Raw genomic sequence first — 57671 nt, forward strand, 5'->3', positions numbered from 1 at the left:
TCCAATTTTTTCTTAGCTTCAATTACAGCCTCAGCTGGTTCAGTGCTATACGTATTTGTAACAGTCAAATCAGCTGTTTGTGCTGGAGTATAGCCGTCTATCGTATCTACGATGAGATTACCATCTTCATCGACTTCCATCACACTATAAGTGTACTTCACACCGTGCTCATCAGTCTCAGGAAGGTCTGTCCATTCGACAGTTCCATCTGTTTTGGGAACTTCTTTTTGACTAACACCAACTACTTCTTCAATCGCTCCACCTTCTGGCGTACGATAGAGTTTGAAGTAGACAGTTGGACGAACATGTTCCTGACCACCAACCCAGACTTTCTTAGCCGTCACGTTTGTTTTTGGAACTTCGTAAGTATTGGTTACTTGAGTCTTGTCTGCATTGTAAGATACAAGGTAGTTGTTCTCTCCTGCTTTGACTTTCTCTCCTTCTTTCAGAGGAAGACCCGTCTGATCTTCAAGTTCTCGAACAGAATAAACTAGCTTGCTTCCATCAACATCACGTTCAGGAAGTTGATTTTTCCATTTATAAGTGTAAACACCATTAGACTCTGTCACTTCAGGGGTGTAGTTCCCAGTAACAGGTTTTGCATCTGCAACAGTTTGTCCTTCTTTGTGCACATACAAACCGAGTTTGACTTTTTTGTAGTCAGTTGCTTTTCCGTTTACCCAAGTCTTGGTTGCTTCAAAGTCAACTGTCACACGTTTGTTAGAGATATTGAGGGGAACACCCTTTCCATCTTTCATCTCCACTTCGAACTCTTGACTATTTACCTGATAGCCTGATTTAGGAGTTTTTTCTTTAACGATATACTTACCATCATTGAGATGATCTGAAACGGCAATCCCGTCCGCATCCGTTGTTACTTCCTGAACTTTAACCCTGTCACTTTTTCGTAGGATTTCAAAGACAACGCCTGCCAACTTAACATCTGCATCAGCTTCGTCGAATTTAGTGATTTTGATCTTTCCAGCAATATCAGCAGTAATAGTTGCACCTACGGACTTAACAGTTTTAATAGTTATATCGTGCGAGGTTTGTGTATTGATTGTGTTTTCCCGTTTTTTCCAAATTAATTGAGGTTCGTTATCTCGCAAGTACTGAATGGAGTTTTTTACCTCTGATTCATCTGCTGGCGAGGTCGTGAGATATCTTAGGTAAAAACTCTTTGTCCCCATATTTGTCGGCATAAGCAATTCAAATCCACGTTTACCATTGACAAAAGTCAGCAAGGCCGTGTTGTCTGAATCCTTTTTATACTCCTCAGGATCCGTTGTCACTTTATACACTTTGATTATATGTTTGAGACCAGCATAGTTGGTATCTGTCGTCTCGTACACTACTTCAGATAGTTCAAAGCTTTTCTCAATATAAGACGCAAAGGCTCCTAAGCCGATATTATCTTTGATCTTAATAGTGTGGTTCCCCATATCTGTCTTAGAACGGTTAATTCGCACATTCCATATAATTTTAGGCGATTTCGGATCATTCTGAGGTTGTTTATAAATCAATTCGCCTGTATGGGGGTGCTTAGGATACACTTTCACCTCAAATTCGATTTCTTGCGTCGTGCCTCCTGGCAGAGTGTAGGTGACCTTCTTAGTCACTCCTTCAACTGTTTGTTTTGCATTCGCAGTAAAGCTCCCACGGATATGTTGTTTCCCCTGAACTACTTCATTGAAAGTAAAGACAAGACGATGATTGGCTTTTTCTACCTGAACCGTCCCCATCTTCGTATTTGAATTTGAATCAATTAGATCCAAGGTTCTATCTTCCAAATCCAAATTTTCAGGGGCCTTTACGATAAAGTAATCTCCAGGCTTAATCACGTTCGCCTGTACACCAGGGAATGAGAAGTCGCCCGAGTATTTTAGTTCAACAGTTTTTGTGCTTGGACCGATAATAATGTGTGAAGCACTCCCGGTTTCAGCTACGGTAATCTTCAAATTCTTGAAATCGGCTTTATCGGTAACATCAGTTGCAGCATGAGCTTCACCTGTCGGGAAGAACATCAGCAATAGCAAAAGAGGGAATACTAGAAAACCTAGTACTTTCTTTAGTTTATCCATAAAAATCCTTTCTATTTGATTAAATTTAATTGAGGAGTATGTCACATCTGTTCAGTAGGCAACACCCCTTTCAATCGCATGATTTGTTACACGATAACATACTTGTAACACTTGCTTTGAAAAACAATTACACTATTATAGTATTTCGAAATATTTATTCAATTCAATCTTTAGCAGGAGTATCGTTACTCTTGGTCAGATGGAAATATAGCAAAATATCATCCATAGCTATTATACTACATATCGTTGAATATTTTTATTAAAATCTTTTTATCTATCAAGTTGTTTATTTACACGATATCAACTTTTTTGATATATTATTTCATGACACCATATAAAAAGTGACTATCCTAAGAATTGTCTGAAAATACTGATATAATAGGAGTCTGCAAATAGTACTAGCTCCCCGTAATAATCTGTTATTTATAATGAATCTATGATATAATAGTCTTATAAAGGCTTTCGAATAATCATCTATTCAGTTTATTTATGCTAAAAGGAAAACTTGGGGTAATACTAAATCTAGTATTTTTAATATTTATAGATAGGAAGGTAAAGCTATGGCAAATAAAACTAGAGAGTTAATCTTAGGTGCTTTTATCACTCTTGCAAGGAGAAACCCTCAGCGAACTTCTTTTACCATGACTGAGATTGCTGCAGAAGCTGGTATTTCCCGCCAAGCGATTTATCAAAAGCACTTTAATAACTTTGAAGATATTATCGATTATATCCACAAGGAGACTGATCAACAGATCTTTAATAATTTTAACAACTACTGTCCTGAAAGAGATGGCGATCCCATCACTTTCTTAGCGGACCACATTCTTCCTCTCATCTATGAAAAGCGAGAAGTCGTCGGTACCTTGTATACCACACAAGTCGACCCATGTTGGAAGGAGTTTCTGCGTGGAACATACTCTGAGTGGGTACTAAAGAATGTCAATTACCAACTGAAATATAATTTTAGTAAAGAAGACATCGCTTATATCATTACGACCATGGCGATTTCATTCATTGAAGTGTGGATTCGTAAAGATAATCCAATACCACCTGAAGAGTATAGAGAGACTTTCATTCAATTGTCTAAGACTTCTCTTTGTGACTATATTGTGTCCTAAAAAAAGAATCTTGAGTTCCACTCAAGATTCTTTTTATTGTCCACCTTTAAAGGCATCCACCATTACCTGAAATTCTTCATTTGTAAGAGTAATTCCCTTGCCCATTTTAGTATGATCTGGGCTCCAAGCGCGAATGTCAAACTTTGCAGGGGCTCCATTAAAGCTGACGCGATTGATTTCCTTGGTCCATCCTTTTTCATTTTCAGACAGGGTCAGTAAGTGTTCTTCGATTTCAAATGTAAATTCTGCCATTTTGTTCTCCTTTTAAGTTTTCATTAGATTATTCGAAAAATCTTGTAGTTTTTAGAAAAATTTTATATAATGTGGATATGTAAGGAGGGAGGATTCTATGAGACAGGCATTCCAACTAGTTCTAGATAAACTACATAGTTTTCTCAATGGGAATGATGATCATCCTCAAATCGAGGACAACTCCCTCACTGCTATGATTGAACAAGCCATCCAGAAAAAGACGGCTGTTCATGTGATACTTGCAGAAACAAGTTTTACGGGTGATATTCTCAAACACGATGCCATTCGCCAACAAATTATCGTCAAGAATTTTTCAAAAAACGTGACTCGAATCATTCGTATCAGTGATATTAAACGGCTTCGTTTTGTTCCCTCAACCGTACAACAAGCTCAGAAAAGTCTATTTAAGAAAGAGTGAGATGTTCATTGCATCCCACTCTTTTTCTTAACGGATTTGTTCAAAATGAAGATGAACGGCGATATGGTCGCCATAACCACTTCTCTCCAAATCGCGTTGCAAGCGATAAGAGATATAGTGCTCTGCAATGGTAATGTAGCCAGCTCCAAGTAAGCGGTGCTCAACCATTGACTGGATCATGCTGATAGTCGCACGTTCCACTTTTGCTTCTTCCAAGTCCAAAACGACTTTTTTAGTAACTTGTGCAAGGTTTTGACGCAAATCATCTGTCAAAACATAAACGGTTTGAGCTGCTTTTAGGACAGCTTGGTAAATTTTATCTGGATCAAATTCAGCAATTTCTCCATTACGTTTGATTACTTGCATAAGGTTCTCCTTTATTCTTTGTTTTCTTTGATTTCAGCCAGCATTTTTTCTTCTTCGGCTGTTAGTTGATAGTTTTCTAGCAAGTCAGGTCTGCGCTCGTAGGTTTTCTTTAGGCTCTCATACAGTCGCCACTGGCGAATCTTTTCATGGTGCCCACTCATGAGCACATCTGGAACCACCATGCCACGATAGTCATATGGACGTGTGTATTGAGGATATTCGAGAAGACCTGAAGAGAAGCTATCATCCTGGTGACTAGACTCCTTGCCAATCACTTCAGGAATTAGGCGCACAGTCGCATCAATCATGGTCATGGCCGCCAATTCTCCTCCAGTCAAGACATAATCTCCTAGAGATATTTCATCGGTTACCAGGGTCTTGATGCGCTCGTCATACCCTTCATAGTGACCACAAATAAAGATCAGTTCATCTTCCTGAGCCAAATCCTCAGCATAAGCCTGGTCAAACTGTTTCCCAGCAGGATCAAGAAGAATGACGCGGGGATTTTTCTTTTCAATGGCATCAAAGGCATCGAAAATGGGTTGAGCACGGAGCAACATCCCCTGACCGCCTCCGTAAGGTTCATCGTCAACATGACGAGCCTTTTCAGCGTATTCTCTGAAATTATGATACTGGATATCCAAGAGCCCTTTTTCTCGAGCCTTTCCAACGATCGAGTGTTCCAACGGAGAAAACATCTCTGGAAAGAGGGTTAAAATATCAATCTTCATCGTCTAACCCTTCTAAGATTTCCACTTCGACCCGCTTGTTTGGAATATCAACATTGAGAACTACTGGCGGAATGTAAGGTAAAAGCAAATCTCGCTTACCTTTTCGTTTGACCACCCAGACATCATTGGCACCTGGTTGCAGGATTTCCTTGATAGTTCCTATCAAGTTATCTCCCTCGTAAACATCCAAACCGATAATCTCGTGATAATAGAATTCACCATCATCTAAATCGTTCAAATCTTCCTCAGCGACCTTGAGACTGTAGCCCTTGTACTTCTCAATCGCATTAATATGGTACATATCTTTGAATTTGATAATGTCAAAGTTCTTATGCTTACGGTGGCTAGCGATGGTCACTGTTTGGACAAACTGATCTTTTTCATCAAATAAAGCCAGCTCTGCTCCCTTTTTAAATCGTTCTTCTGCAAAATCCGTCACAGACAAGACGCGCATCTCACCCTGCAAACCCTGCGTATTAACGATTTTCCCAACATTAAAGTAGTTCATCTTGTCTCCTGTACTCTCCTTCTTTCCATCTTATTCTGACAATTCTCGAATGATAGCCGCAATCTTTTCTGATTCTGACCATTGTAAATAATGGTGATTCCCTCCTAAAATGAGTTTAGTATTGGAAGTCCAATACTCTGATTCTCTGTACTCTTTTTCTCTATAAGCCTGACAAAAAATAAAAACAGGAATACGAGCTTCTATAGATACATTCTCAAAATCTTCCTCAGTAATCTCTCCAGATATCTGAAATCCTGGATTTTGCTTTTCCAACTCTAAGCCTTTTTCTTGCATTATTTCCCAGATTTCTTCATTCGTTTCAGAGCTAAATGTTGCTTGAGTTAAGTTCTTAAAATAAAGTTCAGGACCATACTCGTCAATCAGTCCCATCTGCTCTTCCATTTCTGGATAAGGATTTTCTGAAAAATCAGCAAACATGACTTTTTTAGTTGTTGGTTCAATTGCTACTAAAGCCTGACACTTAATTGATTTGTTCATCAATTTGCAAGCTAAAATTCCACTCAAACTATGTACACAAAGTATATATTCAGAAATCGCCAATTCTTCAAGTACTTCATAAACCGCGTCTACAAGATTGTCCAGATTTTTTCCAGATTGGTCATGAATCGGACTCCTACCTGTGTTTGGAAAATCAATTGTCAAATAACCAATTTTGGAAGGAAGTTTTTCAAGTATAAGTGAAAAATTTTCATAACTTGGTAGCAAACCTGCTCCATTTAGACAAACAAGCACTTTCTTTTTCTTTTTATAAGTAACAGAGAGACTGCCAATTTTTGTAGTTACTTCAAACCGCTTCATAAAGAAATCCACTCATTCTATAACAATGATTTATTAAAAATCCTTATCCTTTATTTTATCACGTTCTAGGGATTTTCACAAGTTGAAGAACAGTGACTGTAATCAGCTTTGAGCGTCTAAAAACTTTTCTAAATCACGTTCATGTTGGTACTTAATGGCAGCATTCTTATCTTTGTCAAAAATGGTTTTGGTTAGGTCAATGTCGTTGATAGCCGCGATTGCAACTGTGTAGTGAATGATATCAGCCAGTTCTTTGGCTAGTTCCTCGTTTGAATCCTGAACGCCCTCTTTTCGACCGGAGCGCCCATTCAAGACCTCGGCTACTTCTCCGACTTCCTCCACTAGCTTGATAAAGAGTCCTTCCTCAGTTCGAGACTGCTGGTAATGTTCGAGTAAGTAGTCTTGTAATTGTCTAAACGTTAAATCTTTCATCTTCTACTCCTCACAAAAAAGCGAGACTTGTGTCCCGCTTTTTTTATTTTTCATTGATAACGATTCTTACTTTTTTGTCTTCAGTTGGGACAGAGTAGACAATCGTTCTTATCGCTGAGATAGTGCGACCCTTACGACCGATAACACGACCGACATCGCTCTGGTCAAGATCCAAGTGATATTCCAAAAACTCTGGTGTATCTTCAATCTTGATAGTTAAGGCATCTGGTTGTGAAATCAAAGGTTTCACAATCGCAATAATGAGATTTTCAATCGTATCCATCTGTCAACCTACTTTAAACTTATTTTGAGAATTTAGAATCGTGGAATTTTTTCAATACGCCTTCTTTTGAAAGGATGTTACGTACTGTATCTGAAGGTTGAGCTCCATCAGCCAACCATGCAAGAACGCGGTCCTCTTTCAAAGTCACTTGGTTTTCAGCAACAAGTGGGTTATAAGTTCCAACTGTTTCGATGAAACGTCCGTCACGTGGTGAACGTGAGTCTGCTACGTTGATACGGTAGAAAGGTTTTTTCTTAGAACCCATACGAGTCAAACGGATTTTAACTGCCATTTTTTAATGTCTCTTTTCTTATTTTTTTATTTCGGTGAAATAGCTGAGCTATTTAGCACATGTTCTATTATAGCAGATTTTTGACAGGTGTCAAGAAAAAAACTTGACAGACTATTATTTTTTCAGATTCGCCCCAAAAAAACTTAAATAAATTGATTTTAAATTAAAAAAACTTATAAATGCTTGATTTCACTTACAAAAAAGAGTAAAATAGAGTCAGAAAGCAGGTGAATTTATGTACCAAGCACAACGATTAGAAGAAATCATAACACTTTTAGAAGAGAGAGGAAGTCTTTCAGCAAAAGAAATGGTTGACTATTTCCAAGTATCCAAAGATACCATCCGCAGAGATTTTTCTATTCTTGCAAAGGAAAATAGAGCACAAAGAACTCACGGAGGATTGCTATCAATAAAGAAACAGCCTATACTGGGCTTTAAAGACAGGAGAGAACAATCTTCCAAAGAAAAAGAGAAAATCGCCTCTCTAGCAAAGGAACTCATTTCTAATGGAGACCTACTATTCTTTGATGTTTCAACAACTGTACTAGAATTAGCTAAAATACTTGAGAAAGAAGTTAGTATTTTCAGTCATTCATTAGATAATGCGCTTATTCTAGGAGGAAAAAAGAATATCGATTTTCATATTCTGGGTGGAAGATTTCATAAAAAGAATCGTTTCTATTACTCTCTAGAAGAGTCGAACATTTTAAACTCTATTAAGTTTGATTTAGCTTTTTTTGGAGCTGCAAGTCTTTCAGATGGGCAAGTTAGTTTTGAAGACCAAGAAGATGTTCTAATGAAAAAGAGAGCATTTAAAACAAGTAAAACTCGTGTCTTACTGGCTGAAACCAGTAAAATAAGCAAACACTCTCACTTTATTCTTTCTGAACTAGCTGATTTTGATTATTGGATTACAGATAAAGAACCCGATATAGAAATTCAGCGATCTTTAGATGGCAAAACAACTATTCTATTTTAAAAGGGAGGAAGCTATGAGAAATATTAAATTGATTATAAGCGATATTGACGGAACAATTTTAGACAAAAATCACCAGATAGACTCTTATTTGCCTGAACTGATGCCAATTTTAAAACAAAAAGAAATCCCTTTTGTCTTAGCTTCTGCTCGCTCTCCTCTCGGTATTGCTCCAATCTCTAAAGAACTAGGTATTAGTAACTTCCCAATCGCATGTTATAACGGTGCCCTAATCAGTAAGGGGGATGAGGTTCTAAGTCAGCATTCTATTGATAAAAAAGAATTGGCATTTCTTCATGATTTTTTAAAAAGAGAATTTCCGACAGTTTCTATCAATGTTTATTCTGGACAAGATTGGTTTGTTAATACTTTAGATAAATGGGTACAAATCGAAGCCAATATTACTGGAGAAAGTCCAAAAGTTACATCTATAACAGATTTTATAAGAGAGAAACATACTCTTGTTCATAAACTATTATTAATTGATAAAGCAGACACTATACAGAAACTACAAAACATCTTATCCATTATGGATTTCCCTCAAACCGACTTTTATCTCTCCAAGGATAACTATCTTGAAGTCACACATAATCAAGTATCTAAAAAACAGGCTCTGTTAGAATTGGCTAACTATTATCAAATTCCTCTCAAGGAGATTATGACCTTGGGTGACAATTATAATGATATTCCCATGATTGAAACCGCAGGTCTCGGTATTGCAATGGGAAATGCTCCTACAGATGTCAAAGACTGTGCAAATGCAGTAACATACTCTAATGAACAAAATGGAGTAAGTCAAGCTATAAAATTACATGTATTAGCAAAATAACCTCATTTTAAAATTTGAAATCCACTTCCTTTTAAGGTACAATGATAGAAATGAATTTTTGAGAGGAAAACAATGAAAAAACTAGCAACCCTTCTTTTACTATCAACTGTAGCTCTTGCTGGATGTACTAGTATCCAGCGTGGTCTCCGTGGTGATGACTATGTTGACTCTAGTATCTCAGCTGAAGAAAGCTCAAAAGCAGCTGCTCAGGCTGCCAAAGATTTGAATGATGCTTTGACCAATGAAAATGCCAACTTCCCTCAACTTTCTAAAGAAGTTGCTGAAGATGAAGCCGAAGTGATTCTCCACACAAATCAAGGCGATATCCGCATTAAACTCTTCCCCAAACTCGCTCCTTTAGCAGTTGAAAACTTCCTTACTCACGCTAAAGAAGGCTACTATAACGGCATCACCTTCCACCGTGTCATCGATGGCTTTATGGTCCAAACTGGAGATCCTAAGGGAGATGGTACAGGGGGGCAATCTATCTGGCATGATAAGGATAAAACAAAGGACAAGGGAACTGGTTTCAAAAATGAAATTTCTCCTTACCTATACAATATCCGCGGAGCTCTTGCTATGGCTAACACTGGTCAGCCAAACACCAACGGTAGCCAGTTCTTCATCAACCAAAACTCAACAGATACCTCTGCTAAACTCCCTACAAGCAAGTATCCAAAGAAAATCATCGAAGCCTATAAAGAAGGTGGAAATCCGAGTCTAGACGGCAAACACCCTGTCTTTGGTCAAGTCATCGATGGCATGGACGTTGTTGACAAGATTGCCAAGGCTGAAAAAGATGAAAAAGACAAACCAACAACTGCTATCACTATTGATAGCATCGAAGTAGTGAAAGACTACGATTTTAAATCCTAAATAACCTAAAAAATACAGTATCCACATTCGATACTGTATTTCTTTTTCCTCATTTTTAAATTAGCTTGTTAAAGTCCCAAATTTGGTCCATCCAGCCTTCATAAAAGTCTGGTTCGTGGCAAACCATAAGAATGCTTCCTTTGTATTCTTTAAGCGCCCGTTTGAGTTCTTCCTTAGCATCCATATCCAAGTGGTTGGTCGGCTCGTCAAGTACTAAAACGTTGTTTTCACGGTTCATCAAGAGACAGAAACGCACCTTGGCTTGTTCCCCACCTGACAAGACCTGAATCTGACTTTCGATATGCTTAGTTGTCAGACCACAACGAGCAAGTGCTGCACGAACTTCTGCTTGATTGAGTGCTGGAAAGGCATTCCAAACAGCTTCAAGAGGTGTTTGACGATTGCCACCTTCTACTTCTTGCTCAAAATAACCAAGTTCTAGGTAATCACCGCGTTCAACTTCCCCAGCGATTGGTGGGATAATGCCCAAGAGAGACTTCAAGAGAGTTGTTTTCCCGATACCATTGGCTCCAATGATGGCTACCTTTTGATTGCGTTCAAAGGTAAGATTTAAGGGTTTGGTAAGGGGGCGGTCATAACCAATCTGCAAGTCCTTGGCTTGGAAGATAAAGCGCCCAGGGGTGCGAGCTGGTTTGAAATCAAAGGACGGCTTTGGTTTCTCGCTTTGGAGTTCAATGATATCCATCTTGTCCAGTTTCTTTTGACGGGACATGGCCATGTTACGTGTTGCGACACGCGCTTTGTTTCGAGCCACGAAATCCTTGAGGTCCGCTATCTCTTTCTGCTGACGTTCATAGGCAGCTTCTAACTGAGATTTCTTCATAGCATAGACTTCTTGGAACTGGTAGTAGTCACCAGAATAGCGAGTCAATTGTTGATTTTCAACATGGTAGACGATATTGATTACGTCGTTGAGGAAAGGAATATCATGCGAAATAAGGACAAAGGCATTCTCATAGTTTTGAAGATAACGCTTGAGCCAGTCAATGTGTTCAGCATCCAAGTAGTTGGTTGGCTCGTCAAGCAACAAAATATCTGGTTTTTCAAGGAGGAGTTTAGCCAAAAGCACCTTGGTTCTTTGTCCACCTGATAAGGCTGTTACATCTGTATCCATGCCATAGTCCATGACACCGAGAGCACGCGCTACTTCATCAATCTTAGCATCCAAAGTATAGAAGTCACGACTCTCCAAACGGTCTTGGAGTTCGCCAACTTCTTCCATAAGCGCATCGATATCGGCTCCGTCTTCCGCCATCTCCATATAGAGGTCATTGATACGTGCTTCTGCTTTAAATAGCTCATCAAAGGCCGTACGGAGCACATCACGAACAGTTTGACCTTCCTTTAGCACAGCGTGCTGGTCCAGATAGCCAGCAGTCACATATTTGGACCACTCCACCTTCCCTTCATCTGGCAACATCTTACCAGTCACGATGCTCATAAAGGTTGATTTTCCCTCACCATTGGCACCGACTAAACCGATGTGTTCTCCCTTGAGGAGACGGAAAGACACATCTTCAAAAATTGCACGGTCACCAAAACCGTGACTTAAATTTTTAACTTCTAAAATACTCATTATAATTCCTTTGTAAGTTTAGTTACATTTAATTTTCTGTAGAGAACCCAAGCTAGATAGCCACCCAAGGTATTGGTCCACAAATCATCAATCTCAAAGACCCGATTAAAATCAAAGAAAAAGTCTAATACCAGCTGCGTACACTCAATTCCTAGACTCAGTAGAAAACTGAGAAGGATGAGTTTTTTGGTTTGCCGCAAGTTTGGACAGAGATAGATCAGTTGAAAGACTAGTGGGAAGAGCAAGAAGACATTCAAGATGTTCTGCAAAAAGATCCAAATGACTTGTCCCAAACTAGTCACTTCACCCAGATTCCACAGGGAGTTTAAGGGAGTTAAAAGAAAAACCAGGCGTCCAAAAGTTTGAATACCTGGAGTTTCCACTCCTGTAGGAAGTTGAGGCTGGGGTGTAAAACAAAAACAGACAATGCAAAGACTGTAAGTAGCCACTCCCAATCTCAAGATTAATTCTCTTTTTTTAGTCATTTTATGGCTTTACCGCTGCGACTGCCTTCTGGCGGTCACGTTTCATTGTATTGGAGCGCAATTGTCCACAAGCTGCATCAATGTCTGTACCATGTTCTTGACGAACAACACAGTTGACCCCTTTTTTCTTGAGGGTATCGTAGAAGGCCATCACGCGCTCTTTAGGACTACGGCTATATTGGTCATGTTCACTAACTGGGTTATAGGGAATCAAGTTTACATAAGACAATTTCTTGATGTTCTTGAGCAATTCCGCCAGCTCCAAGGCTTGTTCAACACCGTCGTTGACTTCATTGAGCATGATGTATTCAAAGGTCACACGACGATTTGTTGTTTCGATATAATACTCAATAGCTGCGAAGAGTTTTTCAATCGGAAAGGCACGATTAATCTTCATGATGCTTGAGCGCAATTCATTATTGGGTGCGTGAAGGGAAACAGCGAGATTAACCTGTACGCCTTCATTAGCAAAGTCACGAATTTTATGGGCCAAACCTGAGGTTGAAACCGTGATGTGACGAGCACCGATTGCCATCCCCTTGTCATCATTGATGGTACGGACAAAATTCAAAACATTGTTGTAATTATCAAATGGTTCACCAATTCCCATAACAACGATATGGCTGACACGTTCATCCTGACCACGTTCATCAAAATATTTCTGAACTAGCATGATTTGCGCTACGATCTCCCCGTTATTGAGGTCACGTTGCTTCTTGATCAAGCCTGATGCACAGAAGGTACAACCAATATTACAGCCAACCTGAGTGGTCACACAGACTGACAAACCATAGTGTTGACGCATGAGTACTGTCTCAATCAACATGCCATCTGGCAACTCGAAAAGATATTTAACAGTACCGTCAGCTGACTCTTGTACGATGCGTTGTTTCAATGGATTGACCACAAACTGCTCATTGAGCTTGGCAATCAAATCCTTGGAAAGATTGGTCATTTCTTCAAATGACTGGACACGTTTACGGTAGAGCCATTCCCAGATTTGATCTGCACGGAATTTCTTTTCTCCTTGTTCTAATACCCATTCTTGCATGGTTTGACGTGTTAAACTATAAATAGACGGTTTCATCTCTTCTCCTTATTCTCTATCTATTTCTGACGAATGACAAAATGGCGCTGTCCCTTGTCCTCTTTCTGAGACTTTTGGTCCTTATGACGACGTCTATTTCGCTTATCCGCATTTGGTTTTCTCTTGTTTTGCGAAGGTTTCTTGCCTCTTCTAGAAGGGTTTTCCTCCTCTTTTTTACGCATTTTCTTGTCAAATGAAGCCCGTTTCGGTGCTTGATTTTCAAGGACAAAATAGGCACAGCCATAACTACAGTACTCTAAAAGATAATCTTGTAAGCGACTGATCTTTTCATTTTTTTCCTCTGTTCGGTCGTCTTTATAAAAGCCACGTAGACGGAGCTGTTCATTGCTCCAGTCCCCCACGACATAATCAAACTTGGTCAACACTTCTGAAAAGCGCTGATTAAAGACTGTCACATCGAAAGCATCCTTGATATTTTCAACCAAGGTAAAAGCAATCCCTTCAGTCTCAACCTTATCCCCATTTACCTGAAATTCTGGGCCAGGAAACTTGTTATAGTTGTATAATTCAGGTGCAATTTCTTTACGCATAGTTTTCCTTTTCCACGATTACTTAACACTCTATTCTACCATATTTTCTAGCAGTTGGCACGAATATCCTGAAAATGAAAAAAGTCTGACGATTCTGTCAGACTTCTGCTTTATAACCTTAAAAAGAGAAGAACAATTCTTCCCTCCATATTTTATTATTTAGCTGCTGCGTAAAGCTCGTCTACTTTATTCCAGTTAATCACTGAGAAGAAAGCTTTGATGTAGTCAGGACGCACGTTGCGGTATTTCACGTAGTAAGCATGTTCCCATACGTCCAAGCCCAAGATTGGTTTTTTGCCTTCTGAGATTGGGGTATCTTGGTTTGCTGTAGAAGTCACTTCAAGCTTCCCTTCTTTGTTGACAATCAACCATGCCCAGCCAGAACCGAAACGAGTTGTAGCTACTGCTGTAAAGGCTGCTTGGAACTCTTCAAACGAACCAAATGTTGCATCGATTGCTGCTGCAAGTTCTGCTGAAGGAGCTGTTTTTTCAGGAGTCATCAATTCCCAGAAAAGAGCGTGGTTCAAGTGTCCCCCACCGTTATTGATAAGCGCTTGGCGGATATCAGCTGGGATAGATTCTACATCAGCAAGCAAGGCTTCAAGGTCTTCACCGATTTCAGGGTGTTTTTCAAGAGCAGCATTCGCATTGTTGACGTAGGTTTGATGGTGCTTGTCATGGTGCAAGTGCATTGTTTCTGCATCGATATATGGTTCCAAGGCGTCATACGCGTATGGAAGGTCTGGTAAGATAATAGCCATCTGTAATACCTCTTTTTCTTTCTATATGAAGATGATAACGCAATCATCCTTTTTTTTCAAGTTATATGCTCATTACGCTTGGCTAGATATCTGTAACAGCGCTCTCTCAAAAAGGTAGCCTTTTTCATAGACACCTGTCTTAATCTGATAGTCTGCTTCAATTAGATAAGAAATTGCTTGTTTGAGAAAACCTAAGGAAATCCCTCTCGAATCTCTCAGTGCAAACTTGATTTGATAAGGATTAGGATTGCGCCCCAAGTAAGTTCCCAGACTGCTTGCGATCTGCGATTCCGTCTGCCCAGACTCCGATAAAATTTTCACTTGGGTAAAGGTTCGGAACTGTCCTAACATGACCGCTATGAGCTTGATTTCGTCCTCCCCTTGCAAGGTCAAATCTCTAACCAAGTCACGCGCCTGGTCAATCTTTTTACCCAAGATAAACTGAGTCAAATCAAAAATATTGTCCTGTAAGGTCTTGGGAATAGCCTCGACAATATCCTTCTCCTCAATCACTCCGTCGGACTTATAAGACTGCAAAAAAAGGAGATTTTTCTGGATTTCACTAAATTGAAAACCAGACTTGATGAGTAGATTTTCAAAGGATTGCCCCACAAACTGCAGACCTTGTTTCTGGCTCCACTTTTGGAAATACTGGCGCAATTCTTGTTCCTTGGGTTCAATAGCATCAAAGACAGTCGCATCTCGTTTAAGCAATTTGACCAGCCGTCTCTTACTATCCAGTTTTCCTTCCGCAAATATCAATAACTTGGTTGTCGGCGAAGGATCGTCAAGGTATGCCTCAAATGACTTGAGCTCATCATCTGTTAAAAAACGTTTCTTGGCTGTTGTGACATCGACAAAATGATCTAATATCACGATTTTTTCATCCGCAAAGAAAGGGAGACTAACCAACTCCAACTCTAAGTCTTTATAAGCTACTTCTTTCATATCAAAGTAAGCAAAATTGAGATCAGCTGGATCATAACCAATCTGCTTCAACACTTGACTCTTCATAACTTCAAACTGACCCTGATCTGTCCCTGTAAATAGGTTCAAGCTAGATAGATTTGATAAAGTCAACTTCTGACTGTCTTCAATGGCTAGCATCTTCTCTCCTTTCTTCTTATTTTTTATTAAACTTAATCAATATAGCGCAATTTCCCACGGAAATCTTCTAGGCTCTCGTACCCTTTTTCCGCCATAATAGCTTTCAGTTCATTGGTAATGCGTTCAAAAGCACCAACGCCTTCCTTGTGGAGCGTCGTTCCTACTTGCACCATACTAGCACCACAGAGGATATGTTCAAAAGCATCACGACCCGTTAGAACACCACCCGTTCCAATGATTTGGATTTGCGGATTGAGACGTTGGTAGAAGGCATGGACATTCGCTAAAGCGGTTGGCTTGATATACTCTCCACCAATGCCACCGAAACCATTTTTAGGACGAATGACAACCGATTCATCTTCTATATAAAGACCGTTTCCGATAGAGTTGACACAGTTGACAAACTTGAGCGGATATTTGTTGAAAATAGCAGCTGCTTGATCAAAGTGAACAATATCAAAATAAGGTGGCAATTTGATCCCGAGAGGTTTGGTAAAGTAGGCAAATACCTCTGACAAGATACGGTCTGTTGTCTCAAAATCATAGGCAATCTGAGGTTTTCCTGGAACGTTTGGACAAGAGAGATTGAGCTCTGTCAGTCCTTTAAATTCACTCTCTTGAACTTTTTTCAAGATGGTATGTGTTTCTTCTGGAGACATGCCAACTAAAGATAGAAAGAAAGTTCGGTTTGGCTCTTTTTCCTGCAAGTCCAAAAGATAGTCCAGATAATAGTCTAAGCCATTATTTGGCAAACCCATAGAGTTGATAGAACCAAGTGGAACATCCTGGTAACGTGGCTCAGGATTGCCCTGACGAAAGTCCAAGGTCGCAGTCTTCGTAACAAAAGTTCCTGCTGCTGAGTTTTTGACCCCTTCTAGTTCCTCTATCGTCATACAAGCCACACCCGCTGCATTCATCAAGCAATTGTCAAACTCAAAGCCAGCTATTTGTGTTTTTGTTGATACCATGATTCTGATCCTCCAGATTCCTTTTATTTCTAATATTATACCATACTTTAAGGTTTTCTCTTTGAGAAAGTTATTTCTAGAGAAAACGTTCGTTTTTTGATAATGATCTTAGTATTTACTGAATGTAAATTGAAAGAATTTTTAGAAAATTTCTGTTTTTTTCTTTACAGTGAAAAAAAATTCTGCTATAATGGCTCATGTAATAAAATATGACAACAAAAGGAGAACGATATGACATCTGCTAAAGAATATATCCAAAGCGTGTTTGAAACTGTAAAAGCTCGTAACGGGCATGAGGCTGAATTTCTCCAGGCGGTTGAAGAATTCTTCAGTACCTTGGAGCCTGTCTTTGAAAAGCACCCTGAGTATATCGAAGAAAACATCTTGGCACGTATCACCGAGCCTGAGCGCGTGATTTCTTTCCGTGTTCCTTGGGTTGACCGTGAAGGTAAAGTACAAGTCAACCGTGGTTACCGTGTTCAATTCAACTCAGCTGTTGGACCATATAAAGGCGGACTTCGTTTCCACCCAACTGTAAACCAAGGGATCTTGAAATTCCTCGGATTTGAACAAATCTTTAAAAACGTCTTGACTGGCCTTCCTATCGGTGGAGGTAAAGGTGGATCAGACTTCGATCCTAAAGGAAAGACTGATGCTGAAGTGATGCGCTTCTGCCAAAGCTTCATGACTGAATTGCAAAAATACATCGGACCATCACTTGACGTCCCAGCTGGCGATATCGGTGTTGGTGGACGTGAAATTGGTTACCTTTACGGACAATACAAACGTCTTAACCAATTTGATGCGGGTGTCTTGACTGGTAAACCTCTTGGATTCGGTGGTAGCTTGATTCGTCCAGAAGCAACTGGTTACGGTTTGGTTTACTATACTGAAGAAATGCTCAAAGCCAACGGTAACAGCTTTGCTGGTAAGAAGGTTGTGATTTCAGGTTCTGGTAACGTAGCCCAATACGCTCTTCAAAAAGCGACTGAACTTGGTGCTACTGTTATCTCTGTATCTGACTCAAACGGTTATGTCATCGACGAAAATGGTATTGACTTCGATCTTCTAGCAGATGTGAAGAATAACCGTCGTGCACGTTTGACTGAGTACGCTGCTGAAAAAGCCACTGCTACTTACCATGAAGGTTCTGTATGGACTTATGCTGGAAACTACGACATCGCTCTTCCATGTGCGACCCAAAACGAAATCAACGGTGAAGCTGCTAAACGTTTGGTTGCTCAAGGAATTATCTGCGTATCAGAAGGTGCCAACATGCCTAGCGACCTTGATGCGATTAAAGTCTACAAAGAAAACGGAATCCTTTACGGACCAGCCAAAGCTGCCAACGCTGGTGGTGTAGCTGTATCAGCGCTTGAAATGAGCCAAAACAGCCTTCGCCTCTCATGGACCCGTGAAGAAGTTGATGGACGTCTCAAAGATATCATGACCAATATCTTTAATACAGCTAAAACAACTGCTGAAACATACGGTCTTGGTACTGATTATCTGGCAGGAGCCAATATCGCCGCCTTTGAAAATGTAGCCAATGCTATGATTGCTCAAGGTATTGTTTAAGATTCATTTGCTTAATCCTCAATCATTATGATTGGGGATTTTTATGTTGGCTTCAAAAAAGCTCACTATTTAAAATAGTCAGCTTAAAATCAAGATTTATTTTACTTCTACTAAGGCAAAAGACAGGCATTCAACTATTTCATTTACTGCTTCATCTATGTCTAGGTCCTCATTATCATTCAACATCATTGGAAGAGCATAAGAAAGACTCAAGGCTAAAATATAGCGAACAATTCTTTCGTTTGACCACTCTCGGATAACACCATTTTCTTTAAACTGATTCAGAACCGGACTAATTGACTTAATGATAGAGTGAACAATAACATTCCCTAACTGGTCAGAAATCGTTTCATCAATAAAAGAACGGTTCAAGAGAATTTTAACTTGCATTTGATTCTCCTGAATGAAAACTAGTCTATCCCGAACAATACTTCTTAAAAATAGCGGAAAAGACTCTTGGTTTGCTGTAAATTTCTTCTCAGAAAAATCAGCAATAACATCTGGAATAACTTGCTCAAGAAAAGTCGACAAAATTGCTTCTAAGATGCCTTCCTTGGTTTTAAAGTAACTAAAAACGGTCCCTTCTGAAACTCCAGCCTCCTTAGCAATAAGGCTTGCTGTTGTATTTTCAAAGCCAATTTCTGAAAATAACTTTAGACTTGATAATAGTACTTGACGTTGTTTTAAACTCAGGTTGCTATTTTCTAATGTCTGGGCATACTTTTCTTCTAAACTTTCCATTACTAGCACCTCTCTGCTACTCTCTTACTTTTACAACTTTCTTACCTCGAGTATGTCCCGACTTCAGGCTACGATATGCCTCTCTAACAGACTTTAGAGAAAAATCATAAACCTGATCAATATTCAGCCGAACCTTCCCATCTGAGACCATTTCCGCTAGAACTCTAAAATCATCATATGTGGAATGTCTCGGACCCGTGAACTGAGCTCCTCTTATCATAACATATGGTGAAGGTACTAGCGTTCCAATAGCCGTGCCCTTCAATCCCAAACTGAAAGCCAATTTAACATAATCACTTCCATAGCAATCCAAGAATTTTGTAATTGGCTTTGCACTTGCTGATAGAAGAGCATTCTGGATGTTCTCTTCGTAGGCTACCGGTATAGCACCTAAAGACTTCAGATAATCTGAATTCTTCTTACTTGCAATTCCGATAACTGTTGCACCCTTAGCAACTGCATACTGTACTGCAATACTTCCAATACCACCTGCCGCCGCTGAAATCACTACAACATCTTTAGGATTTAAGTTGATTCTTCTAAAAGCACCACCCACTGTTAGGGAAGCCACTCCCATAGTAGCAGCATGGTTCATATCAATCATCTCTGGTTTCAACACAATTTCTGATTCATTGACACAAACTTCTGTTGCCAAAGCTCCCCTCTTGGTCCCCAATCCAGGGTCACTGATCATTGTACCAAAAACCTTATCGCCTACTGCAAACCGCTTTACTCCTTCACCGATTTCTGTGATAACTCCAGCAAAATCCCGACCAACACCTCTTGGAAAAAGAGATGATTTTGACTCAAACCAACTACTTGGCTTCCTGAGTTTTGTCATAAAAGATAGAAATCGGAGTGGCTTTGCACCTTCAAAAGTCTTATAATCAATAGGATTTAAACCAACTGCATGAACTTCTACCCTAACTTGATTCACTTTCAAAGAATCAGATTTAATGTTCACTAAATCTAACACTTCTTCATCACCGAAACGACTATATTGTATTGCTTGAACAACCATTGTATGAACTCCTTTACACATCTACAAAATTGAGTGAGCACTCAATCATTTTTCTCGATTATACACTTATTCTTCATAGATTTCAACTATACTGTTTCCAAAACTTTTAACTAAGTTAGCTACTCATGATAAAAATAGAGCTATTTTCCCTTATGAAAGATTATCAAACTAGAACTCAAAGAAATCCGACTGCTTATAAAAGCAGCCGGATTTTTATATATCTAATTTTTCAAAAAATTTGCCTATTGACTGCTTTTCTTTTAACTTCTCCAGTAGCTCATTCTCCAGAAAAGGACTTAGTTCGTCAAAATCTTGACAAACCTTAAAAACAATCTCTCTGTCCAACTGACCATAAACTAATTCGTAATAGTCCTTATTATGCTGCCAGTTCTGGTCATAATTGACATCTGTCCGTTGATAGTAAACGATGTTTTGCTTCGGAGTCAGGTAAATCTTCTGTGTTAGAATGCTTTTCTGATCTTTAGATAACTTGCTACGGCTGAAAATCTTAACACCTTGAAAAATCTTGCGCTCATGAATTCCTTGATCTGTCACCTTCAATTCAATTCTTTTATAGTGCATATAGTCACCTCCAGAAATTACCTACATTATATCAAACTCTGGTAGATTTGCAAGCAAAAGTGTCATTTCCAAAAGTCTTTCGTCGCCTCTAAAATCTCTTCTGTAGGTGTCACTGTAGCCTCAATAATGCTCTTGCCAGTCTTTTTCAGATAAGCTTGTATCAAATGATAACCATAAGCATAGCCCGCAGCATAGGGCATTCCAACCGGTATTTGACCTTGAATCTCAGCAATTTCATCACCGTAGAGATAAGGAGCCATTTCTGCCATCCCAGTTAGCTGAAGCTGACTTGAGATGATGGGCTTAATCTCTTCTAACTGCTCTGGACTGGTTGAAGTGACCCAAGGCCCAATGAGATCTTTGCCATAGAGCTCAGCTGCAAAAGACTCTGCCAATCCTTCACTGACTACCCAGTCTGCTAGTGTCGTCTGCTGGTTCCATTTGATAAATTGGAAGCGGACATTATGATTGCACTCGTGGGCCAGAGCCGCTTGCACACGTGGCAAAGTATAGTCATTCGGTAGCAGACTAAGCATGAGGTAACCTGGAATTCCACCATCTCCGCTATAACCCTTATTGAGCTGTAACATGGCCTTTTCAGGGTTGCCCAATAAAATAGTAAAATGGTAATCCTCAACCTCTAAATCATAGCCAGCTTGCTCAAAAAGACCAATACTCCTCTTGATGGTATCTTGACAATTTTGCCAGAGTTGATCAGAACTTAGAGCGTCGATAGCCGGTCTATCCTTTTCCGAGAGAGTTGCAGGCAACTGATTCATAAAGCCAAGTAGAAACAGAGCATCAAATCCTCCAGGATACTTCGCTTTTAAAGGAATGTGTTGAGTTTGGTATTTCGTTGCAAAAGGTGCTAATATTTTGGCTCGAAAGCAACCTTCTCTCTTTTCTAAGGGTAGCTCTAGCATCTCTTGATAAACTTTATCTGAACGAATCATATTGATTTTCATAGTAATCTCCTTTCTTATCTACTATTAGTATAATCCCTTACCCAAGGTCAGGGTCAAGAAGAAAATTGAATTTCTATCAAAATTCTAGTAACTTTTGGAAAAAATGACATACTAAATCTTTCGTATCAGACTATAATTTCAAGTAGGTTTACCCATTTTAAATCAAAACGATCGAGGTTTTTTTGAAGCTTCATCTTCTATCAAAACTTCTTCTTCCATAGCATTTTTTATTTTTTTGCCCAAAGATAATAACGTTTCTACATCAGAGGGTTTGCTTGTCCCGAGAGGATTCCAAGTAGAAGATGATAAACTTTCATATTCCTTAGACCGAACTCGAAATTTAATGTTATCCCCCTTGGTGTCTATGTCTACATTTAAGGCTCTCGCCCCCAGTTTAGGCTCCTTATTTTTTATCCTACAGAAAACAACTTCTCCTGATACAATCTCCTTTCCATCACACCAAATCCTAATATTTCTTCCAGATAATTCTACGACAAAATTCTTCACTAGATTACCTTGTATTTTTTTAATTAAAAGAAAACTAATACCAAAAAATACTAATACTATCGTATAAAGAAAAAGAGGTTGTGATTTAAAAAAATCATTCAGTTTTAAATAGAATATAGCCAACTGTATTCCCAATACAGGAAGCATGAGGAACATGGGAAAAAGGATACCAATTATTATATCTGATTTTGCTGTTGTCGCTGTAAATTCATATCTTTCCATCAATATCACCTTTATAACATTTCCTTTTTATAGGACATTAATCCCATACTAAGACGGATGCATCAGGGAGTTCAATCTCCCTTTCCCCTAGCAAAGATAAATTTTGAACTATTCTAAGGATATTGTACCACTATTTCTGCAAAAAATACCTTAGCAAACATAATCTCCTTCCACAGATACATCATCGCTTTATCGAGCGTTGGAGTTTGATTGACATGGTTCTCTAATCAAACTCCAGAACTTTATGATGAAAATCTTATGGAACAACTGGAGACACTTTATAAATTTTCTCTTTTCAATTATAAAGAAAACCGCTAATCCTAAGAATAGCGGTTTAATCATGTTTTTAAGCTACTAATGTAGTTGCTCTATTATTTAAGAGTAACTGAAGCTCCAGCTTCTTCCAATTTAGCTTTGATTTCTTCAGCTTCTGCAGTTGGAACGCCTTCTTTGATGACACCTGGTGCACCATCAACAAGTTCTTTAGCTTCTTTAAGTCCAAGACCAGTGATTTCACGTACAGCTTTGATAACGCCAACTTTTTTGTCACCAGCAGCTGTCAATTCAACGTCAAATGAATCTTTAGCAGCACCAGCGTCAGCAGCACCAGCTGCAGCTACAGCTACAGGAGCAGCTGCAGTTACACCAAATTCTTCTTCGATAGCTTTTACAAGGTCGTTCAATTCAAGGATTGAAGCTTCTTTAATTTCAGCAATAATGTTTTCAATGTTCAATGCCATTGTTATTTCCTCCAAATAAGTTTTTAATTATAATAGTTTTTTCGTAGCTATGCTACGCTGCGTAGCTTAAGATTAAGCTGCGTCTTCTTTGTTGTCTGCAACCGCTTTGACTGCAAGAGCAACGTTGCGCACTGGCGCTTGAAGTACAGAAAGGAGCATAGAAAGAAGTCCTTCGCGGTTTGGAAGAGTTGCAAGAGCAACGATTTCTTCTTTAGATGCGACAGCGCCTTCAATTGCACCACCTTTGATTTCAAGTGCTTCAGCGTTTTTAGCAAAGTCGTTCAAGATTTTCGCTGGCGCGATAACATCTTCATTAGAAAATGCTACGGCAGATGGTCCAACAAATACTGATGCAAGATCTTCAAGACCAGCTTTTTCAGCTGCACGACGCAAGATTGAGTTTTTAATAACTTTATACTCAACTTCGCTTCCACGAAGCTCACGACGAAGAACTGTATCTTGATCAACTGTCAAACCACGAGCGTCTACAACGACGATAGATGCAGCAGCTTTCATTTTTTCAGCTACTACGTCAACTAGTTCCGCTTTTTTAGCAATAATTGCTTCACTCATTAGTGTGTTCACCTCCGTAATTATTTTGCTTGGGGAATTTTTTCAAAAGAAAAACGCGCCCAAACCTAGACACGAAAGTACAATACGCTTCTTTTTACATGATACGTTTTGTCCTCGGTAGGATCTTTATGAGTCGAGCTCCCCTACTGTCTTAGGCAGTTTTTTCAAACCGTATATAAGTATAGCATAGACAAAAAAAGAATGCAAGATTTTTGCAAACTTTTTTTGAAATTTTTTTAAATTTCTACTGTCAAAACTTGACCTTCCTTGACAACCTGCTCTCCTGCAATATAGACATCATCAACATCACTGGATTTGACTGCGTATACGAGGTGAGAGAGCATATTTTTCTGAGGTTGGAGATGGATTTTTCCTTGAGGATTAATGACCAGAAAATCTGCCTGCTTACCAACTTCCAGACTTCCTATCTGATCTTCCATCCCAAGAACCTTAGCACCTTCGATTGTCAGTGCCTTAAGGGCTGTCTCGATAGGGAATTGGCTGGCATCTCCACTCTTCATTTTCTGAAGGAGGGCTGCTGTCCGTCCTTCCTCAAACATATCTAGATTGTTATTGGAAGCAACCGAGTCAGTCGCAATCCCCACTGCTACTCCTGCTTTTTGGAGTTGGATGATTGGAGCGATTCCTGAGGCCAGTTTTAGATTACTGATAGGATTGTGGGCGATAGCCACTTGAGAGGTTGCCAAACGTTCAATTTCTTGTTCGTTTAGTTCGACCCCATGAGCAAAAACAGACGGATAATCTAAGTAACCCAGTTCTTCTAGAAAGGCGAGGGGGCGTTTGCCATAACGTTTCAGGATAATTCCTGATTCCTCCTTGGTCTCCGCCACATGGATGTGGATGGGAATGTCCAGCTCTTTTGCCATATCTAAGCTCGCTTCCAGCAAGTTTCTACTACAACTGTAGGGAGAATGTGGAGCTACCATAACCTTGAAATTTGAATTTTCATATCCTAAGATTTCCTCTATGATGGACCGTGTTCTACTTATGGTCTCAGCAGTTGTTTCTGTCCCTGAAGAAAAGAGGGTCGGTGAGAAATAACAACGCATCTTAGATGCCTTAACTACCTGATAAATTCTCTCAATATCCACACCATTAGGATTATACATATCGTTGAAGGTTGTTGTCCCTGACTGGAGCATCTCTGTCAGAGCTTCTTTGACTGCCTTGGTAGTCATATCGGGAGTAAATCCTGCTTCTGCTGGCCAAATATAGTTATTGAGCCATTCATGGAGATTACTATCATCCCGGATCCCTCGCAAGCCTGTCATAGCAGAGTGGGTATGGCAATTGACCAAACCAGGCATAATCCAGCCTCCTTGATAGTCTATAATCTGCTCAGCTTGCTCTAAAATCTCTGGCTTTTCTTGACCGACATAGACAATTTGGGAATCCTTAACGGCTAAGACACCATCCAAATAAACATGGAAATCTTGATCACAAGTCACGATATTTACATGCTGATAGACTTTCATTGTTTTCTCCTTCTAAGACCCTGATTTTTCTAGCTATTGTAACAAAAAAGTCACCCGAAGGCAACCTTTTTTGTCCATAAGATTTCAAAATAGAAAGGATTATTCATAGCTAAAAGCTGCTGCTTTTTGCATTTGGTAATACTTGCCCTTTCTAGCCATGAGCTCTTGATGATTGCCATGTTCCACAATGTCACCATCTACCAAGACAAGAATCAAATCCGCATCCTGAATGGTTGACAAACGGTGAGCAATGATAAAACTTGTGCGCCCCTTCATGAGTTTGGCAAAGGCATCCTGAACTAGCACTTCTGTCCGTGTATCGATGGATGATGTCGCCTCGTCTAAGATAAGAATCTTTGGGATAGCTAGAAAGACTCGGGCGATGGTCAAGAGCTGAGCTTGACCGACAGAGAGAGATTCCCCTGAATTTTCCAACTTAGTATCGTATCCCTGTGGCAACTGTTGGATGAAAAAGTCTGCATTGGCTGCCTTTGCAGCAGCAATCACCTGCTCCCGACTGGCATCAGGATTTCCAAAGGCAATATTATCATGAATGGTTCCTTGCTTGAGCCAGGTTTCTTGGAGCACCATGCCAAACTGCTGTCTCAATGACGCTCGGGTATAGTCGTAAATGGAACGACCGTCTAGCAAGATATCTCCCGAGTTAATGGGATAAAAACGCATGAGGAGATTGATAAGAGTTGACTTACCAGCACCTGTCGGACCAACGATAGCTACCTTGCTACCAGCTGGGATATCGATAGACAAATCCTTAATCAAGATCTTCTCAGGATTGTATCCAAAAGAAATATGTTTAAAGGAAATAGCTCCCTTGACTTGGTCGCTGGTCAAGACTTCCTTACCTGTTTCAACAACCTCAGGACTTTCTAAAACAGCATAAACACGCTCTGCACAAGCGAGAGCACTTTGCAACTCAGCTAGCACTGAAGAAATATCGTTAAAGGGCTTGGTATACTGCTGAACATAGTTCAAAAAAGTTACTAAACGTCCGATGGTCAAGGTTGAACCCATCATGATACGATAAGCTCCTACTCCAGCTAGAAGCGCATAAATGAGCGCATTGACAAAGCGAGTTGAAGGATTAACCGTTGATGAATAAAAGATGGCTGACTGAGAATAACCTGCGTAGTTGCCATTCGCCTCGTGCAGTCTTTGGATAAACTCTGTCTGAGCATTAAAGGACTGGATAATAGTCTGCTGGCTAAGCGATTCTTCAATCAACTGAGTCTGAATCCCCCTGGTCTCTGTTTGCTTCTGAAAGAGATGATAGGAACGTTTGGCAATAAAGCGTGAAATCACCATGGACAGTGGCGTCAACAACAAGACCAAGAGGGTCATGAGGAGGTGAATTTGGAGCATGGCTAGAATACTAACCAAAATTATCAAAACACCAATGAAAAATTGGTTAAAAATCATGGTCAAGCCGGCTGCCAGCTGTTCTATGTCTGTAGTCACACGACTAACCATCTCTCCACTGCCCTGCCGATCCACAAAAGCAATCGGTAAACGATGGAGTTTATGAATGATTCGCTCTCGTAAATCTTTAGTATAAGAGAAGATTAGGCGATTATAAAGAAGAGGATTGGCCCATTGTACCAGAGTATTTCCTATGACTACCAAAATCATCTGGATGAAAATCTGCCAAAAAACTGGTGATGAACCAGCCACCAGGACCTGGTCAATGACCTGCCCAATTAGAATAGGTAGGTAAATTGATAAACCAACTTGGGCAATAGTTCCTAGAAAGGCTAGGAAAAGGAGGAAGGGATGGCTTGCTAAATCTATGGCCAAACGTTTGAGCGTCTGGTTTGCGGTTTGTCGTTTCATGCTAGTCCTCCTTTCCATGTTGGGATGCATTGATTTCGCGATAGACTTGGCTAGTCTTCATCAATTCCTCGTGCTTGCCAACAGCTAGTAACTCACCTTTTTCCAAGAGGAGAATCTGGTCAGCCATCTGAAGTGTAGACGTTCGTTGAGAAATCAAGATTAAGCTCGTATTTGGCAGATTTTCTCTAATAGCTTTCAAGAGCTTGGACTCGGTAATGGTGTCGAGGGCCGAGGTCGCATCATCTAGGATGAGAAATGGAGCTTGGCGCAAGACTGCTCGGGCAATAGATAGCCTTTGTTTTTGTCCGCCTGAGAAATTTCGCCCTCCTGCCTCAACAGTGGCATCCAAAAGTCCTTCCTTTTCACTGACAAAATCCTTAGCTTGCGCAATTTCCAAGGCCTGCCAGAGTTCTTGGTCAGATACTTCTTGATTGAAACCTAATGTCAAATTGGAACGAATAGTTCCTTTAAAGAGTTCGACTTTTTGAGGTACATAGGCAATCCAAGACCGCCACTGCTCAAGATTACGAGGACTACGTCCATCTCGATAAAGGTCAATGCTCCCCTTATCTACTGGATAAAGACCAAGTAAGACTTGCACCAAGCTTGATTTACCTGAACCCGTACCCCCAATGATACCAAGGATTTGCCCTTGCTTCATATTAAAGGAAATATCTCTCAGAGAAGGTTGAGCCGCATCAGGATAGGTAAAGGTTAATTCTTTGACTTGCAAAACCCGATCACTGGTAACTTGTTTTTGTTCTAATTCTGAATGAATATCCTCTGGAGCTTCGGCGAAGACTTCCTCGATTCGCTTGGCTGAGATATAGGATTGGTTGAGGGAATTGATCAGCATGGCGAGCTTAACCAATTCCACCAAAATCTGCAAGAGGTAGTTGATAAGAGCAATGAGAGCACCTTGACTGAGTAAACCTCCTTGAATAGAAATATAGCCCTGCCAGATGATAACGAGGAGAGTCCCATTGACAATCAGATAGGTCAGAGGTGTTAATAAACTAGACCAGAAGCCTGTCTTTTCTTGTAATCTAGCATAGACTTGGTTAAGGGTTTGAAAAATCTGTAACTCTCGTTTTTCCTGGCCAAAAGCACGAATAACTCGCATTCCTTGCAATTGCTGGCGCGTTTCCTGAACCAGCTGGTCCGTTTTCTTTCTGAGACTACTGTAGAGAGGATTGACCAGTCGAGAGAGACCGACAATGACAATGGTCAGAATGACAACCATGACTAAGAACCAGAAAGTCAGCTCAGCTGAGATGCGATAGGCCATAAAAATGGCTCCAAAAACGATAATAGGCGCTCGCAAAAAGAGACGCAGGAATTGATTGATCCCAGTCTGAATCTGGTAAGTATCCGAAGTCAAGCGAGTCACCAAGCTAGAAGTTGTCAAACGATCTCTGCTATCCTTGGGTAAGGAAAGAATATGACGATAAAGGTCATCTGTCAATTCCTTGGCAAAACCCACCGCAGCCTTAGCTGAGTAAAACTGGGCTACCAAGGCCACTAAAACACCAATCACGGCAAAGATAAGGAGCAGGCCAATCTGCATCCAGAGGTGTCCTTGATCTCTCTGAGGCAAGGATTGGTCAACAATCCCTGCAATCACCATGGGAACCAAGAGCTCAAACACAGCTTCTAACAGCTTGAACAAGGGTGCTAAAATCGATTCCCTGATGTAGGGTTTAAAGTATGATAGTAGGTGTTTCATAGTTCTCTTCTATTCTTATACTCAATGAAAATCAAAAAGCAAACTAGGAAATTAGCCGCAGGCTGTACTTGAGTACGGCAAGGCGACGTTGACGTGGTTTGAATTTGATTTTCGAAGAGTATTATTCTGGAAATGAAGAAAGTGGGAAGCGCCCACCCTCAGTTTTATTTGTTTAAGTAAGGTAATAGATAGCCATATCCTGCTTTTTCCATCTCATCCTTGGCTACAAAGCGTAAGGAAGCAGAATTAATACAGTAACGCAGACCACCTAACTCCTGAGGTCCATCTGTGAAAACATGACCCAAGTGAGCATTACCTGACCGAGAACGAACCTCGATTCGCTCCATTCCATGACTCAGGTCCTTGTAGTAGTGAATCAATTCCTTAGAAATCGGACGACTAAAACTTGGCCAACCACAACCTGAAGCGAACTTATCCTTGGCAAAAAAGAGTGGCTCGCCAGTCGTGATGTCTACATAAATCCCTTCTTCAAAGGTCTGGTCATAAGCATTGCTAAATGGAGCCTCTGTTGCAGCTTCTTGGGTGACACGGTAAGACTCTGCTGACAAACTTTCCCTTAACACTTCTTGACTAGGCTTTTCATAATTTGAGGCGTCAATCAATGGCTTCTCAGCATCTGTCACATCGATATGACAATAACCTGAAGGATTTTTCTTGAGATAGTCTTGGTGGTAGTCTTCAGCCAAAATGTAGTGCCGAAGTTTCTCCACCTCTACTGCAATCTTTCGACCCAGCATACGCTCCTGCTCCTGCACCACTGTGTAGATAGCCGGCAAGTCTGCTTCATCCTGATAATAGATCCCAGTTCGATATTGGCGACCACGGTCATTCCCCTGCTGGTTAATAGACAAGGGATCAATAACACGGAAATAATAAAGCAAAATCTCTCTTAGTGACACTACTTTCTCATCATAAATCACTTGAACAGTCTCTGCATGGTCTGTTTCCTTGAGCAACTGGTAATTAGTTGTTTCGACTTGCCCATTAGCGTAGCCTACACTGGTTGCTAGCACTCCAGAAATACGGGAAAAATATTCCTCTAAACCCCAAAAACAACCACCTGCTAGATAAATTTCTGCCATCTTTGTTTCTCCTTTATCAAGTTTTTAACTAATACTCTTCGAAAATCTCTTCAAACCACGTCAGCGTCGCCTTAGCGTATATATGTGACTGACTTCGTCAGTCTTATCTACAACCTCAAAACAGTGTTTTGAGCTGACTTCGTCAGTTTCATCTACAACCTCAAAACCATGTTTTGAGCAACCTGCGGCTAGCTCCTAGTTTGCTCTTTGATTTTCATTGAGTATAAACTTCTTTTCAAAAAAAGGATAGGAAGCCCTCTAATCAAGAGTTTCCCCATCCTATCTTCTATTTCTTTACTTTGTTTCGACACGGACACCTTGGGTATCAACTTTCAAATTATGAAGTTTGCCTTTGAAAGGTTGCTTTTCCAATTCTGCCTTAATCTTCGGTATCTTGTCGTGAGAAGCTAAGACCATAACTGTTGGCCCAGCACCAGAGAGGTAGGTTGCATAGGCACCATTCTCTTTAGCTACTTGCTTAATCGTCGCAAATTCACGGACCAGACTTTGACGATAGCGCTCGTGGAAGAGGTCTCCCTCAATCGCTTGGCCAGCTGTCACCATATCTCCTGCTAACAAGGCTGCAACCGCCACATTGGCGATAGAACTAGCTGCAACAGCTTCCTTGTAGGACAATTTCTTAGGCAAGACACCACGGCTGTCTCGGGTACGCAATTCATAGTTGGGAATGTAAGCTAAAAAATCACACTCTGGGAAGTCTGCCACAATCGCAGAGACTTGACCTTCAACTGAACTTGCAATAACGAGATTACCATAAATGGCTGGAGCTACATTATCAGGATGCCCTTCAATCTTGGTAGCCAACTGCAATTTGTCGTGGTTAGATAAGTTGAGATTGCCCAGTTGGTTGGCCAGTTCAATCCCAGCAACGATAACCGAGCTTGAAGAACCCAAACCACGCGCCAAGGGAACATCGCTGGTCATTTTCAAACGTCTCGGTTGCAAGTCAGGCGCAATTTGCAAGGCAATCTTGAGCAAGAGATTACGCTCGTCATGGGGAATCCATTTGCCAATCTGGTGTTCAATCAGCCACTCATCCCGTTCTTCACAGATCTCAATTTGAAGATACTTGGTAACAGCTACACCGACCGAGTCAAAACCTGGCCCAATATTGGCACTGGTTGCAGGTACAATAATCTTCATCTTATTCTCCTAACACCTTGAAGGTATTCAAGAGGTCAAATTCTGAAGCTTTGGCCAACTCTGCTGAAACATTCTCAAGTTGCGCTTTATTAATCTTATGAGTGATAATCACTACATGCGCCTTGTCACCCTCTTTGCCATCTTGGAGGATTTGCTTGAAGGAAATATCTTGAGCGTTGAAAATCTCAGCCAATTTCAAGACCTGACCTTTTGAGTCTGGAGCCAAGATTGAGAAGTAGTAATTAGCTTTAACATCTTCAGGATTTGCCAAAACTAGGTCACGGCTATATTCGTTGAAGTCTTTACCAATAGTACCATCATTCAAGCGACGAACGATACGGACAATATCTGCTACAACACTTGTCGCAGTTGGTTTTTGACCCGCACCTGGTCCGTAGTACATAGATTCACCGATGCCGATAGACTCCACAAAGACTGCGTTCATTACCCCATTCACACTGGCAAGTGGATGTGCTTTAGGAAGGAAGGTCGGAGTTACTTCCGCAGCAATACCTGAAGGAGTTTCCTCGATAGAACCAACCAATTTCACTACATAGCCAAGGTCTTGGGCTACAGCTACGTCTTCTGGTGTGATGTTGCGGATTCCCTTGTGGGCTACATCGTCAAAGGCAACCTTCATACCAAAAGCAAACTGGCTCAAAATCACCATCTTGTAGGCTGCGTCAATCCCATCCACGTCATTTGTAGGGTCGCTTTCTGCAAAACCAAGTCTTTGTGCTTCAGCCAGAGCATCATCATAAGACCAGCCTTCTTCTACCATCTTGGTCATCATGAAGTTAGAAGTTCCGTTAACAACACCAAGAACGCGCGTAATTTTGTCAGAAGCTAATGAATTTGCCAAGGTACGAAGAATTGGAATCCCACCAGCTACTGCTGCTTCGTAGTAAAGTGCTACGTTGTGGGTTTTGGCGATTTCTAGCAATTCTGCACCATGGACAGCCAAAAGGTCCTTGTTTGCAGTAACAACGTGTTTTCCAGCTTCTAAGGCACGAGTGATAAAGGTTTTAGCTGGTTCGATACGCCCCATCAATTCCACTACGATAGTAATGTCTTGATCTGATAAAATATCATCTACATTGGTTACAAAGTTAAAGTCATTTCCTGCTGCAAGCAAGCGGTTCTTTTCATCTTCATCCTTGACCAATACCTTGGCCACTTCAATCTCCGAATGAGCTGACTGAACGATTTTTTCTCCATTTTCCTTTAGAAGGAAAGGCACACCACTTGCAACGGTACCAAATCCAAGTAAAGCAATTTTAACTGTCATGTTTGTCTCCTAGAAATTTTCTGATATAGCCATTATAACAGAATTTTGTGAAAATTCCTATTATAGTAAATCACTATTTCAGTCTAGTAAAGAAAAAACGAATCCCATGATTCGTCTTTCTTGATAAATGAAAATTGATTTTGAAAATTATGAACGAATCTTTTGCAGACCGATAACTGCGTCATGGTTAATCAATATTTGCCCATACTCTTGCAAGACTGAACGACTGATGTCACTGTCGTCTGCAAACTCACGCATACGAGCCAAGAGCCAGGCTGGATATGGACTTGGATGATTTTCCACATCAACTAAGATTGTCAAATAATAGTGTCCATTCATCTTATAGAGTTCAGAGGTTTCCATCTGGTAGTTAACCGTCTTTGCAAAAGCAACTAAGTCAGCAAGGCTTACAAAGCGCAGGATATAGTAGATATAAGGTTCTTTCTTACTCTCCGTCTCCTTGTCTGCCTGCTCTTGCTCTTCTTCCTTTGCTTCGACCTGCTCTAGAGATTGGATAGCTTCAATATCGTCCTTGGTCTTATCTGCAATGCTCTTTTCCAAGGTTTTGAGAAATTCATCCGGCGACATTTGGGCTAATTCTTCCATATCTGGCAGATCCGTCAAATCTTCAAAATCCAGATTCTGGTCAATCTTGGACTTGGTCACAAAGACGTCGACCTTGTCAGGTTTTGGCGTCACACGGAAACTCAGCATGCCACTATCCAAGAAATTGTCTGGCATCTCTAATTCATCTAAAATAGCATAGAAAAACTCTTCGGTTTTTTCCTGAGGAACGAGAAAGTCTGCAATCTCCATTCCTCGATCCATTAAATCATCTAAAGTCATTGTAATTTTTAGTGTTGTATCACTAATTTGTTTCATCTTCATATCTAGTAACCTCTTACTTTCAGTCTATCTATTATACTAGATTTTTACGATTTTATCAAAAGAATGAAGCGAGAATATTGTATATTTAGAGTTAACTTTATAATATTAGCGTCAATATAAAACTTAAAAAACACCTTAAAATCAGGTTTAGTCCTACCTGCTTCTAAGGTGTTTACACATCACATTTATTCCTCAATCATATGGTGTGAAGAATTATCCTCAACATGAGATGAATTCTCAGTCGAAGTAGAAGTTTCAGTTATCTGTTCTTTCTTATCTTGCTCCACTGCTACCGTGGTTTGACTTATTTTCCAAATTCCTTCTTCGTTTACCTTGTAACCATCAGGTGTTGTTGTGTTCTTCAACAAAGAACCATCAGCTTGGAAATAGTACCAATTACCATCAATCTGTTTCCAACCCGTTTGCATAGCTCCGGATTCATCAAAGTAATAATGATCACCATTTACTTTATGAAGGCCAACCAACATGATTCCATCTTCAGGATTTAGATAATACCAGACGCCTTTGTATTTTATCCAGCCAGTTTTCATGGCTCCATTTGATTCAAAGTAACGATAATGATTATCAAACCATTTCCAGCCAGTTTGCATGGCACCAGATCCGCTAAAGTAATATTGCTTACCATCTACTTGATGAAGGCCGACTAACATAACGCCTTCCTTACCTTCAAGATAATACCAAGCATCACCATCTTTCAACCAACCAGTTTGGAGTGCGCCCGACGTAGCGTAATAATGCCAAGAATCATTTGACCACTGCCATCCAACTTGCATAGTACCTGCTGAGCTGAAGAAATAGTTCTTACCGTCAATCTCTTTAGATCCTACAGTCATGATACCCGTTTCTGGATCCAAATAATACCATGATTCTTTATCTTTCAACCAACCAGTTTTCATAGCTCCAGAACTTGCAAAATAGTTCCAGTGACCATCAACAAAGGCCCAGCCTGTTTGCATGGCACCACTAGCATTCAAATAGTAACGAACACCATTGATATCTTGGCTTCCAGTTAACATGATGCCATCTTTATCCAAATAATACCATGTTTCCTGATCCTTGGTCCAACCAGTTTTCATAGCTCCAGAACTTGCAAAATAGTTCCAGTGACCATCAACAAAGGCCCAGCCCGTCTGCATGGCACCACTAGCGTTCAAATAGTAACGGACACCATTGATATCTTGGCTTCCAGTTAACATGATGCCATCTTTATCCAAATAATACCATGTTTCCTGATCCTTGACCCAGCCGGTTTTCATAGCACCAGAACTTGCAAAATAGTTCCAGTGACCATCAACAAAGGCCCAGCCTGTTTGCATGACACCTTCTTGATTAAAGTAGTATGTGCTTCCATTGATATTCTTTTTACCGACAGTCCGTAATCCATCCTCATCATAGAAATACCAATCTGAGTCAACCTTTTGCCAAGTTGAAGGATTACCTGCTGTTTGGAGTGCACCACTTTCGCTAAAGAACATCTTCTTACCATTAAAGACTTGATAGCCTGTTAGCATCTTACCATCTTTATCAAATAGGTATTTCTGCCCCGCAATTTCTAAGAGTTCATTATAGCTTCTTGCTCCCGTTGATGTGATATAGTACCAATTACCATCTTGGTTAAACCAACCAGTTTCTCGCATGTCACCGTTGTTATTTAGGTAATACCAGTTTCCATCAATTTTTTCTCTAGAATCTTTCAAATGCAACCATTTGCCAGCTTGCATTTGTCCTTGTCCATTAAAGAAATAATAAACACCGTCTATTTTTCGCCAACCAATCGTCATTTCATCATCGGACAAGCGATATTTCCAGTAACCATCTTCTTTATACCATTTTTCTCTAACTGTCGGTATATCGGGAAAAACTTCCGAAACGTTAGTAAATCCTTCTTTATCTATATCAAAAACAGTCGCATCTTTGGTATGACTATAAGCTTTTACTATTTTTATATTCTTTTCTCGAAGTAGAGCTCTAGTGGATTCACGATTAATATCTGATCCACTTGTCTGAACAACAATACTTGGTGATAAATTATTAATAAAGCTAACTGTATTTGAAATTGTCGCATCATAATGATGGTTCCATTTCATCATATCAACCTTACCGATAACCGGGCCTAACTTATCTTCTGCTCCTTCGGCATTGTCCAAATCTCCACCTAGATAGATTCTCTTTCCAGCTACAGTAACAACAGCAACTATTGAGTTTGAATTATCATCGAAAACCTTTTTAAGCTTTCCTTCACTGTCATACTCATTTTTGTAGTTATAAAGCTGAATATCCATATCACCCATGGTAAAGTGGCTGTCGTTGTCAGAGATATCTTGTATAAGATTTACACCACGTTCAAGAGCTGTTTTAACCGCATTATCATAGTTATAGAGATTATCCCACAACCTCCACTGTGTTGTAATGCGTTCATCTGAGTATCTTTTCAGATAAAATTTATCAACAGGATAATGTTTTAGTACTTCATCTGCAGAACCAATATGATCACTGTGGACATGAGTACCCAAGATAAAATCTAATTTTTCAACACCAACCTGTTTCAGATGACGGAACAATCGATCCTCTAAAACTTGATCATTGTCCATGGTAATTCCCCATCTATCTGGATAACGTGGATTGCTTCCATCTGGGAAATCATAATCTTCACCCATATCAATTAAAGCAAAGTGTCCTTTGCTTTCTAAGAGAATGGCATCACTCCCTGACTTAGATTTTAAATTAATAAAGTGGATTCGATTACCATCCCCTGCGGAAATGGTATCCGCATCGACTGATGATAATTTGGCAGTCATAATTAAAGTACATATGAGAAAACTAAATAATATTAACTTTCTTATCTTTGTATTCTTCATTGTATATCACACATTCCTTTATTATTTCTATGAACCATCATTTTAGCCTATTTTCATATCCTGCTTTGTATATGAATAGTACTATCCTGATTTTCCCAATAAACACTCAAAAGACTCGCTCTCCTATGAAACTGGGCTACTTCTCTATCTTACGATAGGCTTTTATACTATGGCTATACCACTCCTGCATTTCTTTTGATGGAGGAGTCATATAATCACCATACATCTGTGTTAAAAAGGCATCATAATTTTTAGGAATTGGCATCATTCTCCCTTCAAATTCTGTTAAAATCAGTTCTTTAAAGGTCCCTGCTGGAAAGACTTCTTTCATTTTTTCTTTTCCAACTCCAACAGCTCCTTCATAAGTAGGATTTTCTGTCACACTATTTTTTACTAATTGATCGATTTTCTTATAGAAATATCTCGGATTAACAAGTCTGAGAGGATACCACGTACACAATCGAAGAAAATCCTTTAATTTGCTATCTCCGTGAACCGCACGTTCTTTTTTGATATAGGCAAGCTGACGCAAGGCAACATATTTATAGCTTTTATCAACGATGCTCAAATCTGAAAATTGATCGATTGGAAAGACATCAATAAACAAACTGGTGTCATGACGCTTATACTTTACATTATCCTCAATGACAGTTGATGTATCTAAAATAGCTGCAAAATTATGGAAATACCAAGATGAAGTATCGTAGGAAAGGACTTGATAAATAGGATGCTGGTCCTCTTCAATAGCTTTCAATAAATGTTCATAGTCTTCTCTATACAGAGAAATATCAATATCATCATCCCAAGGAATCATGCCTTTATGACGAACAGCTCCCAACATTGTTCCATAGCTGAGGAAATAAGAAATATTATTTTTTTTACAAATTTCGTCAATATAGTCCAAAATGCCCAGTTGAATAGTTTTAATCTCATTTTTTTCTAAATACTGCATTTAATCCTCCAATTTATAGGCTTCAAATTCATGGATATAAATCTGTTTTTCTTTAGGTGGCACTGTCATATAATCATCATAAAACTGTTTTAAAACAGCATCAAAATGTTTAGGAGCTGGAAGAACAAGATGTTCAAAAGGTGTTTCAATCAGTTCATCAAACATATCTCTTGGAAAAATTTCCTTTTCCTTAGCTTTTGATGGAATGAAAGCTATGTATTTCCCATTCTCAACCCTATATTTTTGAATTTGCTTTTCGATTTGATTAGCGAAGAAGCGTGGAGAAACAGGGCGAAGAAGAAGCCAGAATAAAGTACGAATCAAATCTTTTAACTTGCTATCTCCATAAACAATATTCTTGTGCTTACTGAAGGATAATAGTTTAAAACTCTCCAACTTATAGCAGATATCAACTACCTTAGTATCATTAAATGTATCCATCGGAAAAATATCAATGAATACACCCGAATCATAAGTTTTTGTATTTCTCGTATCAATTATTTTTGTTGTAGGATCTACAATTTTGATAAAGTTATTAAAATATTGGTCATCCGTTTCCAACGAGAGAAGTTTATATCTTGATTGCTTCTCGCTAAATAACTGAATAAACTTTTCATAGTTTTCACGAGTCATAGAAAGGTCTATATCATCATCCCAAGGAATAAATCCCTTGTGTCGAATAGCACCAATCAAGGTCCCATAGTTAATACAATAGTTGATGCCGTGCTCCTTGCAAAAGGAATCTATAAAGTCTAAAATATCAAGTTCAATCTTTTTAGCTTCTTCAATGCTTAATTTTCTCATATATTCCTCCTATTATTTTATAACGCGTTTTTTTAGCGAAATAAAGTGTCCTAAAAATTCATAGAAAATACTATCTTTTGTCCATACTAGTAAGCCAATATAACTGAGTGCAGATAATGCCATAATGATAAATATATTAATAAAGAGTGGCAAGTTGATAACCATTTGTACCGGATATATAAAATTGACTAGGAAGTAAATTAGAATAAATGTCGATGAGAAGAGAGAATACCGTAAAGTATACTTTAGAATGTGCCGTAAGTTGATGAGTTTACGCTTATTGATAAAGAGAATATAAAGAATCAAAAGGAATGTTTCAGATAGCATAGTTGTAATTAGATAATACTCTGGTGTATAGATATCATAAAAATAGAGTAAACTATCTAAAATAAGGTTCAAAATACCCGCAAAAACAGTATAAAGGGTAATTCTTCTCTCATAACCATTTGTAAAGAGAATTTGTGATCCTAGAATAGTATCTAGAGCAAGAATAATCGTACGGACAGCAAAGAGGGAAGTTAAAATACCACCACCTATATATTTTTCACTACCATATACTAAGATAGCTTGGGGTCCCAAAATCATTAAGCCTATACTAAGAGGAATGATAAAGAAATTGAAAATACGACTTCCTCGGTTAACTAGATTTACATACTCCTCTTTCTTTCCTTTTCCAAGATAATAACTTAAACGAGGAACACTAACCCCAATTGCACCTGTAACAACCCCCGCAATAACCGTTACAATTCGTTGTGCAATGGTATAGTAGCTGACATTCACATCAATCCCCGTTTTCACAAGGAATAGACGGTCAAGAAAAGTAAATAACATATTTGCATTTGCGAAAATAAGCATGGCTGTCAGTGGAAGGAAGAACGGTTTGAATTCACTTAGTGAAACTTTTACAAATTTTATATCTCGTTTAATCCAGAAATAACTAATGAGATAGTTAATTAGGGTTGATAGACTCATTACCAGAGTATAAACAACAATATCGTGTTCGTTTTTTACAAATAAAAATATTGATACCAACATGAGAACACGTATGAAAGCTGTTTTATAAAATAAAAAGCTATAATTTTCAAGCGCCTCATTAACCCACTCAATTGAAAAAATCTGAGCAACGAGTTGCACTCCCATTACTAAATAGATCTTTTGAATAATAGGATTAGCTGTAAAGAATAATGGATAGGAGAAAACATACACAAGTGTTGTAATAATAGTACAAGCAACACACAAATAAAAAAGACTAGAGAAAACTTTGTTTAGCTCTTTTTTATTATCTTTCACATTGCTAATGGCACGAAGACCGTAGTTATAAACCCCATAAGTTGCAAAGGGCAAGAAGAAAGATAGGATGGTATCAACAGAGTTAAAATAACCATAATCTGTTCGATCCAAAACACGAGCAACATATGTACCTGTTAAAATGGGGAAAATAATATTTAAAACACGAATCCCCATAAAAGCCAGAGCATTTAATTTTATACTTTTCATTCAATTTACCTCGTTGTTTATTATATCATAAAGTTAGTTAAAAAGGCCTTTTTGATTGAGAAAACTAGTTTCAACAACGCATTTCTATTTCACTTGTTATAAGTTTCCTCTTTGTTAAAAAGCACTAATATCATTAGACTTCCTTTCTACCTTATCGTAGGCATAAAAAAAGAGGACTATCACGTCCTCTTTAAGTATTGAACCTCTTCACTCTTTATGAAGATACTTTATAGATTAAAAGCTATGACTCCTAAAACTGAACGATTTAGATTTCTAACCATCTGCAAGCTTTCTTCAAATTTTTTATAACGAGTAACACCATATTCCTCAACGAATAGAACATTGTCCGTTGCTAAAAGATCTTTTACATTTTGCAAATCTACAAAATGAATACCCTCTATATTTAATTTGTAATTTTCTTGTAATTTCTTTAAGATACGACTATCTGAACTGACAACTGCTAACGGTTGACCTTCACATCTATAACTCAAAAGTTGTGATAGGTTATCATTGGTAGTGATATTTGAAACAAAATCTAGTTGATAGGCCAAAAAGTCGCCTGCACGATTAATTGTCGGATTAAAAATGTAGACAAGAACGTTTCCCATAATAAGGAGAACAACACATAGAACTCCTATAACTGCTAAGCGCAAAACTAGATTTTTAAGATTGAAGCCAACTGTAATTTCACCACTAGGATTTAACTCTTTTGAATTGACTGTTTCTAACTTTTCAATTTTAACATTTGCATAGGTACTCTTAAATTTATCAATTAATGAATCAAACTTGGTCTCGAGAAAATCATTTACCTCTTTACTAGGTGTTAAAATTTTGATACTTACACCTGCGTCATCAATTAATGAATTTACCGTTAATTTTTTAGTCCAGTAGTCACTGGTTGAATTTTTTAGGGCTGACTCTGTCGTATCCAAATCACTAGCAATTTTTTTCATTTTATCTGAATCAACATCATTAAAAAGAAAGGCTCCATTTAGATTACCATCAATCAATTTAGCATAAAAATCACTGTACCTTCCAGCTTGATGGTTCAAAATTACTTTTGAAGAATCCTCTGGAGGCGTAATTTTATAAGTAATATAAGTTGAATAGCTAGATGTATCTTTCACCGTATTTTTGTTTTTGACCGCTGTAAGCGTAAATGGCACAGCGATAATTGCAAACAAAACAATCAAAACTAGCAGATTCATTTTCCGTTTTTTATAGAGATTTGCAAATAGATCCTCTACTGAATAGTGTTCAAACATGAGTTAACTCCTTTTTTGTATTAGATATTGATTTTTTTTAGTAATCATTTTAGCGACAAATAGCATAACAAGAACAATTCCCCAGAATTGCATTGTAAACAGGTTAAAGAAACTTTCCGAAAAGCTACTTCTTGGCATAAAGAAGATATTATTCAGGATTAATAGGGACAAAGTGAATAAGATGGTTTTCGAGCGATAAGCAACTTGCAACATTGCTATAAATAATAAGCCAAGTAGGAGACTTAGTAGGAAAACTCCCATCATACCATAGTCGGTATACAACTCCATGATGTAACTACTACCAATACCATGACCTTTTAAGTATTCCTTGTTTAGGACAAGATAAGATAAGTTATTAGCGTAGCTATTACTATCAATGGCCAATTCAATACTATTTGTTGTATGTTCAAATGGTTTCGCTCCAAAAATAATTCCCAAACTTCCCCTTGCAAAATAGTCAATTATAGGACCAAAGGTGAAATTCCGAAAATCTCTATAAGGGAGACTACTGTTGTATAAAAACCCTCTCGCCAATACTCCAAAACTGGTTCCCTGTTTATAAATAAAATCAAGAAGAATATCCCAAAATCCTGTATGAGAAACTTGCACATTATCTCGCACATAATTAAGAATTCCCATTGCTAACATAAGAATAGGTGATCCAACAAAAATGGCCAATTTCTCTTTGAAGCCAATCCATTTTCCCTTTTCAGTCTGCTCACGCATAAAATAATATACAAAAGCAAATAGAATACTTAAAATGAAAGGATTACGTGTTCCTATTGCTAAATGAATAGTATTTGCGATAATAAAGGACACTAACACTGCTGTCGCGTGTAATTTCTTTGGTTTGGTTGCCAAGTACATACACATCGCATAAACCGTAAATGTCGATAAGATATAGGTAAAATATGGAAGTTGACTCTCAAAATTTGCATAATAGTTGTAATAAGAAGTCTGTAAACGGTAAAGCAAACGTTCAAGTAGTCTTAAAAAGTAGAATGGATAGGTAATCAAAAATACACTCAGTGATACAAAACGTAAGTTTTTTATAAAGTTTGCAGAAGATTCTTGTCTAACTTCTATATCGTGAACTTTCTTTCTGTTAATGTAATAACTAGCAATGAATCCTCCTATTGTCAGTCCCAATATTGAGACCATTACCACCAAAAAAGAAAAGCGATAAGCAATAGGTTGGTAAGTGTCTAAGGCCCCATCTCTAAAGTAATCTATCGTGGGTCTGGATACCAAGAATATAAAAATTGTAATATAAAAAATAAAATGAATTAAATAATATTTTATATTATTCCAGCAAAATAGAAGGCTACTAATCAGCAACAATAGTAGAGTCGTTAAAAGTACGACATTTTCATTTGTAAACAAATAAGTGATGCCACTTAAAATTGTTAAGAAATAGCTTAGAATGGTCTCACAAAGCAATATTCGTTTGCCATCAATCATTTCTCTCCTCCTTTTCTAATTAATTTTTCTTGACTGTTCAATATTTTTCAGTAACAATATTCGATACAATCGTATGTTTAAAAATAGAGCTAAAGCACTAATTCGTCTCCCCATTCTAAAAATAGGATTTTTAAAAACAGAAAAAGCGTGCTTCTTCAAAAAATGATAAATCGCTGAATATTCTTTAATTTCTCTGTAATTCTCTCTCAAAAGCATCTTATCCAGAATAAAGAAGTGGGCATAGGCCAATCTGAAGAAAGCGACCTCCTTCAATTCAGGATAGTTTTTCACAACTTCATTATAAAATTTTTGATAGATATCAATATAGGCTAAATCCTTTTCTGCATAAGGTTTGGTCGTAATGCTATCCCCTCTATGAAAATAGTAATAATAGGGTTTTGTATTCACCACATACTTCTTGGCCAACTTGATTAAATCAAAATGATAATAAGCATCTTCGTAAATCAATCCCTTTGGAAAGGATAGGGCAATTGCAATCTCTCTCTTGATCAGCTTATTGCAGATCGTTCCAGGTATTTTTTCACCTATGAGGTATTCCCTCAGAAATGTTTGAGAATCACAGACAAAATAATCATCCTGATTGGCTGACTGTGGGCTTTCATCATTTGCATAGACATTCATGACACCACAGCTCGAAACATCTGCATCTTCTTGAATTAATTGCTCATATAAACTCTGAATCATATCTGGATGGATATAATCATCCGAGTCAATAAAAATCAGATAATCCCCATGAGCCTGCTTCATTCCATCGTTTCGCGCTTGTGACAGGCCTTCGTTATTTTTATGAAGCACTAACACCCTTTCATCTTGTTCAGCGATTGAATCGCACAAGCGACCACTTTCATCCGTTGACCCATCATCAACAAGAATGATTTCCAGATTTTGATAGGTCTGCTTCTGAATGGAAGCTATCGATTTTTCTAGGTATTGCGCCACATTATAGACTGGAACAATCACACTAATTAATGCAGTTTCCATGCTACTCCTCTAATAGTTTTTCTACTTGTTCGATTTGTTTGGCAATTGTAAATTGTTGAATGAACTGGCTAGCTTCATTAACATCAAAGTTTGAAGCAGAAGTCATATAGTTCGTAATTGCCTGAGCCGCCTCTTGATTGCTCTCAATGATTTGTCCGAATCGGCCTTCTTGGGATAATTCCTCGGCACCTCCGACATCAGTAGAGACAAAAGGGATTCCAAGACTCAAGGCTTCCACATACACTCCTGGAAAACCTTCTTGCTTAGACATAGACAGGAGAACTTTCATCTGAGATAAATACTGATAAGGATTTTTTTGATAACCAAGAAAATGAATATAGTCTTCAAGCTGATACTCTTTGACCTGTTTTTTCAGTTCCTCTTCCATGTCACCAGCACCTATAAAGTAAAGATGGTAGCGTTTCCCTTCTTGGTGCAATAGTCGTATCACTTCCACTACACGGTCAGAACCCTTATTTTCCTCAATACGTCCAATGGTACAGATGCTTTGAGGCGCAATCTCGATATCTATCTTCTCTTGAGATTTTTCTAAAATACTCTTAAAATCGTAACCATTGTATACCGTTTGTAATTTCGAAGAATAATCTGGGTACACTTCTTTGATAGAATTACTGGTCTTTTTTGAAATCCCTACTATGGTATCCGCAGCATCCAACTGACGTCTATGCGATTCACGTTTTGAACTATCCTTTAAGAATTCCTCAATACTTCCATGAATCCAAGATATCTTCTTGACTTCTTTCCGCTCTGAGAACAAGAGCGGTGGATTCATAATCGTAAAAGAAACTTCAACATCATAATCATCTTTTACAAGCAAACGACGAGTCAGCCTTGGAAAATAGATTCTTATTCTCCACAAAAGAGCTCGTAACCATCTTGGTTGACGATAATCCTGAAAAGCCTTTAAAATATGAACATTGTTGGGAACCGTTTCATACCCCTTATCAAAGTGCTCCATTTCAAGAATATCAATATCATACTTCTCTGGATCCAGATTTGAAACAACGGTAGATAGAATCTTCTCTGCTCCGCCTCCAAGAGAAAAGGACCACATGAAAAACAGAATTTTTTTCTTATCCACCATATTCTCCCTTATACTCTGTGTAGCTTTTGTCCATGTCTGCTATAATGGCATCATGATGCGGTACTTGCTTGTCCGCCGGTGGCGGTGTCATATAATCCCCAAAAGCAGTGCTGAGATAGGCATCATAACCGACCGGAATGGGCATCTCTGTTCCTTCGAATGGCAAGAAGAGATTGTCTTCAAAGGATGCGATTGGATATTTGTTTCGCATGTAGCCAGGCCCCGAGCATAATTCTGTGATTCCATCGCTCTCAGCGAGACCATACTTGGTCATTTCTTTTTCAGCTTTTTTCCAAATGCGATAACGTAGAGATTTTGGAGTTAGGCCGAGTAAGATGCGACTTCCCCATTTCATGATAGCACCATGCTTTTCTGGGATGGTTTGGGCGCAAAAGAGTGAATAAATTAAGGCCCAACGAACCTGTTTCTTACGCTCAGCTGGATTTTTAGGATAATAATCCAAAGGCAAAACATCCAAGGCCAAACCGTGTGGCAAATCCAAATCCTTCTGATAAGGCTTAATACAAGTGGTTTCCTTGTCACGAATGGTAATAAAAAGGTTACGGTCTACAAAGTCCTTGTGACTCTTTGACAAGAAATAACGCTCATCTGCATAATGAGGCCACAGTTCTGCTAATTTTTCATAGTCCTTGCGGGGCATGAAAAAGTCTAAGTCATCATCCCAAGGAATGAAGCCCTTATTACGAAGGGCGCCAATAGCTCCTCCTCCACAGAGGTAGCATAACAAATCATGTTCTTTACAAAATGCGACGAAATATTCAGCCATTTCCAGGCTACGAGCCTGAATCGCTTTCAAATCACTCATGTCTCTCCTCTTCTGTCCAATAACGAGTTATATCATTTTATTATACCATAAAAAAGTCTTAAAAATCTATCAGATAGTAAGAAAAACCAAAGCTCAGACCACCATTTCACTAGTGAATCAAACTTTGATTTTCATTTATCGCCTTTTATCTCATCCCCATTTGGGCGAGTTTAGTCCGGTATTTGTTTTGGTCGACAAGTAGACCTTGTCCCCCGTAGACATCGTAGGCATCTACCCAGTCACCAAGTTCTGGGACGGTGAGTCTTTCAATGCCATTTTGAGCTCCTTCTAGGACAGATAAGCCATTAGTCAACAAGAAGCTATATGGTAGATTTGTTGATGTCATGCCAAAGACTTTTCCAAGTGCCTCTGATCCCGTAAAGAGCTTGGTCGGATCTTTGATTTGCTCAAGAATAGCTGACATGACTTGTTGTTGTCTCTTGGTACGACCATAGTCTCCTTCATCATCATCACGGAAACGAGCATAGTTCAGCAAGGTGGATCCATTCATCTGCTGTTTTCCAACTTTGATGGTTTGGGTTGGTGATTCCGTTTCTGTTGCATGTAGGTCATCTCCAACTGTAGCTTCTGTTAGAGGCTGGCCATTTAACGTTGAAAACTTAGCGTCTATAGTCACTCCATCAGGGAAGAGGGTATCAATAGCTGCTGCAAAGGCCTGGAAGTCAACTAGGGCATAGTACTTGATATCCAAATCAAAGTTGTCTTTTAGAACCTTGCGGACCATTTCTGCCCCTTTTTGCCCTTCTTGTTCCCCAAGTTCATAAGCAACATTTAGTTTGTTATCCCTCTGTTTCTGGCCATTTACAATCTTACTATACCCGTCGATATAAACTAAGTTGTCACGCATAAAGCTGACTAGCTTGATCTTTTTATCCGATCCGCTGACATTTAGTACCATGATCGTATCGGTACGGGTTTCTGCACTATTTTGACCGATACGGCCATCTGTCCCCATGACTAGGATATTCACACCGTCTTTGGTATCCTGACCGTTAAAGACCTCTACTTGAGCTGCCTTGGCGTCAGCTGGCTTATTGCTTGGATTGGCCGCTGACTGGAACCCTCGAAGAAACATGAAAATCATCCCTGCAGCCACACATGTAATCAACAGTAAGAACCAAGTCAGTATTCGTTTGAAGCGAATTCTTCTTTTTTTCTTTTTGACTTTAGGCAGAGGAGCTACCTTTTCACGTCTCTTAGATCGACTTCTACTGCCATAAGTCGGAAGATCAATATCTCTACCCCAAGTTTCTTCTTTTTCTTCTTGGTAGAAATGGTGAACTTCAGACTTGGGACCTGTCATTTTTTGTTGCAGATAATCAAACTCCCTCCGTTCACGGTCGTTGAGGTAATGAATATTTTTGAAGAGATAGTCATAACGTAACTGCTCGTGATGACTTAAAGGATTTTCTTTGCTCATTGACTCTCCTTTTCTATATCAGTTATGGTAAAAATCGGGTAGGTTCCCAGTATCTTGTGCTGGATCCCAATGGCCTCTAGTTCTTGTCTGGCAAAATGAACCAGTTCTTTGTCACTATAGTCTATATCGATAATGAAAAAGTATTCTCCCAAGGCTGTTTTAAGGGGGCGACTTTCAATCTTTGTTAAGTCAATCCCCCTCCAAGCAAAGGTCGAAAGTGCCTTGTAAAGAGCACCAGGTAGGTTGTCTGGTAAGGTCAAGGCCAAACTCATTTTTTCAGCCTGTGAGTTCAAAGGAATCTTCGGTATCTCTGCCCCTAACACCCAAAAACGTGTGAAATTGGCTTCCATCTCCTGAATATCCTCTGCAATTAATTCCAAGCCATATTCTTCGGCAGAACTTCTTGGTGCAATGGCTGCATATGGCTGGTCTGGATGTTCTGAAATAAATCGAGCTGCATAGGCAGTACTAGCGGTTACCTCTATTTTAGCATCTGGATAGTGTGCATCAATGAACCTCTTTCCTTGAGCCAGAGCCTGAGGATGAGAAAAGATCTTTTCAATTTTTGAGTGACCTGGAACCACCATCAACTGCTGGTGAATAGGCTGGACGATTTCTGCAACTGCTTGGATACTAGCCTGATGAAAAAGGTAATCCAATGTTTCATGAACACTACCCTCGATAGAATTTTCAACTGGCACCAAAGAATAATCCACCAAACCTTGCTCATAAGCTTTGATAACATCTGTGATATTGGCAAAAGCCTGCAATTCCTCTTTGGGAAAGGCTGTCTGCACAACATGATGCGAAAAAGATCCCTTGGGACCTAGAAAGGCAATTTTCATCTCAGCTCCTCTATAATTTCCTCTTGGCTTAGCTTGGTCACATCTAGAACCCGACTGGCTACTTCCTCATACCGAGCCTGTCTTTCTTGAAAAATCTCTCGCAACTCTTCCTTACTGTTGTTGAGAAAAAGTGGCCGTCGATTGTCTTTATCAGCTGCGATACGTTGGTAGAGGGTTTCAAAATCTGCTTTTAGGTAGATGTTATCAGGATTGGTTTTGAGCAAGTCACGATTTCTCTGAGAAATGACAACTCCTCCGCCAGTTGACACAACGTGATCCGTTTTTAGTAAGTCAGCTAGCACTTCTGACTCTACTTGACGAAAGGCCTCTTCTCCCTTTTCAGCGAAAAAATCCGCAATGGACATGCCCAAACGTTCCTCGATTAAGGCATCCATATCGATGTAGTCTGGGTCCAATCCTCTAGCGATTGTCGACTTGCCTGCCCCCATAAATCCGAGTAATACCTTAGCCATGAATCAAGCTCTCCAAATCATCAAAGAAGCTAGGATAGCTGGTATTGATGGCTTCAGCACGGTCAAGTTCCACTTCTCCATCTGCAACCAAGAGGGCTGCGATGGCTGTCATCATTCCGATACGATGGTCACCAAACGTATTGACTCTAGCGCCATGAAGGGTTGATTTCCCTTTGATAATCATCCCATCTGCTGTAGGAGTGATATCCGCTCCCATACTATTTAAAGCATCTGCCACCACCTGAATGCGGTCGGTTTCCTTAACCTTGAGTTCTTCAGCATCCTTAATGACCGTTACACCTTGCGCTTGGGTCGCTAGAAGGGCAATAATAGGCAATTCATCAATCAAGCGTGGAATCAAGGCTCCACCAATCTCTGTTCCTTTCAGGTCTGAAGACTCGACAGTCAGCGTTGCAGATTTAGCGATTGGGTCGATTTCAGTTATTTCTAATTTTCCACCCATGGCACGAATGACATCAATAATACCTGTACGCGTTTCATTGATGCCCACATTCTGCAGTACTACACGAGAGTTTGGAACAATCAGACCTGCGACCAACCAAAAGGCTGCACTGGAAATATCTCCTGGAACAACTACCTTTTGTCCAGTCAGTTTTTGCGGTCCTTGGACTGTGATTTTCTTGCCATCCACACTTAAATGACCACCAAATTGCTGAAGCATATCTTCGGTGTGGTTACGAGTACATTCTTTCTCGAGAATAACGGACTCCCCCTGAGCCTGCAAGGCTGCAAATATCAAGGCAGACTTGACTTGGGCAGAGGCGATTGGCAACTCATAGTGAATTGGTTTTAGGTTTTTAGTACCTTTCAAGTGCAGAGGAGGCAGGTCTCGCTCTGTTTGACCAGAAATGCTGACTCCCATTTTTTTCAAGGGAAGGGTCACACGGTCCATAGGACGTTTGGATAGACTGTCGTCTCCAAACATCTCTACTTCAAAATCTGCCCCAGCAAGTACACCTGAAATCAGGCGAATCGAGGTGCCAGAATTCCCCATATCCAAGGCGTTCTGCGGAGCTTTTAATCCATCCAAGCCTACACCTTGAATGGTAATAACCCCATCTTTGTCCTCAATTTCAACACCAAGATCACGAAAAACCTGCATGGTTGAGAGCACATCCTCTCCACGCAGAATATCATAAACCTTAGTCTCGCCCTCAGCCAAACTTCCAAAAATAATCGAACGATGGCTGATAGACTTGTCACCTGGTACCCGGATACTGCCATGTAAGTGGCGAATGTTTGTTTTTAGTTTCATAGTTGACCTCATACTTGCAATACTTTTCTTATTTTATCACAAAAAAGCCAGAAATTCCTGAAATTTCTGGCTTTTATACAGATAAAATACTATTTCAATAATTCTGAAACAGGTTCAAAGACAATTTTTTCAATGTCTGAAAGGTAAATGGACAATTGTTGCTGTTTGGCAAAGAAGTCCGACAAGAGGGCATTCCCTTGAATGAGATTGCTGAAAGTTTGCATTTTTTCTTGGAAAGAAGCATCTGGCATTTGTCCTGTTTGCGCCATGACTTGGATTTCTTGCTGGAAGGCGATATAGTCTGCAAAAATCTTGCTAGCTTGTTCATCAGCTTGGATGGCATCTTTGGCTTCCTTAACCGCCTTGTATTCTGATAATTCGCGTAATCCGCGACTAAGTTCATTTGCAGTATCGTAAATATTTGACATGGTTTTCTCCTTATTTGATGACGACTGTGTAGTCCGTATTTTCTGTAATTAAGCGCTCAGCTCGTTCTAAATCTTGAGCATTTTTAAAGGAAATTTGTAGAATCCCGTGAATATCCTCACGGTTTTCTTCGTTGATGTGGATATTAACCAAAGAAGTCCCACGAAGTAATTCCAAAATTCGCAAGATAACATCTTCTTCATCGGGAACGTCGACATAAAGATCATAAGAACTGTCCACTCCACCACGCTTATGGATTTCCATAGCCTGACGTTGCTCACGCGCCTGATTGAAAAAATTCCAAATCTGCTCTTCTTCCCCCTTGCTAATAGCCTGACCAATCCCATCTAAGCGTTCCTTGAAATCCTCAATCCGCTCTAGGATAGTTTCACGATTGGATAAGAGAATAGAAGTCCACATACCTGGTTCACTCTCTGCAATACGGGTCATATCTCGAAAACCACCCGCCGCAAAGCGCCTTGCCATCTCATGTTTTTCAGTATAGACTGCCGTCTGCTCCATGAGACCTGATGCCAAGATATGGGGGAAATGGCTAATCTGAGAAGTCACCCGATCATGCTCCTTGGCATCGATCTCGATAAAACGAGCATGAAGGCCTGAAAGCAGATCCTTCATTTCCTCAAGTGTGTCAGGACTTGTCAGGCTCGAAGGTGTGAAGATATAATAGGCATTTTCAAAAAGATTGACATCCGCAGAAGCAGCCCCTGTCTTGTGGCTACCAGCCATGGGATGGGCCCCGACAAAGCGAATTGACTTGCCAGCCAAGTATTCCTCAGCAACTCCCACAATGGCTGACTTGGTTGAGCCAGCATCCGAGATAATGACGCCTTCTTTCAAGTCTAAATCTGCCAGCTCCTTAATAAAAGCAATGGTCTGCTTGATTGGCAAACTGAGGATGATGATATCTGCCAGAGGAGCATAACTGGCAAAATCATCCGTCGCACGGTCAATCATCCCCCGCTCCAAGGCAATATCTCTAGAAGCCTGACTGCGATTATAACCTAGAATTTCGTAATCGGGATGATCGCGCTTGATACCAAGCGCCATAGAGGCTCCAATCAATCCAAGACCTGCTATATAGACTGTTTTTGTCATAGGAACTCCTTAATAGTTCTTTGCGTACTCACGGTGTTTGGCTACCGCTTCTTTTAATTCCTCTAGGTTGTCAGATGAGAATTTTTCAAGGATTTCTTGCGCTATAACTGTTGCCACAACAGCCTCCATGACCACACCTGCTGCTGGAAGAGCGGTGGGATCACTTCTCTCTACAGTTGCCTTGTAAGGTTCGTGGGTTTTGATATCCACACTCATGAGTGGTTTGTATAGAGTAGGAATGGGTTTCATGACACCACGGACAACGATGGGTTGCCCATTGGTCATACCGCCTTCGAAACCACCTAGATTGTTGGTACGACGAGTATAGCCGTCTTCTTTAGACCAGAGAATTTCATCCATAACTTGGCTGCCTTTACGGTAACCTGCCTCAAAACCAAGACCAAATTCCACCCCTTTAAAGGCATTGATAGAAACAACTGCTTGGGCCAATCGCGCATCCAATTTTCTGTCCCATTGAACATAAGATCCAAGGCCAACTGGAACACCTCCGACGACTGTCTCCACAACCCCACCGATGGTATCACCGTCACGTTTGATTTGGTCAATATAGTCCTTGATTTCTTGTTCTCGTTCTTGGTTGACAATAGAAACTTCAGACTGGGCAGCTCTTTGCTTAATCTCAGCGACTGTTAGATCTTCAGGAACATCGATTTCCTTGCCACCAAAGACAACAACGTGATTGGCAATCTCCATATCTAGCTCAGCTAAGAGACGTTTGGCTACTGCTCCAACGGCTACTCGCATGGTTGTTTCACGAGCTGATGAACGTTCCAAAGAATTTCGCAAATCATCAAAACGGTACTTGATACCCCCAACCAAATCGGCATGACCTGGCCGAGGATGAGTGATTTTCCGTTTGCTTTTAAGGCGGTCTTCAATGTCCTCAGCAGACATGATATCCAGCCATTTTTGGTGGTCTTTATTGACGACATCCATGGTAATAGGAGCCCCAGTCGTCTTCCCATGGCGGACACCCGAAGTAAAGACAACCTGGTCACTCTCAATCTTCATACGACCACCACGCCCGTATCCGCCCTGACGACGTTTCAAATCCTCATTGATGTCCTCTGCTGTCAAAGGAAGTCCAGCAGGAATTCCTTCAATGATAGCTGTCAGACGGGGTCCGTGTGATTCTCCTGCAGTTAAATATCTCATAGGTTCTCCTTATTTTACCAAGTAGTCTTTCATCTCTTCTAAGGAAACAGGGTGAATGGTCGCCGAACCAAGCTCTGGCACCAAGACCAATTTCAAGGTGTTTCCACGCGCTTTTTTATCATGAGTCAAAGCCTGATAAAGTTTGTCAACATCCCAGTTTTCATAGTCAACAGGGAGGCCAAATTTCTGACACATTTCCGTGATGGACTGGGTCATTCCTTCTGGCATGAGGCCTTTCTCCTCAGCAACCTTGGAAATCTGCACCATTCCCATGGCTACGGCTTCTCCATGCATGACCTTGCCATAGCCGGCAGTCGCTTCAATAGCATGACCAATAGTGTGCCCAAAATTGAGGTAAAGACGAACACCATTGTCCAACTCATCCTCAACTACCATCTTGCGCTTAACCTGACAAGAATGTTCTATCAAAGTCTCTGCTTGTTCCAGAATGCTCTCAACAGAACCATCCAGGTCCGTCAATATTTGCCAAAGTTCTGGATCCTCAATCAAGCCATACTTGATAACCTCACCCATTCCTTCAATCAGCTCTCTCTTTCCAAGTGTTTCAAGTACAAGTGGATCAATCAGAACCCCATCAGGTTGGGCAAAGGTCCCCACCATATTTTTAGCAAATGGAGTGTTGACGCCTGTCTTACCACCGATAGAAGAATCAACCTGGGCTGTCAAACTAGTCGGAATCTGAACAAAGTGAATACCCCGCATATAGGTAGAAGCTACGAAACCAGCTAGATCCCCCACGACACCACCACCAAGAGCCACGATTCCATCGCTACGAGTCAACCCCTGCTTAACTAGAAACTCATAGACTTTCTGAACAGTGGTTAAATTCTTTCTTTCTTCCCCTTCTAAGAAATCAAAAACAGCTACCTGAAAACCAGCATCTTCTAGGCTGAGCTTAACCTTCTCTGCATAGAGAGAAGCTACATGGTTGTCGGTTACGATAACCACTTTTTGAGGTTGCCAGAGTTCTTTCAACCATTGACCAGCCTGAGCTAGACAACCTTTTTCAATCTGAATATCATAAGGATGATGCGGAATATCGATTCTGATTTTCATAGTAGGGTCTCCTTTTACTATTTATATTTTTCTGTTAAGGACTGCCAAATCTCGTCTGTCGGCATTTCTTTACCTGTCCACAATTGAAAAGCTTCAGCAGCTTGATAGAGCAACATTCCCAGACCATTGACAGCTGGATTGCCCTGGCTTCTAGCCCATTTCAAAAACGGCGTTTCAAAGGGTTGGTAAATAATATCTGCGACCAAGAGAGCCTCTGGCAAATTGATGCTTTCTGGAACTGGGGACGACTGACCATCCATTCCCACACTAGTCGCATTGACGAGCAGGTCCGACTCGGCAATCCTTTCCTGCAAGACAGAAATATCTTCTAAAGCATACAAGTCTACTTTAAATCCTGTCTGTTCCTGTATCTTGGTCAGATAAGGTCTTGTTTTTTCCATGGAAACTGAACGAACAAAGACTGAAATCTGACTGACGCCATCCAAAATAGCCTGTGCCAAAATGGATTTGGCCGCGCCACCTGCTCCTAGTATGGCCATCTTTTTACCTGAAATTGTAAAAGAAGGCAAGCTCTTAAAGAATCCCTTGCCATCTGTATTATATCCAATTAAATTGCCATTATCATTGACAACGGTGTTGACTGCCCCAATCAAACGAGCCTCATCACTCAACTCATCCAGATAAGGAATCACTTGCTCCTTGTAAGGCATAGACAGGTTGATGCCAAACATCTGGTAACGGCGAATATTAGCGACTGTTTCCGTTAAGTCCCCTGCTTCGATTTCCCAAGCCACATAGACACCATTGGTAGCAGTCGTCTCAAAAGCACTATTGTGGATAAAAGGTGAGATGGAGTGTTTAATGGGATTTGCAACGACAGCCGCCATACGTGTGTAGCCATCAAGCTTCATCCAAAATCTCCCTGATTTTTTTCATGTTTGATAGAGAAATCTGACCTGGGGCACTCGCTTCATCTAGACTAGCAAAGGACCAACTCGAACCCGTCACATCTGAAGTGATACGAGATACCTTGCCCATTTTCCCCATGGAAATGGTCACGTAGTCTTGTTCAGGATTGAGTGTTTTAAATCCTCGTGTGTAGTTCATCAAGTCTAAAACATCTTGCTCCGTGTGGGCCATGACAGATACCTTGACCACTTTTGGAGAGAGACTGGTCAACTCAGACAGGATTTCCATCATGTTTTCAGGTGTCTTCTGGAAATTATGATAGCTCAAAACCAGATTTGGAAAATCCAACATTTCCTCAAATACATCCTTGTAGCTGAAATACTCAAAATCTACATAATCAGGCTGATAGAGCTGAGTAACTTCCTTGATGATTTGAACATACTCTTCTGAGGAGAGTTCGATTTCTCCTCCCTCAGCGCGAGTCCGAAGGGTAAAGACCAGTTCGCGTCCTGCAAATTTCTCAAAGATAGCGGGTGCTACCTGTAAAATAGCGTCCTTTGCAAGAAAGTCCGCACGCCACTCAATGATATCGGCATCTTCATACCTAGTGGCATCCAGTTCTTGCGCTTCTTCTAAACTTCTTGGCATTACTGAGACGACTAATTTCATTTACTAACCTTCATACTAATCACCTTGAGGTAATTACTGCTTTCATCTTTTTTATTATAGGCAAAGTCAGCTGGAAGACCATATTGGTTCAGGATCTGATACCTTCTTCCTGCAAAACCTTTATCAATTTGTTCTGTAAATTTCTGGCGGGAAACATTGGCAGCATTAGTACTGGCAATGATAATCCCTCCCGGATTTAAAATCTCTAGGCTCTGGGAAATCAACTTGTGATAATCCTTCGCCACAGAAAATGTTTGTTTTTTATTGCGGGCAAAGCTCGGCGGATCAAGAACAATCACATCATAGGTCAGTCCTTTTCGCTTAGCATACTTGAAGTATTCAAAGACATCCATAACAATAAAACGATGATTGTCCGTGCTGAGTCCATTTGCCTGAAAATGAGCTTCTGATAGCTCTCTGGACCGTTTGGCCAAGTCGACAGAAGTGGTCTCACTCGCGTCTCCCATAGCTGCAGCAACAGAAAAGGCAGCCGTATAGGAAAACATATTGAGCAAGGATTTGCCCATGGCTAGACCGTCAACCAAACTCCCACGAACCTCATGCTGGTCTAGGAAAATACCTGTCATCAAGCCATCATTCATAAAGACTTGATAGAGCACGCCATTCTCAAGAACAGTAAAATAGTCTGGCGCTTCCTCACCATAAACATGGGCAGACTCGTAATCTAGACCTTTAAAACGAATCTTTTCGTACGCTCCCAAGACCTCAGGAAAAACTTCCTTAAAAGCCTTTACTATCAACTTCCGAATCTGGTAAACAAAGGAGTTGTACCACGAAAAGACAGCATAATCTCCGTAGAGATCGATAGTCAGGCCACCAAAACCATCCCCCTCTTGGTTAAAAAGGCGAAAGGCAGTGGTCAAGTCATCTTGATAATGAGGCATTCTAACTTCCTTTGCCTTACGAAACAGAGATTCAAAGAAGATTTGGCTAAAGCTAACCTTTTCCTTGCTGACCAACCAACCAATTCCCTTATTCTGTTGAGAAAGATAGGCACTCCCTAAAAACTTCCCGTCTTGACTAAGAACTTCTACTGCCTGATCCGTCAGATCAATATCTGTTAAATCACTTGCTTCCAAAAGAACTAGACCCTTAGCTAGCTTTTTTTCAACACGTCTGCTGACCCTAATTCTATTCATAGCTACTATTATAGCAAATTTTATGACAATTCTCAAAAAAGAAACCGCTTATCCATTTTTACTTTAGTTTACTAAGTGCCATTTTTGTTAAAATAAGTTTACTCAATTTATTTTTTCTCCTAAACATTATTTCTCTAGCAATGGGAAGGAAATAGTGTCTTTAAAAATAGACAATTCTAGAAATGAGTATAGAAAACTGCGCAAACGTTTGCCTAGTACTAAACTTTATGGTAGAATAAAACACAACATTGATAAGCAAGAGGAAAAACAATGCAAAATCAGACACTTATGCAATACTTTGAGTGGTATCTGCCTCACGACGGCCAACACTGGACGCGACTGACAAATGATGCAGAGCACCTAGCCCATCTGGGAATTAGCCATGTCTGGATGCCACCTGCCTTCAAGGCAACCAACGAAAAAGATGTCGGCTATGGCGTTTATGATCTTTTTGATCTAGGTGAATTTCACCAAAAAGGAACTGTCCGCACCAAGTATGGGTTCAAAAAAGACTATCTTCAAGCCATTCAAGCCTTAAAGGCTCAGGGAATTCGACCTATGGCCGATGTGGTGCTCAATCACAAGGCCGCTGCTGATCATATGGAAGCCTTTCAGGTTATTGAAGTAGACCCTGAGGATCGTACCGTTCAACTAAGCGAGCCCTTTACTATCAATGGCTGGACTCACTTTACTTTCGATGGTCGCCAAGATACCTACAATGACTTCCACTGGCACTGGTACCACTTCACAGGTACAGACTATGATGCCAAACGCCGTAAGTCTGGCATTTACCTGATCCAGGGAGACAATAAAGGTTGGGCAAATGAGGAATTGGTCGATAACGAAAACGGCAACTACGACTACCTCATGTATGCTGACCTAGACTTTAAGCATCCTGAAGTCATCCAAAACATCTATGACTGGGCTGACTGGTTCATGGAAACGACTGGTATTGCTGGTTTCCGTTTGGATGCCGTCAAACACATCGACTCTTTCTTTATGCGCAATTTCATCCGTGATATGAAGGAAAAATATGGTCAAGATTTCTATGTTTTTGGTGAATTTTGGAACCCAGATAAAGAAGCCAACCTAGACTATCTCGAAAAAACAGAGGAACGTTTTGACCTTGTTGATGTTCGTCTCCACCAGAATCTCTTTGAAGCCAGTCAAGCTGGAGCAAGCTACGACCTCCGTACTATCTTTACTGATAGCTTGGTTGAACTCAAGCCTGACAAGGCTGTCACTTTCGTTGACAACCATGATACTCAACGAGGACAAGCCCTTGAGTCTACTGTTGAAGAATGGTTCAAACCAGCAGCCTATGCCCTTATTCTATTACGCAAAGATGGGCTTCCATGTGTCTTTTACGGAGATTATTACGGTATTTCAGGGCAATTTGCTCAACAAGATTTCAGAGAAGTTCTTGACCGTCTCCTAGCCATCCGAAAAGACTTGGCCTATGGAGAGCAAACAGACTACTTTGACGATGCCAACTGTATAGGTTGGGTTCGTTCAGGTGCTGAACATCAATCCCCAATCGCTGTCCTTATCTCAAATGACCAAGAAAACAGCAAGTCTATGTTTGTTGGTCAAGAATGGGCTAACCAAACCTTTGTAGATTTACTTGGAAACCACCACGATCAAGTTACAATCAATGCTGAAGGTTATGGAGAATTCCCAGTAGCAGCGGGTTCAGTCAGTGTCTGGGCAACAAAATAAACCTATCAGTTACAAGTCAAATCCAACCGGATTTGGCTTTTTTGTATGCACAAAAAGACCTACCCAAAGGGATAGATCTTTAATGTCTTATAATTTACCTGCTACTGCATCCAAGAGTTCTTGTATTTTCGCTTGGTTGCTTCCTCCTGCCATGGCCATGTCTGGTTTACCACCACCACGTCCATCGACGATTGGAGCCAATTCTTTGACAAGGTTTCCTGCATGAAGGTCTTTTGTCTTGCTTGCTACAAGGACATTGACTTTGTCGCCAATAGCTGCGACTAAGACAAGCACATCAGAATAGTCTTTTTGTTTCCAGTTATCCGCAAAGGTACGAAGGGCACCTGCATCTGATACAGAAACTTGGCTTGCAATGTAACGGTGTCCGTTGACTTCCTTCACATCCTTGAAGACATCGCCTGCGGCTGCGGCTGCGGCTTTTTCTTTCAATTCTGCATTTTCTTTTTGAAGCTGACGAAGTTGTTCTTGAAGTCCTTCAACCTTATGAGGAACTTCCTTGAGTTGAGGTGCTTTCAAGGTTGCTGCGACGGCTTTCAGAGCGTCTTCTTGTTCGCGGTAGGCTTCAAAGGCTTCCTTACCAGTCACTGCCAAGATACGGCGGGTACCTGAACCGATTCCTTCTTCTTTGACAA

58 protein-coding genes and 1 other annotated feature (1 of these 59 running past the window's edge) are annotated in these 57671 nt (G+C 40.0%); of the genes, 7 read left to right on the top strand and 51 right to left on the bottom strand.

All coding sequences use genetic code 11. From position 1 onward, the window contains the following. Positions 1 to 2081, bottom strand: a 2081-nt coding sequence (locus B7725_RS00885) for a SpaA isopeptide-forming pilin-related protein (protein WP_142357341.1), incomplete at its 3' end; no start/stop codon positions are given. A gap of 560 nt (positions 2082 to 2641) precedes the next feature. Here B7725_RS00885 and B7725_RS00890 point away from each other — a divergent pair. Next, complete coding sequence (locus tag B7725_RS00890) at positions 2642 to 3199, top strand: TetR/AcrR family transcriptional regulator (RefSeq protein WP_001284748.1); 558 nt, start codon at positions 2642 to 2644, stop codon at positions 3197 to 3199. Between the two features lie 33 nt (positions 3200 to 3232). Here the strand turns inward: B7725_RS00890 and B7725_RS00895 are convergent, their stop codons facing one another. Further along, the gene (locus B7725_RS00895; RefSeq protein WP_000807427.1) at positions 3233 to 3451 is read right to left on the bottom strand and encodes a YdbC family protein; all 219 of its coding nucleotides are present in this window, start codon (positions 3449 to 3451) and stop codon (positions 3233 to 3235) included. 97 nt (positions 3452 to 3548) lie between these two features. On the opposite strand from B7725_RS00895, the gene B7725_RS00900 reads away from it, so the two are divergent. Beyond that, on the top strand, positions 3549 to 3869 hold the full coding sequence (locus tag B7725_RS00900; RefSeq protein WP_084874168.1) for a hypothetical protein: 321 nt from the start codon (positions 3549 to 3551) through the stop codon (positions 3867 to 3869). 27 nt (positions 3870 to 3896) lie between these two features. Here the strand turns inward: B7725_RS00900 and B7725_RS00905 are convergent, their stop codons facing one another. The 7 genes from B7725_RS00905 to rpsP all read right to left on the bottom strand — a co-directional run bounded on the left by B7725_RS00905 (position 3897) and on the right by rpsP (position 7300). Then, positions 3897 to 4235 carry an ATP cone domain-containing protein gene (locus B7725_RS00905; RefSeq protein ID WP_001196045.1) on the bottom strand — a complete coding sequence of 113 codons (339 nt, stop codon included), beginning with the start codon at positions 4233 to 4235 and terminating at the stop codon, positions 3897 to 3899. 11 nt (positions 4236 to 4246) lie between these two features. Continuing rightward, on the bottom strand, positions 4247 to 4966 hold the full coding sequence (gene trmD, locus B7725_RS00910) for a tRNA (guanosine(37)-N1)-methyltransferase TrmD (RefSeq protein WP_000686930.1): 720 nt from the start codon (positions 4964 to 4966) through the stop codon (positions 4247 to 4249). Then, positions 4956 to 5474 carry a ribosome maturation factor RimM gene (gene rimM / locus B7725_RS00915; protein ID WP_070567581.1) on the bottom strand — a complete coding sequence of 173 codons (519 nt, stop codon included), beginning with the start codon at positions 5472 to 5474 and terminating at the stop codon, positions 4956 to 4958. Before rimM ends, trmD begins: the two co-directional genes overlap by 11 nt. Before the next feature lie 30 nt (positions 5475 to 5504). Further along, entirely contained in the window at positions 5505 to 6293 is a 789-nt protein-coding gene (locus B7725_RS00920; protein WP_084874169.1) for an alpha/beta hydrolase family protein, read from the bottom strand. A gap of 102 nt (positions 6294 to 6395) precedes the next feature. After that, on the bottom strand, positions 6396 to 6725 hold the full coding sequence (locus B7725_RS00925; RefSeq protein WP_084874170.1) for a MazG nucleotide pyrophosphohydrolase domain-containing protein: 330 nt from the start codon (positions 6723 to 6725) through the stop codon (positions 6396 to 6398). A gap of 43 nt (positions 6726 to 6768) precedes the next feature. After that, the gene (kphA, locus tag B7725_RS00930; protein WP_000379619.1) at positions 6769 to 7008 is read right to left on the bottom strand and encodes an RNA-binding protein KphA; all 240 of its coding nucleotides are present in this window, start codon (positions 7006 to 7008) and stop codon (positions 6769 to 6771) included. Between the two features lie 19 nt (positions 7009 to 7027). Then, positions 7028 to 7300 carry a 30S ribosomal protein S16 gene (gene rpsP, locus B7725_RS00935; RefSeq protein WP_000268760.1) on the bottom strand — a complete coding sequence of 91 codons (273 nt, stop codon included), beginning with the start codon at positions 7298 to 7300 and terminating at the stop codon, positions 7028 to 7030. Between the two features lie 235 nt (positions 7301 to 7535). Between rpsP and B7725_RS00940 the strand changes: the two genes are divergently transcribed. The 3 genes from B7725_RS00940 (at position 7536) to B7725_RS00950 (ending at position 9981) form a co-directional block, all read left to right on the top strand. Then, a complete protein-coding gene (locus B7725_RS00940) occupies positions 7536 to 8279 on the top strand; it encodes a DeoR/GlpR family DNA-binding transcription regulator (protein WP_084874171.1) in 744 nt (247 codons plus the stop codon). 13 nt (positions 8280 to 8292) lie between these two features. Continuing rightward, entirely contained in the window at positions 8293 to 9105 is an 813-nt protein-coding gene (locus B7725_RS00945) for a Cof-type HAD-IIB family hydrolase (RefSeq protein WP_084874236.1), read from the top strand. Positions 9106 to 9177: 72 nt separating this feature from the next. Next, positions 9178 to 9981: a peptidylprolyl isomerase gene (locus B7725_RS00950; protein ID WP_084874172.1), complete on the top strand. Its 804-nt coding sequence runs from the start codon at positions 9178 to 9180 to the stop codon at positions 9979 to 9981. A gap of 55 nt (positions 9982 to 10036) precedes the next feature. Here B7725_RS00950 and B7725_RS00955 read toward each other — a convergent pair whose 3' ends face one another. The 7 genes from B7725_RS00955 to B7725_RS00985 all read right to left on the bottom strand — a co-directional run bounded on the left by B7725_RS00955 (position 10037) and on the right by B7725_RS00985 (position 16537). Continuing rightward, entirely contained in the window at positions 10037 to 11578 is a 1542-nt protein-coding gene (locus tag B7725_RS00955) for an ABC-F family ATP-binding cassette domain-containing protein (RefSeq protein WP_084874173.1), read from the bottom strand. Beyond that, positions 11578 to 12063, bottom strand: coding sequence for a VanZ family protein (locus B7725_RS00960; RefSeq protein WP_084874174.1), 486 nt, complete (start codon positions 12061 to 12063; stop codon positions 11578 to 11580). Before B7725_RS00960 ends, B7725_RS00955 begins: the two co-directional genes overlap by 1 nt. Position 12064: 1 nt before the next feature. After that, on the bottom strand, positions 12065 to 13150 hold the full coding sequence (rlmN, locus tag B7725_RS00965; RefSeq protein ID WP_084874175.1) for a dual-specificity RNA methyltransferase RlmN: 1086 nt from the start codon (positions 13148 to 13150) through the stop codon (positions 12065 to 12067). 20 nt (positions 13151 to 13170) lie between these two features. After that, positions 13171 to 13701: a YutD family protein gene (locus B7725_RS00970; RefSeq protein WP_084874176.1), complete on the bottom strand. Its 531-nt coding sequence runs from the start codon at positions 13699 to 13701 to the stop codon at positions 13171 to 13173. Positions 13702 to 13856: 155 nt separating this feature from the next. Then, positions 13857 to 14462 (bottom strand): superoxide dismutase SodA, encoded by a 606-nt coding sequence (sodA, locus tag B7725_RS00975; RefSeq protein WP_084874177.1) that lies wholly within the window; start codon positions 14460 to 14462, stop codon positions 13857 to 13859. A 72-nt stretch (positions 14463 to 14534) separates the two neighbouring features. Then, complete coding sequence (gene holA / locus B7725_RS00980) at positions 14535 to 15569, bottom strand: DNA polymerase III subunit delta (RefSeq protein ID WP_084874178.1); 1035 nt, start codon at positions 15567 to 15569, stop codon at positions 14535 to 14537. A 32-nt stretch (positions 15570 to 15601) separates the two neighbouring features. Further along, positions 15602 to 16537, bottom strand: a complete 936-nt coding sequence (locus B7725_RS00985) for a dihydroorotate oxidase (RefSeq protein WP_084874179.1) — start codon at positions 16535 to 16537, stop codon at positions 15602 to 15604. Between the two features lie 231 nt (positions 16538 to 16768). Between B7725_RS00985 and gdhA the strand changes: the two genes are divergently transcribed. Further along, on the top strand, positions 16769 to 18115 hold the full coding sequence (gene gdhA / locus B7725_RS00990) for an NADP-specific glutamate dehydrogenase (protein WP_084874180.1): 1347 nt from the start codon (positions 16769 to 16771) through the stop codon (positions 18113 to 18115). Positions 18116 to 18211: 96 nt separating this feature from the next. On the opposite strand, the gene B7725_RS00995 is transcribed toward gdhA, so the two are convergent. The 34 genes from B7725_RS00995 to B7725_RS01170 all read right to left on the bottom strand — a co-directional run bounded on the left by B7725_RS00995 (position 18212) and on the right by B7725_RS01170 (position 55299). After that, positions 18212 to 18856 (bottom strand): TetR/AcrR family transcriptional regulator, encoded by a 645-nt coding sequence (locus tag B7725_RS00995; protein ID WP_084874181.1) that lies wholly within the window; start codon positions 18854 to 18856, stop codon positions 18212 to 18214. A 16-nt stretch (positions 18857 to 18872) separates the two neighbouring features. Further along, positions 18873 to 19877: an NADP-dependent oxidoreductase gene (locus B7725_RS01000; protein WP_084874182.1), complete on the bottom strand. Its 1005-nt coding sequence runs from the start codon at positions 19875 to 19877 to the stop codon at positions 18873 to 18875. A 213-nt stretch (positions 19878 to 20090) separates the two neighbouring features. Further along, entirely contained in the window at positions 20091 to 20459 is a 369-nt protein-coding gene (locus B7725_RS01005) for an EXLDI protein (protein ID WP_084874183.1), read from the bottom strand. A 62-nt stretch (positions 20460 to 20521) separates the two neighbouring features. Next, positions 20522 to 21424 carry a DUF2268 domain-containing putative Zn-dependent protease gene (locus tag B7725_RS01010; RefSeq protein ID WP_084874184.1) on the bottom strand — a complete coding sequence of 301 codons (903 nt, stop codon included), beginning with the start codon at positions 21422 to 21424 and terminating at the stop codon, positions 20522 to 20524. Positions 21425 to 21586: 162 nt separating this feature from the next. Next, positions 21587 to 22153, bottom strand: coding sequence for a hypothetical protein (locus tag B7725_RS01015; RefSeq protein ID WP_084874185.1), 567 nt, complete (start codon positions 22151 to 22153; stop codon positions 21587 to 21589). Between the two features lie 371 nt (positions 22154 to 22524). Beyond that, entirely contained in the window at positions 22525 to 22893 is a 369-nt protein-coding gene (gene rplL / locus B7725_RS01020; RefSeq protein WP_001196962.1) for a 50S ribosomal protein L7/L12, read from the bottom strand. A gap of 72 nt (positions 22894 to 22965) precedes the next feature. After that, positions 22966 to 23466 (bottom strand): 50S ribosomal protein L10, encoded by a 501-nt coding sequence (rplJ, locus tag B7725_RS01025; protein ID WP_001287266.1) that lies wholly within the window; start codon positions 23464 to 23466, stop codon positions 22966 to 22968. A 38-nt stretch (positions 23467 to 23504) separates the two neighbouring features. Beyond that, positions 23505 to 23640: a sequence feature (ribosomal protein L10 leader region), on the bottom strand. A 62-nt stretch (positions 23641 to 23702) separates the two neighbouring features. Continuing rightward, positions 23703 to 24962, bottom strand: coding sequence for a TRZ/ATZ family protein (locus tag B7725_RS01035; protein ID WP_084874186.1), 1260 nt, complete (start codon positions 24960 to 24962; stop codon positions 23703 to 23705). A gap of 99 nt (positions 24963 to 25061) precedes the next feature. After that, complete coding sequence (locus B7725_RS01040) at positions 25062 to 26810, bottom strand: ABC transporter ATP-binding protein (RefSeq protein WP_084874187.1); 1749 nt, start codon at positions 26808 to 26810, stop codon at positions 25062 to 25064. Position 26811: 1 nt separating this feature from the next. Then, complete coding sequence (locus B7725_RS01045; RefSeq protein WP_084874188.1) at positions 26812 to 28536, bottom strand: ABC transporter ATP-binding protein; 1725 nt, start codon at positions 28534 to 28536, stop codon at positions 26812 to 26814. 164 nt (positions 28537 to 28700) lie between these two features. Beyond that, entirely contained in the window at positions 28701 to 29639 is a 939-nt protein-coding gene (gene msrB / locus B7725_RS01050; protein WP_084874189.1) for a peptide-methionine (R)-S-oxide reductase MsrB, read from the bottom strand. 294 nt (positions 29640 to 29933) lie between these two features. Next, entirely contained in the window at positions 29934 to 30803 is an 870-nt protein-coding gene (gene thrB, locus B7725_RS01060) for a homoserine kinase (RefSeq protein ID WP_084874190.1), read from the bottom strand. 1 nt (position 30804) lies between these two features. After that, complete coding sequence (locus B7725_RS01065) at positions 30805 to 32091, bottom strand: homoserine dehydrogenase (RefSeq protein ID WP_084874191.1); 1287 nt, start codon at positions 32089 to 32091, stop codon at positions 30805 to 30807. A gap of 147 nt (positions 32092 to 32238) precedes the next feature. Next, entirely contained in the window at positions 32239 to 32979 is a 741-nt protein-coding gene (mecA, locus tag B7725_RS01070; RefSeq protein ID WP_084874192.1) for an adaptor protein MecA, read from the bottom strand. Positions 32980 to 33164: 185 nt separating this feature from the next. Beyond that, the gene (locus B7725_RS01075) at positions 33165 to 35798 is read right to left on the bottom strand and encodes an MBL fold metallo-hydrolase (RefSeq protein ID WP_394335033.1); all 2634 of its coding nucleotides are present in this window, start codon (positions 35796 to 35798) and stop codon (positions 33165 to 33167) included. 196 nt (positions 35799 to 35994) lie between these two features. Then, the gene (locus B7725_RS01080) at positions 35995 to 36810 is read right to left on the bottom strand and encodes a LicD family protein (protein WP_084874194.1); all 816 of its coding nucleotides are present in this window, start codon (positions 36808 to 36810) and stop codon (positions 35995 to 35997) included. After that, positions 36811 to 37614 (bottom strand): LicD family protein, encoded by an 804-nt coding sequence (locus B7725_RS01085; RefSeq protein WP_084874195.1) that lies wholly within the window; start codon positions 37612 to 37614, stop codon positions 36811 to 36813. A gap of 12 nt (positions 37615 to 37626) precedes the next feature. Beyond that, complete coding sequence (locus tag B7725_RS01090; RefSeq protein ID WP_084874196.1) at positions 37627 to 39111, bottom strand: oligosaccharide flippase family protein; 1485 nt, start codon at positions 39109 to 39111, stop codon at positions 37627 to 37629. Between the two features lie 227 nt (positions 39112 to 39338). After that, positions 39339 to 40376 carry a teichoic acid biosynthesis protein TarQ gene (gene tarQ / locus B7725_RS01095; protein ID WP_084874197.1) on the bottom strand — a complete coding sequence of 346 codons (1038 nt, stop codon included), beginning with the start codon at positions 40374 to 40376 and terminating at the stop codon, positions 39339 to 39341. Between the two features lie 3 nt (positions 40377 to 40379). Then, entirely contained in the window at positions 40380 to 41837 is a 1458-nt protein-coding gene (locus B7725_RS01100; protein ID WP_084874198.1) for an O-antigen polysaccharide polymerase Wzy family protein, read from the bottom strand. A gap of 15 nt (positions 41838 to 41852) precedes the next feature. After that, positions 41853 to 42839 carry a glycosyltransferase family 2 protein gene (locus B7725_RS01105; RefSeq protein ID WP_084874199.1) on the bottom strand — a complete coding sequence of 329 codons (987 nt, stop codon included), beginning with the start codon at positions 42837 to 42839 and terminating at the stop codon, positions 41853 to 41855. Position 42840: 1 nt separating this feature from the next. Beyond that, on the bottom strand, positions 42841 to 43944 hold the full coding sequence (locus B7725_RS01110; protein ID WP_084874200.1) for a glycosyltransferase: 1104 nt from the start codon (positions 43942 to 43944) through the stop codon (positions 42841 to 42843). Further along, positions 43934 to 44770, bottom strand: coding sequence for a LicD family protein (locus B7725_RS01115; RefSeq protein ID WP_084874201.1), 837 nt, complete (start codon positions 44768 to 44770; stop codon positions 43934 to 43936). The genes B7725_RS01110 and B7725_RS01115 overlap by 11 nt, the downstream gene beginning before the upstream one ends. A gap of 145 nt (positions 44771 to 44915) precedes the next feature. Beyond that, complete coding sequence (locus tag B7725_RS01120) at positions 44916 to 46211, bottom strand: LCP family protein (RefSeq protein WP_084874202.1); 1296 nt, start codon at positions 46209 to 46211, stop codon at positions 44916 to 44918. Then, positions 46208 to 47056, bottom strand: coding sequence for a prephenate dehydratase (pheA, locus tag B7725_RS01125; protein WP_084874203.1), 849 nt, complete (start codon positions 47054 to 47056; stop codon positions 46208 to 46210). The genes B7725_RS01120 and pheA overlap by 4 nt, the downstream gene beginning before the upstream one ends. Continuing rightward, positions 47053 to 47529, bottom strand: coding sequence for a shikimate kinase (locus tag B7725_RS01130; protein ID WP_084874204.1), 477 nt, complete (start codon positions 47527 to 47529; stop codon positions 47053 to 47055). Before B7725_RS01130 ends, pheA begins: the two co-directional genes overlap by 4 nt. After that, positions 47522 to 48805, bottom strand: coding sequence for a 3-phosphoshikimate 1-carboxyvinyltransferase (aroA, locus tag B7725_RS01135; protein ID WP_084874205.1), 1284 nt, complete (start codon positions 48803 to 48805; stop codon positions 47522 to 47524). The genes B7725_RS01130 and aroA overlap by 8 nt, the downstream gene beginning before the upstream one ends. 89 nt (positions 48806 to 48894) lie before the next feature. Then, on the bottom strand, positions 48895 to 49233 hold the full coding sequence (locus B7725_RS01140) for a YlbF/YmcA family competence regulator (RefSeq protein ID WP_084874206.1): 339 nt from the start codon (positions 49231 to 49233) through the stop codon (positions 48895 to 48897). 10 nt (positions 49234 to 49243) lie between these two features. Continuing rightward, a complete protein-coding gene (locus B7725_RS01145) occupies positions 49244 to 50347 on the bottom strand; it encodes a prephenate dehydrogenase (RefSeq protein WP_084874207.1) in 1104 nt (367 codons plus the stop codon). Between the two features lie 9 nt (positions 50348 to 50356). Continuing rightward, a complete protein-coding gene (aroC, locus tag B7725_RS01150) occupies positions 50357 to 51523 on the bottom strand; it encodes a chorismate synthase (protein ID WP_084874208.1) in 1167 nt (388 codons plus the stop codon). A gap of 9 nt (positions 51524 to 51532) precedes the next feature. Beyond that, positions 51533 to 52600 carry a 3-dehydroquinate synthase gene (gene aroB, locus B7725_RS01155; RefSeq protein WP_084874209.1) on the bottom strand — a complete coding sequence of 356 codons (1068 nt, stop codon included), beginning with the start codon at positions 52598 to 52600 and terminating at the stop codon, positions 51533 to 51535. A 17-nt stretch (positions 52601 to 52617) separates the two neighbouring features. Further along, complete coding sequence (locus tag B7725_RS01160) at positions 52618 to 53472, bottom strand: shikimate dehydrogenase (RefSeq protein WP_084874210.1); 855 nt, start codon at positions 53470 to 53472, stop codon at positions 52618 to 52620. Then, the gene (gene aroD, locus B7725_RS01165; protein WP_084874211.1) at positions 53462 to 54139 is read right to left on the bottom strand and encodes a type I 3-dehydroquinate dehydratase; all 678 of its coding nucleotides are present in this window, start codon (positions 54137 to 54139) and stop codon (positions 53462 to 53464) included. Before aroD ends, B7725_RS01160 begins: the two co-directional genes overlap by 11 nt. Next, entirely contained in the window at positions 54136 to 55299 is a 1164-nt protein-coding gene (locus tag B7725_RS01170; RefSeq protein WP_162278988.1) for a class I SAM-dependent rRNA methyltransferase, read from the bottom strand. Before B7725_RS01170 ends, aroD begins: the two co-directional genes overlap by 4 nt. A 270-nt stretch (positions 55300 to 55569) precedes the next feature. On the opposite strand from B7725_RS01170, the gene B7725_RS01175 reads away from it, so the two are divergent. Next, positions 55570 to 57018: an alpha-amylase gene (locus B7725_RS01175; protein WP_084874212.1), complete on the top strand. Its 1449-nt coding sequence runs from the start codon at positions 55570 to 55572 to the stop codon at positions 57016 to 57018. Between the two features lie 87 nt (positions 57019 to 57105). On the opposite strand, the gene alaS is transcribed toward B7725_RS01175, so the two are convergent. Further along, positions 57106 to 57671, bottom strand: the final stretch of a protein-coding gene (alaS, locus tag B7725_RS01180) for an alanine--tRNA ligase (protein ID WP_084874213.1). 2053 nt of this gene lie beyond the right edge of the window; 566 of the gene's 2619 nt are visible here — the last part of the coding sequence; the start codon falls outside the window, past its right edge; the stop codon is at positions 57106 to 57108.

Origin of the sequence: Streptococcus oralis subsp. tigurinus, assembly GCF_002096275.1 — a bacterium.
In the GTDB taxonomy this organism is placed as follows: Bacteria; Bacillota; Bacilli; order Lactobacillales; family Streptococcaceae; genus Streptococcus; species Streptococcus oralis_CN.

Excerpts from the sequence above, each read along its gene's own strand:
- B7725_RS00890 (WP_001284748.1), top strand. The coding sequence starts at position 2,642 with ATGGCAAATAAAACTAGAGAGTTAATCTTAGGTGCTTTTATCACTCTT.
- B7725_RS00895 (WP_000807427.1), bottom strand. The coding sequence starts at position 3,451 with ATGGCAGAATTTACATTTGAAATCGAAGAACACTTACTGACCCTGTCT.
- B7725_RS00900 (WP_084874168.1), top strand. The coding sequence starts at position 3,549 with ATGAGACAGGCATTCCAACTAGTTCTAGATAAACTACATAGTTTTCTC.
- B7725_RS00905 (WP_001196045.1), bottom strand. The coding sequence starts at position 4,235 with ATGCAAGTAATCAAACGTAATGGAGAAATTGCTGAATTTGATCCAGAT.
- trmD (WP_000686930.1), bottom strand. The coding sequence starts at position 4,966 with ATGAAGATTGATATTTTAACCCTCTTTCCAGAGATGTTTTCTCCGTTG.
- rimM (WP_070567581.1), bottom strand. The coding sequence starts at position 5,474 with ATGAACTACTTTAATGTTGGGAAAATCGTTAATACGCAGGGTTTGCAG.
- B7725_RS00920 (WP_084874169.1), bottom strand. The coding sequence starts at position 6,293 with ATGAAGCGGTTTGAAGTAACTACAAAAATTGGCAGTCTCTCTGTTACT.
- B7725_RS00925 (WP_084874170.1), bottom strand. The coding sequence starts at position 6,725 with ATGAAAGATTTAACGTTTAGACAATTACAAGACTACTTACTCGAACAT.
- kphA (WP_000379619.1), bottom strand. The coding sequence starts at position 7,008 with ATGGATACGATTGAAAATCTCATTATTGCGATTGTGAAACCTTTGATT.
- rpsP (WP_000268760.1), bottom strand. The coding sequence starts at position 7,300 with ATGGCAGTTAAAATCCGTTTGACTCGTATGGGTTCTAAGAAAAAACCT.
- B7725_RS00940 (WP_084874171.1), top strand. The coding sequence starts at position 7,536 with ATGTACCAAGCACAACGATTAGAAGAAATCATAACACTTTTAGAAGAG.
- B7725_RS00945 (WP_084874236.1), top strand. The coding sequence starts at position 8,293 with ATGAGAAATATTAAATTGATTATAAGCGATATTGACGGAACAATTTTA.
- B7725_RS00950 (WP_084874172.1), top strand. The coding sequence starts at position 9,178 with ATGAAAAAACTAGCAACCCTTCTTTTACTATCAACTGTAGCTCTTGCT.
- B7725_RS00955 (WP_084874173.1), bottom strand. The coding sequence starts at position 11,578 with ATGAGTATTTTAGAAGTTAAAAATTTAAGTCACGGTTTTGGTGACCGT.
- B7725_RS00960 (WP_084874174.1), bottom strand. The coding sequence starts at position 12,063 with ATGACTAAAAAAAGAGAATTAATCTTGAGATTGGGAGTGGCTACTTAC.
- rlmN (WP_084874175.1), bottom strand. The coding sequence starts at position 13,150 with ATGAAACCGTCTATTTATAGTTTAACACGTCAAACCATGCAAGAATGG.
- B7725_RS00970 (WP_084874176.1), bottom strand. The coding sequence starts at position 13,701 with ATGCGTAAAGAAATTGCACCTGAATTATACAACTATAACAAGTTTCCT.
- sodA (WP_084874177.1), bottom strand. The coding sequence starts at position 14,462 with ATGGCTATTATCTTACCAGACCTTCCATACGCGTATGACGCCTTGGAA.
- holA (WP_084874178.1), bottom strand. The coding sequence starts at position 15,569 with ATGCTAGCCATTGAAGACAGTCAGAAGTTGACTTTATCAAATCTATCT.
- B7725_RS00985 (WP_084874179.1), bottom strand. The coding sequence starts at position 16,537 with ATGGTATCAACAAAAACACAAATAGCTGGCTTTGAGTTTGACAATTGC.
- gdhA (WP_084874180.1), top strand. The coding sequence starts at position 16,769 with ATGACATCTGCTAAAGAATATATCCAAAGCGTGTTTGAAACTGTAAAA.
- B7725_RS00995 (WP_084874181.1), bottom strand. The coding sequence starts at position 18,856 with ATGGAAAGTTTAGAAGAAAAGTATGCCCAGACATTAGAAAATAGCAAC.
- B7725_RS01000 (WP_084874182.1), bottom strand. The coding sequence starts at position 19,877 with ATGGTTGTTCAAGCAATACAATATAGTCGTTTCGGTGATGAAGAAGTG.
- B7725_RS01005 (WP_084874183.1), bottom strand. The coding sequence starts at position 20,459 with ATGCACTATAAAAGAATTGAATTGAAGGTGACAGATCAAGGAATTCAT.
- B7725_RS01010 (WP_084874184.1), bottom strand. The coding sequence starts at position 21,424 with ATGAAAATCAATATGATTCGTTCAGATAAAGTTTATCAAGAGATGCTA.
- B7725_RS01015 (WP_084874185.1), bottom strand. The coding sequence starts at position 22,153 with ATGGAAAGATATGAATTTACAGCGACAACAGCAAAATCAGATATAATA.
- rplL (WP_001196962.1), bottom strand. The coding sequence starts at position 22,893 with ATGGCATTGAACATTGAAAACATTATTGCTGAAATTAAAGAAGCTTCA.
- rplJ (WP_001287266.1), bottom strand. The coding sequence starts at position 23,466 with ATGAGTGAAGCAATTATTGCTAAAAAAGCGGAACTAGTTGACGTAGTA.
- B7725_RS01035 (WP_084874186.1), bottom strand. The coding sequence starts at position 24,962 with ATGAAAGTCTATCAGCATGTAAATATCGTGACTTGTGATCAAGATTTC.
- B7725_RS01040 (WP_084874187.1), bottom strand. The coding sequence starts at position 26,810 with ATGAAACGACAAACCGCAAACCAGACGCTCAAACGTTTGGCCATAGAT.
- B7725_RS01045 (WP_084874188.1), bottom strand. The coding sequence starts at position 28,536 with ATGAAACACCTACTATCATACTTTAAACCCTACATCAGGGAATCGATT.
- msrB (WP_084874189.1), bottom strand. The coding sequence starts at position 29,639 with ATGGCAGAAATTTATCTAGCAGGTGGTTGTTTTTGGGGTTTAGAGGAA.
- thrB (WP_084874190.1), bottom strand. The coding sequence starts at position 30,803 with ATGAAGATTATTGTACCTGCAACCAGTGCCAATATTGGGCCAGGTTTT.
- B7725_RS01065 (WP_084874191.1), bottom strand. The coding sequence starts at position 32,091 with ATGACAGTTAAAATTGCTTTACTTGGATTTGGTACCGTTGCAAGTGGT.
- mecA (WP_084874192.1), bottom strand. The coding sequence starts at position 32,979 with ATGAAGATGAAACAAATTAGTGATACAACACTAAAAATTACAATGACT.
- B7725_RS01075 (WP_394335033.1), bottom strand. The coding sequence starts at position 35,798 with ATGACTGCCAAATTATCATCAGTCGATGCGGATACCATTTCCGCAGGG.
- B7725_RS01080 (WP_084874194.1), bottom strand. The coding sequence starts at position 36,810 with ATGCAGTATTTAGAAAAAAATGAGATTAAAACTATTCAACTGGGCATT.
- B7725_RS01085 (WP_084874195.1), bottom strand. The coding sequence starts at position 37,614 with ATGAGAAAATTAAGCATTGAAGAAGCTAAAAAGATTGAACTTGATATT.
- B7725_RS01090 (WP_084874196.1), bottom strand. The coding sequence starts at position 39,111 with ATGAAAAGTATAAAATTAAATGCTCTGGCTTTTATGGGGATTCGTGTT.
- tarQ (WP_084874197.1), bottom strand. The coding sequence starts at position 40,376 with ATGTTTGAACACTATTCAGTAGAGGATCTATTTGCAAATCTCTATAAA.
- B7725_RS01100 (WP_084874198.1), bottom strand. The coding sequence starts at position 41,837 with ATGATTGATGGCAAACGAATATTGCTTTGTGAGACCATTCTAAGCTAT.
- B7725_RS01105 (WP_084874199.1), bottom strand. The coding sequence starts at position 42,839 with ATGGAAACTGCATTAATTAGTGTGATTGTTCCAGTCTATAATGTGGCG.
- B7725_RS01110 (WP_084874200.1), bottom strand. The coding sequence starts at position 43,944 with ATGGTGGATAAGAAAAAAATTCTGTTTTTCATGTGGTCCTTTTCTCTT.
- B7725_RS01115 (WP_084874201.1), bottom strand. The coding sequence starts at position 44,770 with ATGAGTGATTTGAAAGCGATTCAGGCTCGTAGCCTGGAAATGGCTGAA.
- B7725_RS01120 (WP_084874202.1), bottom strand. The coding sequence starts at position 46,211 with ATGAGCAAAGAAAATCCTTTAAGTCATCACGAGCAGTTACGTTATGAC.
- pheA (WP_084874203.1), bottom strand. The coding sequence starts at position 47,056 with ATGAAAATTGCCTTTCTAGGTCCCAAGGGATCTTTTTCGCATCATGTT.
- B7725_RS01130 (WP_084874204.1), bottom strand. The coding sequence starts at position 47,529 with ATGGCTAAGGTATTACTCGGATTTATGGGGGCAGGCAAGTCGACAATC.
- aroA (WP_084874205.1), bottom strand. The coding sequence starts at position 48,805 with ATGAAACTAAAAACAAACATTCGCCACTTACATGGCAGTATCCGGGTA.
- B7725_RS01140 (WP_084874206.1), bottom strand. The coding sequence starts at position 49,233 with ATGTCAAATATTTACGATACTGCAAATGAACTTAGTCGCGGATTACGC.
- B7725_RS01145 (WP_084874207.1), bottom strand. The coding sequence starts at position 50,347 with ATGACAAAAACAGTCTATATAGCAGGTCTTGGATTGATTGGAGCCTCT.
- aroC (WP_084874208.1), bottom strand. The coding sequence starts at position 51,523 with ATGAGATATTTAACTGCAGGAGAATCACACGGACCCCGTCTGACAGCT.
- aroB (WP_084874209.1), bottom strand. The coding sequence starts at position 52,600 with ATGAAAATCAGAATCGATATTCCGCATCATCCTTATGATATTCAGATT.
- B7725_RS01160 (WP_084874210.1), bottom strand. The coding sequence starts at position 53,472 with ATGAAGCTTGATGGCTACACACGTATGGCGGCTGTCGTTGCAAATCCC.
- aroD (WP_084874211.1), bottom strand. The coding sequence starts at position 54,139 with ATGAAATTAGTCGTCTCAGTAATGCCAAGAAGTTTAGAAGAAGCGCAA.
- B7725_RS01170 (WP_162278988.1), bottom strand. The coding sequence starts at position 55,299 with ATGAATAGAATTAGGGTCAGCAGACGTGTTGAAAAAAAGCTAGCTAAG.
- B7725_RS01175 (WP_084874212.1), top strand. The coding sequence starts at position 55,570 with ATGCAAAATCAGACACTTATGCAATACTTTGAGTGGTATCTGCCTCAC.